Below are 55,749 nucleotides of genomic sequence, written 5' to 3'. Positions count from 1 at the left end.
TTGTAGTCGATGGTTGTCTGGCCGTTTTGGATATTGAGTTTGTGGGCTTTGAAAGTGAGCTTTTCGTTTGTCAGGAATAGTTTTCCGCCTACTCCTTCTATCCCTCTGAAAAGATTGGCGGGACCTTCGACTTCGATTCGCTCATTTTCCGCCAAATCAGGTTTGATGCTGTTCCCGATTTTTTCGAGGTGGGACGGCCCCAGTTTTCGGGCAAAATAAGGCAGCCCAAAACCCACGAAAAAGCCAAAGACTACTCCCTGAAAAAGATGGCTATAGATGCTTCTGAGCTCACCGTTCATCAGGTAATCAAACAAGAGGCCAAGCCCTGCATACAGCACTCCCGGCAGAATCGAAGAGATGATTTTTTGTTTGGCACTCAGTGTTGGTAATTCTGTTCCTATTTCCATAAGGTTTGATTCGGATACTTCTGTCCGCTTTTTAGTCAGGGCGTCTAGACGTTCGGCTTCGCCGCCGAAAGTAACAACTAGAATTCTTCAAAGAAAATCCCTTTGTCGGGTTTGGGCTGTCCAGCCTCCAAAGCCCTAAACACTTCCTCAAACCTGGCTTCGGTGTTCAGCTGTTTTAGCTCCAGCTGATCAAGACGCTGGAAAACGGAGGCATTTTTCATCAGAAAACTCCGCATGCTGACGAAGGCCTGCATGATCTGTATGCTGACCTGTACGGCAACGTCACTTCTCAATACAGCGGACAGCATGGCGACACCCTGCTCGGTGAAGGCGTAGGGGAGATATTTGCGGTGTTTGCCTCTGAGGTTCTTTAAGATCGCATTTTGCGATCTTAAAGAACCGTCGCTTTTGGACGTTAGACTTTTATTCAAATCCTCCCATTCAGCTTCGGTGAGCTGGAACATGAATTCGCCTGGAAACCTATTCATGTTTCGTTTTGCCGATTCATTGATCCTTCCGGTTGTGACTTGGTATAGCTCTGCCAAGTCCTCGTCCAGCATCACCTGCACGCCTCGGATTGTATGGATCTTGTTTTCGATGTGTTCTTTCAGCGCTGGCTCCATTTTTTCTCAAAAAATCATCCTGCCCAGCCTTCCCTGTCCAGGCTTCGGTATTGGATGGCTTCGGCCAGATGCTCTACCCGGATGGTGTCGCTCTCGGCAATGTCGGCAATGGTGCGGGCCACTTTCAGGATACGGTCATAGGCGCGGGCGGAGAGGCCAAGGCGCTCCATGGCGGTCTTGAGCAGGGTTTTGCCAGCCTCGTTGATTTGGCAGATTTCCTTGACCAGGTGCGAGGGCATCATCGCATTGCAGTAAATTTCAGGGTTATTTTGGAAGCGGGCTTTTTGACGCTCTCGTCCTTTGATCACCCGCTCGCGGATGACCTTGCTGGCTTCCGACTTGCGTGTGGAAGTCATCTCCTCAAACCTTACCGGAGTTACCTCCACATGCAGGTCGATGCGGTCCAGCAGGGGCCCGCTCACCTTGTTGAGGTAGCGCTGCACGATGCCGGGCCCGCAGACGCATTCCTTTTCGGGATGGTTGTAGTAGCCGCAGGGGCAGGGATTCATGCTGGCGATGAGCATGAAGTTGGCCGGATAGTCCACTGAGACTTTCGCGCGGGAGATAGTGACTTTTCTTTCCTCCAAGGGCTGGCGCATCACTTCCAGCACAGTCCGCTTGAATTCTGGTAGCTCGTCGAGAAAAAGTACCCCGTTGTGGGCCAAAGATATTTCCCCGGGTTGGGGATTGCCGCCGCCGCCGACCAGCGCGACATCGGAGATGGTATGATGGGGACTGCGGAAAGGCCTCTGTGCCAAAAGGGAGGCATGTTTGCCGAGCTTGCCGGCTACGGAGTGGATCTTGGTGGTTTCGAGGGCTTCTTGAAGCGAAAGCGGAGGCAAGATCGAGGGAAGCCGCTTGGCCAGCATGGTCTTGCCCGCTCCGGGAGGACCTATCATGATCACGTTGTGTCCACCAGCCGCGGCGATTTCCATCGCCCGCTTGATGTTTTCTTGGCCCTGCACGTCGGCGAAGTCAAACTCATTTTCATCCAAAGAGTGGTAGAAAATCTCCCGGGTGTCGGTGACCAAGGGCTCGATTTCCAGATTTCCCTGGAGAAAATCCACGGCCTGGTCCAGGGTCTCCACGCCGATGATGTCGATGTTGTTTACAATGGAGGCTTCCTTGGCGTTTTCCAAGGGTAGGATAAAGCCCTTGAACCCGCGCTTTCGGGCTTCGATAGCGATAGGCAGGACGCCTTTGATCGGACGGAGGTTTCCGTCCAGAGACAGCTCGCCCATGATCACGTAGCGCTCGAGCTCGGGGAAAGCGACCTGCTCGGAGGCCTGCAAGATTCCCATGGCAATGGGCAGGTCGTAGGCTGAGCCCTCCTTGCGCACGTCGGCGGGGGCAAGGTTCACCACCACTTTTTGCCGGGGCATGCGGTAGTTGAAATACTTCAGGGCGGACTCCACGCGCTGTTGGGATTCCTTCACGGCGGAGTCGGGCAAGCCCACCATGAAGAAACTGGTGCCCTGCCCTACATTGACTTCGATGGTAATGAGATTGGCATCGACTCCGGAGACGGCACTTCCAAAAGTTTTAGCGACCATAGGAAAAATAAAAAGAGGAGATGTTTGGTCTCCTCAATATACTGGATTGCGAAAATTAAATCTTTATTCATCCGTTACATTTTTTCTGGGACGGATGATCCCTCCACTGTCCTCCTGGCCCTTTGGCGAAGCTGGTTTGGGTGTCGGTGCGACCTTGGGGTGTTCAAAGTCATAGAGTTTGGCTTTCAGTTCGTTCATCTCGGCCTGCATCTTTTTGGCGTCCGCATCCATGGAGCTCTGATGCATGCGCGTGGTCGCCCAAGTCACCACAAAAAGGATGAAACCAGTCAGGAATACTTTCATCATAGACTCAGGGGTAATCGGATCCATGCCAAATGCGGATCCGAAGGTGTCATGGGCAAAGAAAAATACCAGGAACAACAGAAAGTACAGCAAAAGTGCGAGTTGCAGAAATTGCGCGATTTTTTTCATGAGTGGAACAATTAATGATTTCTAATTTAATCAAACTGACTGAATACTCGATAGTTTTTGGTAAAGTCCGTCTACCGCCATCAGGTCGGCATGGGAGCCCCGCTGTACGATCTGGCCCTGCTCGATGACCAAGATCTCGTCGGCATGCTGGATGGTGCTGAGCCGATGGGCGATGACCAACGTGGTGCGGTTGCTCATGAGCTTGGTGAGCGCTTCCTGCACCAGCAGCTCGGACTCAGAATCCAAAGCAGAGGTGGCTTCGTCGAGGATCAGAATGGGTGGATTTTTCAACACTGCACGTGCGATACTCAGTCGCTGTCTTTGCCCTCCGGAAAGCTTTGATCCCCGCTCGCCTATGGAGGTTTGGTAGCCATTTTCCAGCTGGGAAATGAAGCCGTGCGCATTGGCGATCTTGGCGGCCTCGATCACTTGGGCCTCCGTCGCGCTGTCTATGCCAAAAGCGATGTTGTTGAAGACCGTGTCGTTGAAGAGGATGGATTCTTGGGTGACGATGCCCATCAGACCGCGAAGATCGGCTGGGGAAAAATCCCGGATGTCCGTGCCGTCGAGTCGGATGGCTCCTGAGCTGGGATCGTAAAATCTGGGTACGAGATCCGCCAAAGTAGATTTTCCCCCTCCAGAAGGGCCGACCAGGGCGATGGTTTTCCCCCGCTCCAGTCGGAAATTGACGTCCCTCAGGACCAAGCGATCCGCATAGGCAAAGGACACCTGGTCAAACTCGATGGCATCGCCAAAGCCTTTGACCGGCTTGGGGTTGGCAGGTGCCTCGATCTGGGTCTTCGTATTGATCACCTCAAAGATCCGCTCTGCGGAGGCGATGCCCCGCTGGATGCTCGACACGGCACGGGAGATTTCCTTGGCAGGGTTCAAGACCTGGGTGAAGATGATGATGTAGGTGATGAAGTCCGAGGCACCCAGGTCGGACTCCCCGCTGAGCACGAGGCTGCCGCCATATACCAAAATCCCCGCCACCACACTCACGCCCAAAAACTGGGAAATGGGCGATGCCAGCTCGTTTTTGCGGGCCATGCTCACGTTTACATGGGAGTAGTAGTCGGTCTCTTCGTCAAACTTTTCGGCGATGAAGCGCTCGGCGTTGAAGGCCTTGATCACCCGCATGCCTCCGAGTGTCTCGTCCAGGATGTTGACGATGCGGCCGAGGGATTCCTGGCTTTGCACGGCGCGTTTTTTCAATCTCCTAGTGATCCCACCGATGATCGCCCCGGAGATCGGGATGATCAGGATGGTGAAGAGCGTCAGCTTCACAGACATGAAAAAGAGCACGGAAAAATATAGGATGATCGTGGCAGGCTCGCGGAAGACGACCCGCAGGGACTGGACGATGGTGTTTTCCACCTCCTGCACGTCGTTGGTCATCTTGGACATGAGGTCGCCCTTGCGCTCGTTGGAAAAGTAGCCGATGTGCAGCGTGCCTACTTTGTTGAAAATGTCCATGCGCATGCCCTTGATCACCGTCGCCCGTACCTTGGCCAGGACTACTCCCGAGAGGTAGGTGAAGAGATTGGACAGAAAGACCGAGATCACGATGATGATGCAGACGAAGACCAGTGTGCCCATCTTTCCGTAGTCGTCCTGCACGGAGAGAAAGAAATGGTTGAAAAGCCCGGTGAAGTACTCCAGCGAAAAGCTGAAGGCAGGCAGGCTGCGATATTGCTCGAGTGTGGCTGGCTCCACCTGCTCAAAGATCACGTCAAAGAGTGGCTTGAGGAGGGTGAAGTTGATCAGTCCGAAGATGATCGAAAAGAGCGTGTACAGGACGTATGTGGGGACGAACCTGCCAAATGGACGCGCATAGGACAGGATTCGCAGGTAGGTTTTCATCAACGGAAGCTTGGTAAATCGGTTCGCAAGTTACGCAAAATTGCCGGAGCGGGTTTTTGCCAATACTTGAAGTTATTTCGTCTTTGCGAGGAGGAGGTACGACGACGAAGCAATCTCTTCATTATTGTTGATTGAGACTGCTTCGTGCCTCGCAGTGACGCATCGCAGAACGTCATCACAAAGGGGATAAAGATTTTTTTTCAGAAGGCCTGTCTTGCGTCTGAAGTAGTTGGGTGGTGGGAGATATCCTTGGGTGCAATACTACAGAAACAATCCCTTAATAGTTGAAATCAGGCTTGATGAAGTTCCATCGAAAAGCCAGCTGGAGGTAGTGGCTGCTGGCCGGTGCGTCCAGGTCCTGTGCAGTCCTGCGGCGGAAGGTGTGGGAAGCGTCGATGAAGAAGTTGTGCTTGAGCATGTACGAGGCCGTCAGGTTGGACTGGATCACCTTGTTTTCCACGCCTTGCCCGATGTAGTTGCCAAAAAGCCCCGTCGGGCTGCCTTCCAGGCGGTTTTTCAACACGTCCCCACCCCAGTTGACTTCGGGGCTTTCATCCGCGCCGAAGTACTGGTAGAATCCGGTCAGGTTCAGGTCCAGCCTTGGCAGGGGCTGATAGCGAAAGATGCCGACAAACTCCCGGAAGTTTGCACCTCGGGGGTGGGTGAGGGGCGTGCGCCAGTTGGAGTAGGATTGGTAATCGACCTTTTCCTGGAAAGTATAGGGCCGCGCCTGGTTCCATTCCAGCTGAAAGTCCAGGTTTCTCAGTCCAAATACATTGATGTACTTGTAGCCCAGCTGGGCACCGTACTTGTTTCGCTTGGAGCCTTCCCCGTCGATTTCAAAAAACTCGTTGAATACAAACTCGTCCAGCGCAAACTGCCCATATACTTCCATCCCCGGTACAAAGATCCACTTGGCGTCCAAGCCCAGCATGACCTTGTCCGGCGTGCCTTGCTGCTGCTCCACCCAGCGTAGGAAGATGAAGGGATTGAAGTAGTTGAAGTTGATCTTGTCGGTCATGATGGAGGAGAAAAAGCCCAAGTTGGCGTTTTTTCCGACGTTGAAGCCGAGGCGGTTGTAGGCAAAATACTTCTGCGGGTAGCGCCCATCCGTCGGCCGGCCGCGGTCGTAAAAGACATCCGCGGTCATCTGCGTCCAGAGATTGGTCAGCTGGAACTTCCACACCTTGGTGTTGAACTTGACAAACATGTAGGGATTGGAAAAGTCCGAGATCTGAAAGGACCGGTAGCCCTCGCCAGCAAAGTTGCGGTCATGCCCCACCTGGATTTCGATGTGCTTGGTGATCTGGAAGGACACGTGCCCGAGGGCCGAAAAATAGTTGTACCCCTCGTCCTTGTACTCTTTCCAAAACCCCTCGCCCGGCACCGCGCCATTGTGTTCGGCGTAGGATTTTACCCAGCTTGGGAAAAACACCTCAGAGGTAGTCAGATAGGTGTAGAAACCCACTTTTTTGTCCACCGATCCCCGTACGACCAAGCCTCTGGCCAGTCGGGCAGGGTTGCGGTCATTGTCCGTCTCGGTGCCTCCGCTAAGGTAGATCACCGGACTGAGATGGATGCCAAAGTCCTCGCCTTCGTAGTGCGCAAAGTCGCCCGGCCGACGATAGAGTGACTTCAGGAAAGGTTTTTTGGATTCGGGGATTTCCCGCTCGGAAAACTCCCAGTTGTCTTGGCTGAGGTAGTCCAGGTTGAACTGATCGGCCTTGGACTGGATGACCTCCGGGTTTTCGGCCAGACTGTCCAGGTACTTGGCTAGGATATCCCGGCGATAGGGCTTGTAGCCGCTGTTGAAAAAGGGGTTGGTTTTTCCCTGTAGGATCTCGTAGCGATCCATCTTGTGGTAGTAGTCACGGTCGTAGGGGATATAGGCTCCTTGGGCAAGGCTGGATTGGATGGAGGAAAAAAGAGCCATCGCAAAGACAAACAGCCCTAACGGTCGGATGAAGGTGGTTTTTTGCATCGCTTAAAGCTAAAAAAGAATCGCCAGTAAAAAAGCCCTGCGGGACAAAGTCCACAGGGCTTTAGTTTGACGTTGCTTTTGGCAGGTGACAGGCCGGCCCGCCCAGGCTAGGGGTTATTTCACCTCGGGCAGGGTCCAGTTTTCCAGTGGACTGGACTGCTCCATCATGGCTTCGATAGCCGCTACCGTGCGGGGAGCGTCGGCGGAGAGATTCACCGGGCCATTCGCGGAGACGAGGATGTCGTCCTCGATGCGCACGGCGATGCCCCACCACTTGGGATCGCAATCGCTGCCCTCGGGGATGTAGATGCCCGGCTCCACGGTCAGCACAACGCCTTCCTTGAGCGGGCCATAGCCTCCCCGGTCGTGCACGTCGAGTCCCAAGTGGTGGGAGGTGCCGTGGGGAAAATAGCTATGGCGCGCTCCGGCTTGGATGATGCCCAGCTCCACCAGTCCCTCGTCGATGATCTGTCGGGTGACGCGGCCGATCTCGGAAAACTCCGTTCCGGCCTTGCAGAGCTGGATTCCAGCTTCTTGTGATCGGAGCACGAGCTCGTAGATGGCTTTCTCCTCGGGGTTAAACTTGCCGCTGACCGGAATCGACCGGGTCACGTCGGCGGTATAGCCTCTCCACTCAGCGCCCAGATCCATGAGCAGCAGGCGCTCGTTGACATTTTTGAGGTCGTTTTCGATGTAGTGGAGGATGCATCCGTTGTTGCCGCCGCCGACGATGGAGGGGTAGCCCACGTTTTCAGCCCCGTAGCGCTTGTAGATGAATTCGTGGATGCCCTGGATTTCCCGCTCAGACATACCTTCTTTGGCAGCCTTCATCACTTCGACCTGCCCGATGGCGGAGATCTGCGCGGCCTTGCTGAGCAGGGCGATTTCTTCAGCGGATTTCACCTCGCGGAGCGAGTTGAGGATTTCTTCCAAAGCGATGATGTTCAGTTTGGAGTCGGGGATTTGTGCTTTGATCTGCTGGCGTTTTTCGGGGCTGTCCGCCTCGGCAAAGCCGATGAGCAGGGAGTCGTTTTCCACCTCTGGATAGAAGCGTCGGCTTCTTCCGATGATCTGGGCCACGTTGGCGGAGTTTTCCAGGGGCGTGGCACGGACGAGCTCATACAGCTGCTGGGTGGTGGCGGAGATCCCTGCGGTATAGCCGGACTCGGTCTTAAACTGCCCCAGCATGGCGGCCATCGGTAGGTTGGCGCTGCTTTCTTCGATGTCCTTGCCGAGGTCAAAGGAGAGGATCTTGTCAAACTTGCCCAAGTCCAAGGCAGGGCTTTTTCCAAAAGCCTCGTTCAGAAAGACTTGTTCGAAGCCAAGTTTTTCCTTCGCTCCTTCTACGCCCAGACGCTTTCCGTTCCACATTTCGGCACGGGGATCCCGGTTTTGGACATAGAGGAGCTCGTCGGCAGAGAAGGCGCCGAAATCCCGCGTTTCGCTGAAAACCACCAACACGGCATTGGGCTCCCTCAGCCCGGTAAGGTAGTAGAAATCGGTGTTGGGGTGGTAGATAAAGTCCACGTCGTTGGAGCGGTTTTTCTGGGGATTGGTGAAAATGACCGCCACGCTGTTTGCCGGCATCTGGGCTCTGAGTGCCTGCCTTCTCCCTCGGTGAAAGTCGGCCGAAAGTCCGTCCTCAAAGTAGGACTGGGCTAAAATCGGCGCCGTGAACGTCAATGCCAAAAGGAGGGATAATAGGTGTTTTTTCATCGAATCGCTGTTTTTGCGCATAATCTGCATCCTTTTGGCCATTTAACAAAGTGTTAATGTCTGGATAGGCAGGGTTCTTTATATTTGGGAAAAATATCAATTCCCATGCGAAAATTTTTAGCCATCGCGCTGCTGGCACTCTCCCCGGGCATTTTTGCCCATGCCCAGACCCCAAGTGAAAAACCAAAATTGGTGGTAGGAATCATCGTCGACCAGATGCGTCAAGAGTACCTCTACCGCTTTGCCGATCGCTATACCGAGGGCGGATTCAAGCGGATGATGAAGGAAGGCTTCATGATGACCAATGGTCACTATAACTATGCGCCGACTGTGACTGGTCCTGGCCATACTTCTGTCTATACCGGCACTACCCCGGCGACCCACGGCATTATCAGCAACTCCTGGTACGACCGGAAGTTTAACAAATACATCTATTGTGCGGAGGACAGTACCGTGACCAACGTGGGCGGTACACCCGAAAACGGCCAGATCAGTCCCCGAAACCTGCTCACCACCACTGTCACGGATGAGCTGCGCTTTGCCACCGGCAAGCGGTCTAAGGTAGTGGGTATCGCGATCAAGGACCGTGGCGCCAGCCTTCCGGCCGGTCATACGGGAGATGCCTACTGGTATGATGACGCCAACGGGGACTTCATGACCTCGACGTACTACTATGAAACTTTGCCGCAATGGGTGGCGGATTTCAACGCGAAAAAGGTTCCGGATTCCTATCTCTCCCAAACTTGGGAAACGCTGTTTCCCCTAGACAGCTATGTGAACAGCATCGACGACAACAATGACTTTGAGGGTGTTTTCATAGGGAAAGAGTCGCCTACTTTTCCTTACCAGCTGGATTCGCTTCGTGGACAAAACGGCGGATACGGCCTGATCGCCTCCACGCCTTACGGCAACTCCATGACCTTGGATTTTGCACTCGCGGCCATCGAGGGTGAAAAATTGGGGCAGCGCGGCGTGACCGACTTCCTAGCCGTGAGCTTCTCTTCCCCGGACTACATCGGCCATAGGTTTGGGCCAGCCTCGGTGGAGGTAGAGGACAACTACCTGCGCCTGGACCGGGAGTTTGAGCGCATGTTCAACTACCTGGACAAGGCGTATGGCAAAGGACAATACCTCGTATTTCTCTCCGCAGACCATGCTGTGGCCGATGTGGCGACCTACATGGTAAGCGAAAACGTACCTGCCGGGAACATCAATACCAACTACATCTTTGGACAGATCAGCGGCTATTGCAACGCCAAATACGGTCAGGGCGACTGGATCCTCAAATACACCGGCGACCAGGTATTCCTGAACAGAACGCTGGCAGAAGAGAAGAACGTGGACTTCGTTGCGATGCAGCGAGACCTCGCCAATTTCATGCTTCGCTTCAATGGGATCAAGGAAGTCTATACCGCCGAGGACATGCGCACCCAGCAGTTTACCTATGGCCGGGCGCACCTGCTCCAAATGGGGTACAACCACAAGGCTTCGGGCGACCTGCTGCTGGTGTTTGAGCCAGCCTGGATGGTGGGTGGCGCCAGAGGCACCACGCACGGCTCGCCGTATAACTACGACACCAACGTGCCCATCCTGTTTTTCGGCTGGGGGGTGAAGGCCGGCTCCAGCTCGCGCAAAGCATCCATCACGGACATTGCGCCGACCGTATCTGCCCTGCTCAAGATCAAGTATCCCAACGCAGCGGACGGCGAGCCGATCTTTGAGATCGTGGATGGGAAGTGAGTTTTGCCTGTTGTGTTTAAATAGAACATGAATATCCGCAATCGTGCCAGTCAGCGAATTTGCTTCTTCAATCGGGCCTGTCAGCTCGGGCAGGCTGGAAGACCGATGACCCCGACACGTCGGGCAGGCGAAGACCGAAGTAGGGCAAAGCCCTAATTTTTGCGTTCTTTTGGATTGTCACGGCTTCCTGCCGGCATAAAAGTGGATAATCAATAAATAGAAAAATGGCTGTCAGAAACCCCTGACAGCCATTTTTGGTTTCCCCCTTTTCTTTCGTGGCAAATATGGGTAGCTAGGCTAAGGAATAGAAACGGCATGGGCACGCTTTCGGTCTCCCGACTTCCAGCTTGCCCTACTCCGTCCAGCTCATGGGATACCCTTCGTCCACAAAGTCCAAGGCATCCGTGGTGATGAACAGCGGGCGGTGCGTGTCCAGCATGACGGCGTATTCGTGGGTTTCCTTGGCTCCGATGGATTTTTCGACGGTGCCGGGGTGCGGGCCATGGGGCAAGCCGCCCATATGGATGGTAAAGGAGCCCCGGTCGATTCCCTTTCTGCTCATGAATTCCCCCTCGGCATAGTACAGCACCTCATCCGAGTCGATGTTGGAGTGGTTGTAGGGGGCGGGGATGGCCAGGGGATGGTAGTCAAACAGGCGGGGTACAAAAGAGCAAATCACAAAGCCCCAAGCCTGGAAGGTCTGGTGTACGGGAGGCGGCTGGTGGATGCGGCCGGTGATTGGCTCAAAGTCGTGGATGGAGAGGGCGTAGGGGTAAAGGTAGCCATCCCAGCCCACGATGTCCAAGGGACTGTGGCCGTAGGTGTATTGGTGGAGAAAACCCTGTTTTTTGATCTGGACGAGGTAATCTTTTTTCTCATCCTCGATATGCAGCTCGTGTGGGGGTCGGATGTCGCGTTCGCAATAAGGCGAGTGCTCCAGTAGCTGTCCGATCTCGTTTCGATACCGCTTCACCGTCTCGATAGGTCCAGGGGACTCGATCACCAGCAGTCGCAAAGGCCCTTCTTCGGCAAATTCAAAGCGGTAGATCGTCGTCCTTGGGATGACCACGTAGTCGCCCTTTTTTACCTCCAGCTTGCCAAATTGTGAGTAAAGCACTCCCTCGCCGTCGTGGATGTAGATGATCTCGTCCCCGTCGGCATTTTTGAAGTAAAAATCCATTTTCCGCTTTCGGGGAGCACAGATGCCCATCATCACGTCATTGTTCATCATGAGCATGCGGCGGGCGGAGAGGTAGTCTTCGCCCGTAGTCTCTACTCCAGATGTTTTCAAATGGGTCTGGCGGAGTCCGTGGTCTTTGGCCGCTTCCCATTGGTAGGGGATGGGCTTGCCGATGGACTTGACCTCGTTGGGGTTGTGGATATGGTAGAGGATGGAGTAGATGCCGGAGAATCCCTTGGAGCTGACCAGTTCCTCTTTGTAGAGGCTGCCGTCGGGCTGGCGAAACTGCGTGTGTCGTTTGGGAGGGATCTGTCCCAGTCTGAAGTAGTAGGCCATGATTTTGGGTTTATATATGCAGGGGAAAATTAGGCATTTATTGTTGTGTATTGAAAAATTGGAAGATAGGAAATAGGTATGTCCGCTATTTTACCAGTAAGCGAATTTGCTTCTTCAGTCGGGTCGGAAGACCGAAGACCGAAGTAGGGCAAAACCTGAGATTGGCATTTTTTCGAATAGCCACGATTACCTCCGGGTACAAAAGCGGCAGTTCCTATAAAGGAGATGGAGTATATCCGGTGTATGAAGCCTGATGCCTCCTTCCAGACGCGGGCTTCCGTGAAAGTTTTGTATTTTCCACCTCCCAAAATATCCCATGAAAAAGACCCTGATAATCCTCTTTGCCCAAGTGTGGGCATTTTCCTGCCTAGCGCAAGATCCCCCGAAAGCGGAACTGATTTGGGCGGACGAGTTTGATACCGAAGGCCTACCCGATCCCGACAAGTGGGACTACGATGTGGGCGACCACGGCTGGGGCAACAACGAGCTGGAAGACTACACCCGAGCCGATCTGAAAAACGCAAGGGTGGAAAACGGCCTTCTCATCATCGAAGTGCATGCGGATGCGTCCCGTCCCAAGGGCTATACCTCGGCCAGACTGGTGAGCAAAGGCAAGGCAGCCTGGCAATACGGCTACATCGAGGTCAGGGCAAAACTGCCCCAAGGGCGGGGGACTTGGCCAGCCATCTGGATGCTGCCCGAGGAAAACCGCTTTGGGGGATGGCCAAAAAACGGGGAGATCGACATCATGGAGCATGTGGGCTACGACCCCGGTCGCGTGCATGGCACTGTCCATACCGAGGCCTTCAACCATACCAAAGGTACCCAGAAGGGCGGGCAACGGATGGTCCCGGATTTTTCGTCGGAATTCCACACCTATGCGATAGACTGGACGGAGGAGAAGATCGACTTTTTAATCGACGGCACGAAGTATTTCACCTTCGAAAACACCAGCAAGGGCTATCAGGAATGGCCTTTTGACCAGCCTTTTCACCTCCTGCTCAATATCGCCGTGGGAGGCAACTGGGGTGGAGCAAAGGGCGTAGCTACGGATATTTGGCCGCAGCGCATGGAGGTGGACTACGTGCGGGTGTACAATGAAAAGCCCTGATTATTACAAAAAACCATGATTATCCGCATTCTTGCCGGTATGCGAATTTGCTTCTTCAATCGGGCCGGAAGACCGATGACCGAAGACCGGAGTAGGGCAAAGCCCCAATTTTTGGGGTTTTCGGATTGTCACGGCTGCACACTGGAATAAAAGCGGACAATCTTACAAAAAACAAACAAAAGGGGGCGTTCTTTATTTGTATTCTCTCCGAATGTACCTTATTTAGGATTTGACCTTTCTCTACCCATGCAAGATTCTAGCCTCATACGAAAAAAAGTACGCGCCCTGGTCATCATCGGCATTTTGCTGCTGATGCTCTATGGCAAAAACCTATTGGAGCGCCAGTCTTTCCGGAGCATAGGCAGCGCTTTCACGGAAGTTTACAACGACCGGCTCGTGGTGGAGGGGTATATTTTTAGCATTTCAGACCATCTCTTCCAGATCCAAAAGCTGATCGACCACTGCAACATCGACTACGACTACTCCAAGGTGATCAATGAGATCACCGCACATGAAAACGCGATTTTGGCCACTGTGGAGGATTTTGAAGATACCAAGCTGACCGATCAGGAGGCTTCCTATCTCACGGACTTCAAGGCCATCATCGAAAAGGACCTGGTGATCAAAAACTACGACCTGCTGTACTCCGACTCCTCTGGCGTCAACCGGGAGCAGGTAAAGATCTACGACAAAAAAATCTCTCAAGCCCGGGGCGATCTCCAAAACCTCAGCAACATCCAGATGGCTGAGGGCGAAAAAGTAATCAGCAAAGCCAAAATCCTCATCAACCGATCCCAGATCTGGGCGCAGTTTGAGGTGGCTCTGCTGATTATCCTGGTGGTGGTGATGTTTCTGCTTTTGTTTAGAAAGTCAGAAAGAAACCAAGAAACGTATTAATACTCCAATGCGGAGAGGTATTTGGCGTTGGCTTCGGCCGCTTCCATCGGGGTGCCGGTAGGGAAGCGCTCCTGCTCGACGATGAAGTATTCCATTCCCATATCCTTGGACTGCTTGATCAGATCCGCATAGGGGATCTCGCCCGCACCCAGCAATACGCCCCGCTCGTGGGGATCTCCGGTGCCAGCCTCGGCGTCCTTCACATGGCAAAGTCTGAAGCGACCCGGGTATTTGGCCAAGTACTCGGCCGGATTGATGCCCGCGACATGCACCCAGTAGATGTCCATTTCGAAGTCCACCAGCGCAGGGTCTGTGTTGTCCATCAGGATGTCTTGTCCCAAGGCTCCTTCTTGCGGTACAAAGCTGTAGTCATGGTTGTGGTAGGCAAACCTCAGGCCGTGGGATTTCAGTGTTTCGCCCATTTGGTTAAACTGATCCGCTATTTTCTTGTAGTCATCCAGGGATTTTTGGGCTCCTATCCATGGGCAGATCAGGTATTTTATCCCGACCTCGGCGGCCTGGGCGGCTTGGGCGTCCAGGTTTTCAAATACGTTGGCATGCGAGGCCACCATGCTGGTGCCCGTCTCGGACATCAGGGACTTGAATTCCGCAGGCTGCATGCCCCAGAGGATTCCCTTGCCTCCGTCAAATCCCTCCAGCTGCTTGTAGCCATACCCGGCGAGCGCTCTCATGGTAGCCTGGGCGTCGGTAGCCATGTCTTCTTTCACGGAGTAGAGCTGTATGCCAAAGCTTTCGAGTTTGGACTTGGCGACGGCCTCACCGACTGCCACTTCCCCTTCTTTCTTGGGGGCGGCGCAAAACTGCAGTGGCATGAAGGCCGCTCCTACACCGAGCATGGCTCCCATTTGGATGAATTTTCTTCGTTGGTTTTTCATATTGGTTTGAAATAAAAAGCCTGCCTCGGGTGAGGCAGGCCGGGTTTTACAAAAGGTAGGATTACAGCGCCCAGGCCTTGTCGCCTTTTTTGTAATCGATGCAGCCGTCGAAGCGTCCCGGTACTTCCTCGTAGCGAAGTGCCTGGGTCGCCCCCACTTCAGAGGTGAAGTAGCCGAGTACTGTCAGGTCTTTGAGCATGTTGATCACGATAGGCTCTCGGGCATCGCCGCTGGCTTTGAACTTCTCCTGCATGGCATTGAGGAAGGCCAAGCGCTCTTCGGAGCTTGCTTCCATGAAGTCCTTGCCTTTCTCGGCTTTGAAGTCTTTGCTCAGCGCATTCAGTCCGTCGATGAAGGCTTTTTGCTGGTCGGCATCGTAGCAGTCTTTGACCATCATGACCATGAACTCACCGATTTTGGCAGCCTTGGCGCCCGGGGTGTCCGTGGTGGGGATGATCGTTTCCCCGATTTCATCCAGGAAGGCTAGGTCTTCCGGGGAGAAGTTGAGGTCTTTGAGCTGTCGCTCCGGCGAGCAGCCGGTCAGGATGGCGGAGGCCCCGATCATCGTTCCTCCCATCATCAGGACGACACTTTTCAGCGCGTCTCTTCTATTCATTACAGTCATGTCGTTTCGGATTAGAGGTTCATCTTTTTCAGTTCATCCACTGCGAAAGCCGCTGCGCGGGCAGTCAGCGCCATGTAGGTCAGCGAAGGGTTTTGTGCCGCGGCGGAGGTCATACAGGCTCCGTCGGTCACAAAGACGTTTTTCGCTTCCCACACCTGGTTGTTGCCGTTGAGCACGGAGGTTTTTGGATCGCGTCCCATTCGGGCGGTTCCCATTTCGTGGATACCCTGACCGAAGGTATAGCCGTTGTCGTAGGTGCGGACGTTTTTGAATCCTGCCACTTCCAGCATTTCGGCCATATCAGCCATCATGTCCTTGCGCATCTTGAGCTCGTTGTCCTTGATTTCGGCATTCATCACGAGCGCTTCCATGCCCCATTTGTCCTTCACGGAGTCGGAGAGCTTGATGGTGTTATCGTGGTAGGGGAGGATTTCGCCGAAGGCCGTAAATCCAGCACCCCAAGGTCCCGGCTCGATGAGTGCTTCCTTCATCGGGGCGCCAAAGCCCAGCTCGGCCACGTCTCTGCTCCAGCCGCTGCGGCTTGCCGCACCCTGGTAGCCAAAGCCGCGGATGTAGTCGCGCTTCTCGCCGTTAAGGTTTCTGAATCTTGGGATGTAGAGCCCGGTAGGTCTTCTGCCAAAGTAATATTTGTCGTCGTAACCTTCCATGGTACCTCCGGCACCTAGTCGGAAGTGGTGGTCCATCACGTTGTGGCCCAGCTCACCCGAGGAAGAACCCAGTCCGCCCGGCCAGATGTCGGTGGCAGTTCTCATCAGGATCGCAGTGGAGTTGAACGCCGACGCGCAAAGGAAGACGATCTTGGCATCGTACTCCACGGTTTGGTTGGTTTCCGCATCCAGTACTTCTACGCCTGTCGCCTTTTGGGTGTCTTTGTCGTAGATCAGTCGTCTCACGATAGACCAGGGGCGAAGCGTAAGGTTGCCGGTAGCTTGGGCAGCAGGCAGGGTAGAGGCCTGCGTGCTGAAATATCCCCCAAAAGGACAGCCGAGCGAGCACTTGTTGCGGTACTGGCAGCCTGGGCGACCCGGCAGCGGCTGGGTGATGTTGGCAGGACGGCCGATGGTCCAGGTGCGGGCACCTTTGTAGTGGGCCTTGATCTTTTCGGCAGCGTCTGTTTCCACGCAGTTCATGGGCATGGGTGGCTGGAAATCCCCGTCGGGGAGAATGTCCAGTCCGTCTTTGGAGCCAGATACACCGATGAACTTTTCCACATAGCTATACCATGGGGCGAGGTCGTTGTACCGGATCGGCCAGTCTACCGCGATTCCGTCTTTGGCATTCGCCTCAAAGTCCACATTGGCCCAGCGATAGGACTGTCTGCCCCAGAGCAGGGAGCGTCCTCCGACCTGATAGCCTCTAAACCACGTGAAAGGCTTTTCCTCCACATAGGGGGAGTCGCTCTCGTGTGCCCACCAGTCCAGATTGAGCTCGTTGAGTACATAGTCTCTCCTGAGGTTCGGGTGGTTTTCCAGTTGCTCTTGGGTTCTCCGTCCTCTGTGGGGAATCTCCCAGGGAGCCAGAGTCGCGGATTTATAATCCTTCACGTGCTCGACCATTGGGCCTCTCTCCAGGAGCAGTACTTTGAGCCCCCTTTCCGTCAGCTCCTTAGCAGCCCATCCGCCGCTAATTCCTGACCCAACTACGATTGCGTCATACGCTTCATTTGCCATAAGTATGGGTATTTTGGTTTAATTAGTTACACGTCACAGACCTGCACGGCTTGCGCCAAGGCAGCGATTTTGTCGTCTGATTTAGGGATAAATTCATGGGATACGTAGCCTTTGTATCCGGTGGCCAGGATGGCGCGCATCACGGCCGGATAGTTGATCTCCTGGTTTTCGTCGAGTTCATTTCGTCCCGGGTTACCGGCCGTATGGTAGTGGCCGAAGTATTGGCCATTGGTCTGGATGCTGCGAATGATGTCGCCCTCGTCGATCTGCATGTGGTAGATGTCATAGAGCAGCTTGAAGTTTTCGCTGCCGATCATCTTGCAGAGCTCCACGCCCCAAGGGGAGAGGTCACACATGTAGTCTTTGTGGTTGACCTTGCTGTTGAGCAATTCCATCTGGATGATCACGTTGTGTTTTTCGGCTACCCCGATGATTTTTTTGAGGCCTTCGGCGCAGTTTTTCATCCCTACTTCATCGTCCATGCCGTTGCGGTTTCCGGAGAAGCAGATCAGGTTTTTGTAGCCATACTTGGCGACTTGGGGGATCAGCTCTGTGTAGTTTTTAATCAGTTGCTCGTGGTATTGGGGATCGTTCCAGCCTTTGGGGATGCCGAGCTCGGCGCCGTTGCACATGGAGCATTCCACATCGTGTTTTTTGAGGGTATCCCAGCCGCCCGGTCCCACCAGATCGATGGCGTTGAAGCCGATTTTCTTTACCGCTACGCAGAGCTCGTCCAGGCTCAGCGAGGGCATAGTCCAGGCGCAGACGCCATGCTTGATGTTGCCCTTGAGTTGGAGAGGTGCTTGGTCTTCCTTCCAGTCGAAGGAAGACATGGTACCCATTGCAGCTCCTCCCAGGATCATTTTCTTGAAGGAAGACCTTCTGCTAGAGTCAAAATTCATAGTTAAGGGGTTTATTGGTGAGAGAGTTCTTTTTCTCCTTTGAAAAAAGAGATGAAAAATAGTAAAACCAAAACGGAAATGCCAGCCGGAACCAGCCAAATTGATCTCCAGTCGTGATCTCCGGCAGCATCGAGATAGTAATCGGAAATCTGCCCGGCGGCCCAAAATCCGACCAGCATCCCCAGGCCATAGGTCGCCAGCGTGATCAGGCCCTGGGCGGAGGACTTGAATTCCCCTCCCGCATGTGAGTCGGTATAGATCTGCCCGCTGACAAAGAAGAAATCATAGCACACGCCATGCAGCAGGATGCCTCCCATCAGCATCCAGAGTCCCGAGTCCGCATCACCTAGCGCAAACAGCGTGTAGCGCAGCGCCCAGGCCAGCATCGCCACGATCAAGGTCTTCTTCAGCCCAAAGCGGTAGAAAAAGATCGGGAGCGCCAGCATAAACAAGACCTCGGAGACCTGCCCGAGAGCCATCTTTCCGGTGGAATTTTTGACCCCGATTTCGGTCAGAAAGGGGCTGGCGTTTTGGTAATAGAAAGCCAGCGGGATACATATTAATATGGAGGAGAGAAAAAAGATGGCATAGTTGCGGTCTTTGAGCAGGGCCAGGGCATCCAGTCCAAGCATCCGGGATAGGCTGAAACTCCCGTCGGTTTTGGCCTTCGGAGGCGTGTCCGGAAGCGTCATGCTATACAGGCCCATGGCCAGGGAAACGATGGAGGTCATCAGCCAAGTGTTTTTCAGGAGGCCGGCAGACAAGCCTTCGGGGCTGTCCCAGGAAAAGGCGCTGATCAATATGCCGGCCGTTACCCATCCTATCGTCCCCCAAACCCTCACGGTCGAAAACTGCTTGGCGGGGTTGGTCATTTGGTTGAAAGAAATGGAGTTGACTAGGGCCAGGGTGGGCATGAAGAGGATCATGTACACCAGCAGGAGGGGGAAAAACTCCGAAAAGTCCCCGCTCTGGTACAGTCGGTACATCAGCCAGGATCCGATGAGGTGGATGATGCCCAAAATGCGCTGCGCCTGAAAGTAGCGGTCGGCGATGAGGCCAACGACAAAGGGAGCGATGATGGCCCCAAAAGACTGTGTGGAAAAGGCCAGGGAGACATCCCCGTCGCTGGCGGCCAGGTTGCTGCCCAGAAAGGTGCCCATGGTGACAAACCAGGATCCCCAGATGAAAAACTCCATAAACATCATCAGGGAGAGGCGGAATCGGATCGGAAAAGTCATGGGCAGCCGGAGGGGGTGGGAACGGGAATTTCTTCGCTAAAATTTAGAATTTGTGCTTTTTGCTGTATTTTAAGCATCTCCTTTGAGAATCCTAAGTAAGGGACTGAAAAGTTTTGACAAAGCCATTCATAACTCCTTGTGACAATTGATCATATTAGCCTGTCCTAAGTCCCCGAAACTCCGAAATTTCCATCCAAATCGTATTTTCCAACTCAAATAACCTGATAAACTAATCTTTTGACCGATGTCAACAGCTAAAAAATTGAAACTGGGTCTCATAGGCGGAGGCCCGGGTTCCTTCATCGGTGCCATCCACCTCAACGGCGCACTGATGGACGGAATGTTTGAACTGGTCTGCGGAGCCTTCAGCTCCAATCCGGCCAAGTCCAAGCAACGCGGCGAGGAGCTCATGCTCGACCCCACACGGGTCTATGGCTCTTACGACGAAATGTATGAGAAAGAATCCCAGCTGCCGGAGGGACAGCGCATGGATGTGGTGGCCATCGTGACGCCAAACAACGTGCACTTTGACCCTACCGTGAAGGCGCTGAAATACGGTTTTCACGTAGCCTTGGACAAGCCGCTGACTCTCAACTACCAGGAGGCAAAGGATCTTTACCATGCGGTCAAAAACTCCGACAGGCGTTTTCTCCTGACCCATACCTACTCCGGCTACCCCATGATCAAGCAGGCCAAGCAGATGATCGCCGATGGCGAAATCGGCAAAGTACGCAAGGTCTATGTGGAGTATCCACAGGGCTGGCTGTACAAGCTGCTCGAAACGGAGAACAACAAGCAGGCGGAATGGCGGACAGATCCGGCCAGAAACGGCCTCGCGGGATGCATGGGCGACATCGGTACCCATGCCTTTCACATGGCCGAATACATCACCGGGGAAAAAGTATCCCAGCTCTGCGCCGATCTTTACATCAAGATCGAGGGCCGTCCGATTGACGACGATGGGGTGGTTTTGCTCCGCTTCGAAAATGGCGCCTCCGGCGTGCTCATGGCTTCACAGACTGACACCGGCTGCGAAAACAACCTCAAAGTGCGGGTCTATGGAGAAAAAGGCGGCCTGGAATGGGAGCAGGAGCTCAACAATTCCCTGACGGTCCGTTTTCCGGGAGAGCCTGCGAGAATCTACCGGGCCGGTACCGGCTACTTGGGCTCTTTGGCCCAGGAAAATACCCGTACACCGGCAGGACACCCCGAGGGCTATGTGGAGGCTTTTGCCAACCTATACCGCAACTTTGCCCGCTGTATCTACGCAGACCGGGAGGGACAGACCCCCAAGTGGGAGTGGGAAGACTATCCAGGCATCGAAGACGGCATCCGTGGGATGGCTTTCATCGAGCATGTACTGGCGAGCACCAAGTCCGAGACAAAATGGACTCCTTTCGTCGTAGAGAAATAATTTTTGCAACACTCAAGCCCAAAGGCAGTCTTGCAGGACGGTTGAAGTCCATAGCCAGATTGTCGATAAAAAACCAAATTGTAACTATATGAAAACTATCAAAGGCCCTGCAATCTTTTTGGCACAGTTTGCCGATGACAAAGCCCCCTTCAACAACCTGAAAAACATCAGCCAGTACATGGCTGACTTAGGGTATAAAGGGATCCAGATCCCCAGCTGGGATGCCCGTATGATCGACTTGCAAAAGGCCGCCGAGAGCAAGACCTATGCGGATGAGATCAAGGGGATCGTGGCCGACGCGGGCCTGGAGATTACCGAGCTTTCTACCCACCTGCAAGGCCAGCTGGTGGCGGTGCATCCTGCCTACAACGAGCTGTTTGACGGCTTTGCCCCCGCCAATCTGAAAGGCGACCTCAAAGGCAAATCCGAATGGGCCACCCAGCAGCTGATGTATGGGGCCAAGGCCTCGGCCAATCTGGGCCTGAAGGCCCATGCGACCTTCTCCGGCGCGCTGATGTGGCATACGGTATATCCATGGCCACAGCGCCCAGCAGGACTGGTGGATACCGGTTTTGGAGAGCTGGCCAAGCGCTGGCTGCCGATCCTCGACGAATTTGACAAGCACGGCGTCGATGTGTGCTACGAATTGCATCCCGGGGAGGACCTGCACGACGGGATTTCTTTCGAGATGTTTCTGGACAAAGTAGGCGGCCACAAGCGCGCCAACATCCTCTATGATCCGAGCCACTTTGTACTGCAGTGCCTAGACTACCTGCAGTTTATCGACTTTTACCACGAGCGTATCAAAGCCTTCCACGTAAAGGATGCCGAGTTTAACCCTACCGGAAAGCAAGGCGTGTACGGAGGATTCCAGGGCTGGGTAGAGCGAGCGGGCCGTTTTAGATCCCTGGGCGATGGCCAAGTGGACTTTGCTGGCATCTTCAGCAAGCTTTCGCAGTACGACTACGACGGCTGGGCGGTACTGGAGTGGGAGTGCGCCATCAAGCATCCTGAGCAGGGTGCCGCAGAGGGTGCGCCGTTTATCGACAGCCACCTCATCCGGGTCACCGAGAAGGCCTTTGACGACTTCGCAGGTGTGGGTGCAGACGAGGCGTTCAACAGAAAGATCCTCGGAATTTGATTGCCCCTGCAAAAAAATAGTAAAATTGTCCTGTCGATGCGCTGACTTCCCTGCCGGAAGGGCTGAGCTTCCAAAGGCCCAAGGCAAGAAGTAGTTCCGTGGATCGGCAAAACCCAATTATTCAATTCAAAAACCAAGTACAAAACCTAGAAACCAACAAATGAGAAAGCGCAATTTAATGTTCGCAATAATCGCAGGTCTGGCATTTGCGTGCGGAGGAGGAGAAAAGGCGGCAGAGTCTAGTGAGGCCGCGGCGCCAGCGACTGAGGCAGCTGCCCCAGCACCGGAGATGAGCCTGGAAGACAAATACAAGGACGATCCCATCTACATCAAAGGCATCGAAAAAGTGAAGAACTCCGACTGTGCCACTTGCCACATGATCGACCGCAAGATCATCGGTCCATCCTACGCGGATATCGCGGCCAAGTATGAGAGCACCGAGGAAAACGTGAGCATGCTGGCCGCCAAGGTGCTCGCTGGCGGTGCCGGCGTATGGGGTGAAGTGATGATGTCCCCGCACCCTGCGCTCAGTGAAGAGGATGCCAAGGACATGGTACGATACATCCTGCTTCTCAAAAAATAAGCAATGCGAAAAACATATCTATCGATGATAGCGGCGGCGGGGATTCTCGCCGCTTGCTCTTCTCCCAAAACAGAAGAAGCCGCAGCGGAAGACTCTACGGCTGTAGTCGCCGCGCCTGCCGAGGAGTGGATCTCCCTTTTTGATGGCCAGACACTCAATGGCTGGTCCAAGTATGGTGGAGGAGAAGTAGGCAAGGGCTGGAAGGTGGAAAACGGCGAGTTTTTCCTCGACGCAGCCAATAAGGCCAATTGGGCGGATGGAGACGGTGGCGACATCGTGACCAATGAGGAGTACGAAAACTTTCATTTCAAGACGGAATGGAAAATCTCCCAGAATGGCAACAGCGGCATCATCTTCTTGGTGCATGAGTCGCCGGAGTTTGAGCGTACCTATCAGACCGGTCTGGAGATGCAGGTCTTGGACAACGACGGCCATCCTGACGGCAAGATCATCAGCCACCGCGCCGGAGATCTCTATGACCTGATCATCAGCAGCCAGGAAATGGCCAAGCCGGTCGGGGAATGGAACCAAGCCGAGGTGATCGTCAACCAAGGCAAACTGGATCTTATCCTGAACGGGGTGACCGTCGTCTCTACCACGCTCTGGACACCGGAGTGGGAAGCGCTGGTCGCCGACAGCAAGTTTAAGGACATGCCGGGCTTTGGGAAATACAAAAAGGGCAAGATCGCCCTGCAAGACCACGGAGATGTGGTTCACTACCGAAACGTGATGATCAAAAAACTTTAAACGAAAGAAGCCCCGAAATCCGGGGCTTCTTTCGTTTTTGGGGTGCTCGGGTTGTGCTAGAGTCTTGTGACGTTGTCCTTGCGGATGTAGGCCGTCTTCTCTTTCCATTCTACCTCGTACCAGATATCCTTGGAGGCCCGTATTTTGACCCGATGACCGGGCTCTACGAGATCCACCAGTTCTCCGCCTGCGCTGGGCTGGGATACGATCAGCGTGGGGCTGTTGGTGACCAGCGCGGCGTTTTGGGCTTTGAGGAAGTTGTTGGTGGCAAAGATGAGCGTAATCAGGATCACCGAGGGCCAATAGAACCTTGCCTCTGTCAGCTTGTTGCCTTTGGACCAAAGGAAAATCAGCGAAATGATTAGGAAGAGCGTGAGTGCCCCCACGATAATTTCCTTAAACTCCACCAGAAAGAGGACGAAGCGCATTCCGTCGCTGACCTGATAGCCTACCAATTCGGATTGGCCGGTCAGACTCTTGATTTTGGTGATGGTCTGCGGATTTGGGCTGAGGTCGTAGTACTTGGAGAGGTAAAGGGTGGCGTTTTCCTTGTCTCCGATTCCCTCAGAAATGAAGGCCATTTTCAGCAGCATCGAAGGCGAATAGATTCCCAGCTGGTAGTTGGTCTGGTAGATTTCCATGGCTTCTTTGTAGCTTCTTTGCTGAAACAAAGAATCTGCTACCAGAAGTTGCGGTACATTGGCCTGACAATGAATACTTTGTAAAAACAGGAGAAAAAATATAGAAAGTTTTGTCAGAAAGATTGATTTGAGGCTTGGCATTTAGAAATCAGAGTCATAAATTTGCAGTCCAATTACGGCAATGATCTGGCAAAAAGCAAGGCCAGGAAGCCAAATTGGAAGATTTAAGATTTGAGAAAAAGGGCTAAAAAGTAGCCCTGAATAGATAAAGGTCCGATTCCGTAGCTCAGCTGGTAGAGCAATACACTTTTAATGTATGGGTCCTGGGTTCGAGCCCCAGCGGGATCACAAGTTTACTCGCAAGGAGTGAAAAAGTAAAGTTTCGGGGTGTAGCGTAGCCCGGTATCTCGTCCCGATAGGAATCGGGAAGTCCGTAGGTTCGAATCCCTCAATTGGCAAACGTGTCGGTTGGAAAAATTCTTAAAAAAGTTTCGGGGTGTAGCGTAGCCCGGTATCGCGCCACATTTGGGATGTGGAGGTCGTAGGTTCGAATCCTGCCACCCCGACTTAATTTTGACTAGAGATAGTCGTCCAGGTCCGCTAGCTCAGCTGGATAGAGCAACTGCCTTCTAAGCAGTAGGTCTTAGGTTCGAATCCTAAGCGGATCACAAAAAAAAAATGAGCGGAATTACGTTCCGCTTTTTGTTTGTAGAAATTGGATTCCGTAGCTCAGCTGGTAGAGCAATACACTTTTAATGTATGGGTCCTGGGTTCGAGCCCCAGCGGGATCACAAAAGCAGATCGATAGGTCTGCTTTTTTGTTTTTAGCCCTATAGGAGAAGCCACGTTTGCGGGAAGCGGATTCTGTGCTAGTTTTGGAAACTCTCACTTTTCAAGAGTTGCCATGATAGATTTTAAGCGAATAGACCATGTCCTGATCTGTATTCCCTTGGGGGCGAGGGATGATGCCCGGAGTTTTTACGGGGAGACGCTCAAGCTGCGGGAGATCCCCGGGGACCATCCCAATGGTGCGCTTTGGTTTGCGATGGGAGACGCTGAGCTCCACGTGCGGGAGGAAGATCTATCGCCAGTCCAGTCCGGCAGGCATCCGGCTTTTGAGGTGGGTGATCTGGAAGGGGCTAAGGAGTTTCTGAAAACGCAGGGGATCGACGTGGCTTTTTCTTCGCTCATTGAAGGAAGGGATCGCTGCTTTTTTCGCGACCCTTGGGGCAATCGATTTGAGTTGATCGAGTTCGGATTGAAGTAGCCTAGGGCTTAGGTCGGTAGGCGTTTGGCATACCAGATCTGTGGGCGTATATTTTGAGTCTTTTTTGATACTATGGGGAAAAATCATCAGCCCGTTTCGCATCGGGTCCTATGCTTGTTTTTTGGTGTTTGCCTTTTCGCACTACTGCCGTGGCAGGTGACAAAGGCGGACTCCATTCCGCAAAAGGAGCGCCCAGGCCAAGGCCCGAACATCATCCTAATCCTCACCGACGACCAGGGCTGGGGAGACCTCAGTATCTCCGGCAATCCCGCCGTGGCTACCCCAAATCTGGATCGCTTGGCACAAAATGGGGTTTCCTTCGAGAGGTTTTACGTCAGTACCGTCTGCTCGCCCACCCGTGCGGAGCTGCTCACTGGGCGGCATCATTTCCGCTCGGGCGTGTATTCCACTTCTGAGGGAGGAGAGCGCATGGATCTCGACGAAGTCACCCTTGCCGATGTGCTGGGAAGGGCGGGATACCGTACCGCCGGATTTGGCAAGTGGCACAGCGGGGCGCAGTTTCCCTACCATCCCAATGGCCGGGGGTTCGAGGAGTTTTACGGGTTTTGCTCGGGGCATTGGGGCAACTATTTTGACGCCATGCTGGAGCACAATGGGAAGATTGTCGAGGGAGAGGGCTTTATCATCGATCACCTGACAGACAAGGCCATCGGTTTTGTGGAGGAGAATTCGGAAGCTCCCTTTTTCCTCTATCTTCCCTACAATACGCCCCACAGTCCCATGCAGGTGCCTTTGCCTTATTGGGAGCGCTTTCGGGATAAGCCGCTGCCGGCCCACCGCTATACTGAGCAAGAGGACCAAGGACATACCCGCGCCGCCCTGGCCATGGTCGAGAATATCGATTGGAACGTGGGGAGGCTGATAGAAAGTGTCCGAGAGGCGGGTCTTTTGGATGACACGATCATCCTTTTCCTTTCTGACAATGGCCCAAACGGCTACCGATGGAATGGCGGACTGAAGGGAAAGAAAGGCTCTGTGGACGAGGGGGGAGTGAGAAGTCCCCTTTTTGTGCAGTGGGCTGGAAAGATCGAGGCGGGCAAAACAGTGTCCCAAGTCACGAGTGCGATGGATCTATTCCCAACCCTCCTTTCGCTCGCCGGGATAAAGTACGTCCCCGAGAAGCCGCTGGATGGCAAGGACCTGAGTCCGCTCATCCTGCAAGCCGGAGCCCCTTGGCCGGATCGCTATGTTTTCTCCTACTGGGAGAAAAAGGCAAGCCTGAGAAATGAGGCCTTCCTCCTGGATGAAAAAGACCAGCTTTTTGACCTGCGCATCGATCCCGGCCAAAATCAGGTGGTTTCCGGCCAGTTTCCGAAAGTGCTTGCCGAGATGAAGGAGGTAAAGCAGCGTCATCTTGCGGAGGTCGCGCTGGAACTGCCGCAGGAGGATACGCGAAGTTTTCCCTTGGGACACCCCGAGTTCAAGCATAACCAGCTGCCGGCCCGGGACGCCGTGGCGCATGGTAACATCCAGCGCTCCAACCGCTTTCCCAACAGCTCTTACTTTACCAACTGGACTTCTGTCGGCGACAGCTTGACGTGGGAGGTGGAAGTGCTTGCCGATGGACAGTTTGAGGTGGAGATCTACTACACCTGCGAGAAAGAGGCCGTGGGCTCCACCCTAAGCCTGCGCATGGGCGATGATGTGCTGGAAGGGAAGGTGGTCGCTCCCTTCACTCCCCAGCTGGTGGGTGCCGAGGAGGATCGGGTGCCGAGGCAGGAGTCCTATGAGCAGAAGTGGGGAAAGATGAGTCTGGGCAAAATCAGCCTGTCCAAAGGCAGCGGCAAGCTGTCGCTGAAAGCCCTGCAAATCCCAAAGGGAAAAGTGATGGACTTTCGCTTGATGACCCTGACGCGTATCTGACAAGGTTTGGCTCTAGCCGATTTCTAAAAATTCAATGGGTCTAGGTGCTTGAAATGGCCGTTCAGCTTGATTTTTTCCCGGGCTTGTTCCACGGCTTTGATGACCGGGATCATCCGCTTGAAATGTCTGATCAGAAACTCCGTTCGTGCGCTTTCCGATCCCATCTGTAGCAGTTCCAGCTCCTCTTCAAGCTTCAGCCCCAGCTTGTGTGCAAACGTGTAGGAGTTAGCCTTGCCAGGATCAAATTCCCCCTGGAAGTTGAGCAAACGGAGCATCTCCTTGAGGTAAAAAACAAACTCATGATGGAGGAAGTCCGGTATCTTGGGATCGTCGCCGAGGAAGGAGACCGTGCCACCGGCATAGAGCTTGTCCTTCATCGGGTTGTCAAAACTCAGGATACGGAAGGCCCGCAGGCCACGGGGCCGGATGTCCAGTCGCCCATCGTCGTAGCGCTTGTTGATTTTTTCCAAGGCTACCTCGGTGCCAAAACTGCTCAGCTTATCCAAGTAAACGCAGATCCCAAAAGTGCCGCCGCTTTGCTCGATGTCGGAGAGCAGTTCCTTGTAGCGCGGTTCGAAGATGTGGAGGTTGAGCTCCTCTCCGGGAAAGGCGACGAGTTTCAGGGGAAAGAAAGGCAGATACATGATCGTGAGGTTTACGGTTTGCCGGGGATTTTTCCCCGCCTAAGTGCACTTGCCTTTTAAAACGAAAAAAGCCCCGAAATTTCGGGGCTTTTGGAGATTATTTTTTGGCGATGAAGGTCAGCAGGTCGACTACCTTGTTGGAGTAGCCCCACTCGTTGTCATACCAAGACACCACTTTCACGAAGGTGTCGGAAAGCTGTATGCCAGCCTCAGCGTCGAAGATGGAGGTTCTCGCATCGCCGATGAAGTCGTTGGATACCACAGCGTCTTCGGTGTAGCCCAAAACTCCCTTCATGGTAGTCTCGGATACTTCCTTCATTTTGGCGCAGATTTCGGCGTATTTAGCCGGCTTCTTCAGTCTCACGGTCAAATCTACCACAGAAACGTCTGGAGTAGGAACGCGGAAAGCCATGCCGGTCAGTTTGCCGTTCAGCTCAGGGATTACTTTTCCTACTGCCTTGGCAGCACCGGTAGAGGAAGGGATGATGTTTTGTCCAGCTCCACGGCCGCCTCTCCAGTCCTTCGCAGACGGTCCGTCTACGGTTTTCTGGGTTGCGGTAGTAGCGTGTACGGTGGTCATCAGGCCTTCTTCGATGCCCCAGTTGTCGTTCAATACCTTCGCGATAGGAGCGAGGCAGTTGGTGGTACAGGAGGCGTTGGATACAAACACCATATCATCGGTGTAAGCGTCCTCGTTTACGCCCATGACAAACATCGGCGTGTCGTCCTTGGACGGAGCAGACATGATCACTTTTTTGGCGCCAGCGTCGATGTGGCCCTGAGCGGTCTCTTTGGTCAGGAAGATGCCGGTGGATTCGATCACGTAGTCGGCACCGACGTCACCCCACTTGAGGTTGGCAGGGCTTTTCTCGGCAGTCACCCGGATGGAGTTGCCGTTGACGATCAGGTTGCCGTCTTTTACCTCCACGGTGCCTTTAAACTGGCCGTGGGTAGAGTCGTACTTCAGCATGTAGGCCATGTAGTCTACATCGATCAAGTCGTTGATCGCTACTACCTGAATGTCTTCTCTTTCCTGCGCTACGCGAAAAGCGAGTCGTCCGATTCTTCCGAATCCGTTGATTCCTACTTTGATCTTGCTCATAAGTATTGTTGATTTTGAGTATAGGTTTGATTCCAAAAACAGGGTCAGGAGACCACGTGAGGTCAAAATTTCCTGAGGGCAGGCTAAGTTATTACAAATAAACGGTCTGCCCAAACTTCTTTAATCCCTACCAAGGGCGAATGACATTCATTTCAAGTTCAAACGATTTCGGCTTTGAAAATTTTTGCCACAGGCGTTCAAAAATGCGTTCGTCCATGCTTTGGTGGGTTTTCCTATCCCGGCGACCGATGTGGAAGCAGGGACAAAAAAAGCCGGACAGAGCCGGCTTTTCTTGGTTTATGCGAGTGACGCAAGGATGTCGTTGAAGGTCTTGCTCGGGGTCATCGCCTTCGCGGTCTTCTCTGCATCCGGTCGGAAATAGCCTCCGATGTCCACTGGCTTGCCTTGGGAGCCGTTGTACTCCTCGACGATCTTGTCTTCGTTTTCTGCCAAAGCTTTGGCGATGGGGGCGAATTTCGCCTGAAGCCCAGCGTCTTTGCTTTGCGCAGCGAGCGCTTCAGCCCAGTAAAGGGCCAGGTAGAAGTGGCCGCCTCGGTTGTCCAGCTTGCCGACTACTCGGGCTGGAGACTTGTCGTTGTCCAGGAATTTGCCGGTCGCGGCGTCCAGGGTTTCGCCGAGAAGCAGAGCCTCTGGGTTGTTGAAGGTCTGACCAAGGTGTTCCAGAGACACCGCCAGAGCCAGAAATTCGCCCAAAGAGTCCCATCTCAGGTGGCCTTCCTGGGTGAACTGCTCCACGTGCTTAGGCGCAGATCCGCCGGCACCAGTTTCGAACAATCCTCCGCCGTTCATCAACGGAACGATGGAGAGCATCTTGGCGGAAGTGCCGACTTCGAGGATTGGGAAGAGGTCAGTGAGGTAGTCCCGCAGTACGTTGCCGGTGACAGAGATGGTGTCTTTGCCTTCTTTGATTCGTTGGCAGGAGAAGATCGTTGCCTCCACAGGAGGCATGATGTGGATTTCCAAGCCTTTGGTGTCGTGATCAGGCAGGTATTTCTCCACCTTCTTGATCAGTTCGGCGTCGTGGGCTCGGTTGGCATCCAACCAGAATACGGCCGGTGTGCTGGAAAGTCTCGCTCGGGTCACGGCCAGCTTCACCCAGTCTTGGATCGGAGCGTCCTTGGTCTGGCACATTCTCCAGATATCGCCAGCAGCTACTTCGTGGGAAAGCAGTACATTGCCCGCGGCGTCCACCACGTTTACCTTTCCGTCGAAAGGAATCTCGAAAGTCTTGTCGTGTGAGCCGTATTCTTCGGCTTTTTGAGCCATCAGGCCGACGTTTGGCACGGAGCCCATCGTCGCCGGGTCAAAGGCACCGTGCTCCTTGCAAAAGTCGATGGTGGCCTGGTACACGCCAGCGTAAGATCTGTCTGGAATGACAGCTTTTGCGTCTTGCAGCTTGCCTTCTTTGTCCCACATCTTGCCGGAGCTACGGATCATGGCTGGCATGGAAGCATCGATGATCACGTCGCTTGGCACATGGAGATTGGTGATGCCCTTGTCGGAGTTCACCATAGCCACGGCCGGGCTGTCTGCATAGCAGGCATCGATGTCGGCGAGGATTTCGGATTTCTTGTCGGCAGGCAATTTTTCCAGATTGGCCAAGAGGTCGCCAAATCCGTTGTTTACGTCCACGCCGATGGATTCCAGCGTAGCGGCATGCTTGGTGAAAACCGGCTCGAAAAACACCTTCACCGCATGGCCAAAGATGATCGGGTCGGAGACCTTCATCATGGTCGCTTTCATGTGCAGGGAGAAAAGCACGCCTTTCTCCTTGGCATCTGCTTTGGCTTTCTTCAAAAACGCCTTCAAAGCCGAAATGCTCATGGTAGAAGCGTCGATCACTTCTCCAGCACTGAGCTTCAGACCGGACTTCAGGGTTTCCTTTTTGCCGTCTTTGCCCACCAGTTCGATGGACACGGTGGTCTCGGACTCGATGGTCAGGGATTTTTCACTTCCGTAGAAGTCGCCCTCCTCCATGCTATCCACATGGGACTTGGAGTCCTTGGCCCACTTGCCCATGGAGTGCGGGTGCTTCTTGGCGTAGTTTTTCACTGCCAAAGGGGCTCGGCGGTCGGAGTTGCCTTCACGCAGGACCGGGTTTACCGCGGAGCCTTTGATCTTGTCGTATCGGGATTTGATGCTTTTTTCTTCCTCGGTTTTTGGCTCCTCCGGATAGTCAGGAAGTGCGTAGCCTTTGCCCTGGAGTTCTTTGATGGCAGCTTTCAGCTGGGGTACGGAAGCGGAAATGTTGGGCAGCTTCACAATGTTGGCCTCGGGAGTCGTGGCGATTTTGCCCAGCTCAGCGAGGTCGTCGTTGATGACTTGCTCAGGCTTCAGGAATTCCGGGAAAGCGGAAATGATTCTACCTGAAAGCGAAATGTCACGGGTCTCTACCTGCACGCCGGCAGATTTGGTGAAGGCCTGGACGATAGGAAGTAGGGAATACGTGGCCAAGGCAGGCGCCTCGTCGGTCAGCGTGTAAAGGATTTTGGGAGTTTGGTCACTCATAGTTTCAATAGGATGCTAAAAAGGATTTGCCTGTTTGCTTTTTGGGTGCTGGCCGCGGCCATCGGTCAAAAAAAGAGGGACAGGGTCTGAATTTTTCGCGCCTAAAATACGAAAATTAGGCTTGTGTCAAACCCCGACCGAGTAAAGTCGGGGAATTAAAGCGGAATGGATTTCAGAGGACATTGAAGTCGTCGGCGTCTTTCCAGGCGGGGAATTTTTCCCGAAACTCTTCCAGTTTTTGGGCTGAAAGCGTGACGGTTTGGATTTCGTCTTTTTCGCCCAGATCGGCAAGTTTTTCCCCTCGGAAATCATAGGCCGCCGAGTGCCCGACATAGGGGATTCCGTTGCCGTCGGTGCCGATGCGGTTGACCCCGAGGGAGTAGGAGAGGTTTTCGATGGCGCGGGCTGGCAGCAAGGCATCCCAAGCGGAAGTCCGCGCTGCGGGCCAAGAGGCGATGTAGAAGACCAAGTCGTAGCTGGCCACGCCGTTTTCCCAGGTGTTTCTGGACCAAACGGGGAAGCGCAGGTCGTAGCAGACCTGGGGGCAGACTTCCCAACCCTTCACGTTGAAGACCGGAAGCTTTGGTCCTGGGGAAAAAGTCTTTTCCTCCTGGGCCATGCGGAAAAGATGCCGCTTGTCGTAGTGCTCGATGTAGCCGTCCGGATTGACCCAGAGCAGGCGGTTGAAGTACTTTCCGCCCTCGGAGATGATCGCGCTTCCGGTGACGGTGGCCTTGGTGTGGGCGGCCATCTGCTTCATCCACTTGCACACGGTCAGGTTCATGGGCTCGGCGAGCTTGGAAGCCTCCATGCTGAAGCCGGTAGGGAACATTTCCGGCAGGACGATCAGGTCAGTCTTGCCTTTGAGACCCCAGATTTTTTCCTCCAGCATGGCGAGATTGGCCGTCTTGTCCTGCCAGTGCAGGTCGGTCTGTACCAAGGATATGCGGAGTTCTGGGCTTCGTCCCATCTAGCGTAGGGGATAGATCATGCGGTAGTCAGTGGAGACTTTGCCCTTGCTGACGTCGATCAATTTAGACTGGATCAGGCGTTTTTTCAAGCCCTTCAGGTAGTCGACGAATAGAATTCCTTCGAGGTGGTCGTATTCGTGCTGGATGACGCGGGCGGTCATGCCGGAAAACTCCTCTTCCTTGAGGTTCCAGTTTTCGTCAAAGTATTCGATGGTCAGCTTTTCCGGGCGGATGATCTCTGCCCGTACTTCCGGGATGCTGAGGCAGCCTTCCTCGAAGCCAAAGTCGTCTCCGTACTCGTCCAGGATGATGGGGTTGATGAAGGTGCGTCGGATGCCCTTCTCCTCATCGTCCTCATCCAGCATCAGGGAGCTGTCGATGACAAAGAGCCGTACACCCTGGTTGATCTGGGGAGCGGCGAGGCCCACGCCGTTGGCATGGTCCATGGTGGCGTACATGTCGTTGATCAGGGCACTGATGTCGGTGCCTTCGGCGATTTCCTCCGCTTCTTTTTTGAGGATGGGGTTGCCGTAGGCGACTATGGGGTAAATCATTTCTGTTCGAGGTAAGATTGTAATATGATTGCCGCGGATACTTTGTCCAGGTTTCCGGCTTTTTCCCTGCGGTCTTTCTTTTTGCTGCCCATGGCGATCATGCTCTGCATGGCCATTTTGGAGGTAAATCGCTCATCTACCAGGGCTATTTTTTTGTCGGGAAAAACCTGCTGCAGGTCTTCCTTCAGTTTCATTACTCTTGGGGTCATCTCATTGTCCTGGCCGTCGAGGCGGATGGGGAGTCCGAGCACGAGGGTTTCCACTTCTTCTTTGGCACAGTAGCTTTTCAGAAAGAAGATCAATTGGCTCGTTTCGATGGTTTCGAGGGGATTTGCCAAGATTTGCAGCGGATCGGTAACGGCCAAGCCGGTGCGTTTGGTTCCCAGATCTATCGCGAGAATTCTGGCCATCAGTTGGTTTGGATTTTTTTTCGGATTCTGCGGAGCGCTTCTTTCTCCAGTTCCACGGCCTTCGGAAACAACAGTTCGTCCTCGATCTTGGCATGGATGGAGAGCTCCCGCTCAAAGTTTTGAAGCTCGTGGTAGAGTACTCTCATCGTCAGCGGCGCATCGGCTTCGAGGAAATAGTCCCGGGTCAGCCGGCGTATGCCTTCCATTTCGTCGTCATGGACTTCATGCTGGTCTGCCATCAGGTGGATGGGGTCTTTTTCCAGGATGATCAGCGCATCCCGGACCTGATAGTGTCCGTCCTCGATGTCCTGGAGTACTTCGATGCGCTTGAAGAGGCGGCTTTCCTCCTCGTGGATGTGGTGGATGAAGTCCTCCACAAACAACGGGAACATGATCCGCAGATCAGCCATCAGAGGCCCAAATCGAGGCTCCGGCTCTATGCCAGAGATCAGGTTGGAGAGAAAGGGGAGCTCTTGGCGGACAAAGAAGTAGTGCTTCTTTTTGAGGTAAGCCACCAGCAGCTCGATGGGGTTCAGGTAAAGCTCCTCGGGCGTGGGATCTACACGCTTGGCCCAGGACTCCAGCTCGGAGACCAGAGTCCGCGGATTGACCTTGTGGCGTCGGCAGACTTTCTCCAAAGAATCTGTCGGGTACTGGTAGAAGCTGATACCGAAATAGTGCAGGACAGCCGCAAAGACATAGTTTTCTGAAACTAGTTCACCAACAGACGACTTTTCGAAATCCCGATTCGAGTACATTGGACAAAATTAATTTTTTTTGGAGGAAAAACGGGAATAAATCTGACCTTTAGCGCCCCCTCCCGTACAAACAATCGTTAATTTTATCTAAAATCGGTTTCCTTCATGGATCATTTATCGATAGTTTGAGTTACTTGAATACAAAATCAGAGAAAAAGTGAGCGAGACAAAGAATACCAAATCACAAATCCGGCTTCCGATCATTCTCGCACTGGCCATTTCTGCGGGGATTTGGATTGGGGCGACTTTTGCGGAGCCAAAAAGCAACCAGAACGACTTGCGGGCTGCGCTGTACAAGCTCCAAGAGATCATGACCTATATCAACCGCGACTACGTGGACAGTGTGAACACCAACGAGCTGGTGGAATATGGGATCACCAAGATGCTCGAAAACCTAGACCCGCACTCCAGCTATATCCCTGCTCGGGACGCTTCCCTGGCTCAGTCACAGCTTGAGGGAGAATTTGACGGCATAGGCGTGGAGTTTGGCATCATACGCGATACCATCTACGTGGTGGCGCCGCTGACCGGTGGCCCATCTGAGGCACTGGGCATACAGTCCGGAGACCAGATCATCAAAGTGGACGGGGAGAACGTGGCCGGGATAGGCATCACCAACCGGGATGTGTTTGACCACCTGAGAGGCCCAAGAGGCTCCAAGGTCGTCGTGGACATCAAACGCAAAAACCAGCCTGGACTGATCTCCTACGAGATCACCAGGGACAAGATCCCGCAATACAGCATCTATGCTTCCTACATGGTCACCAACGAGATCGGCTACATCAAGGTGAGCCGTTTTGCCGCCACGACTTATGAGGAGTTTAAGACCTCCCTGACAGACCTGCAGTCCAAAGGGATGAAGAAGCTGATCATCGACCTTCAGGGCAATCCAGGCGGATACATGGGCGCGGCGATCAACATGGCCGACGAGTTGCTTGGAGACCGGGATCTGATCGTGTCCCAAGAGGGCAAGGTCAGCCAATACAGCCAAAAAGCCTTTGCCTTCAAGCCAGGCATGTTTGAGGAAGGTTCGGTGATCGTCCTGATCAACGAAGGATCAGCCTCGGCATCCGAGATTTTGGCGGGAGCTATCCAGGACAACGACCGCGGCCTGATCGTGGGCAGACGTTCTTTCGGCAAGGGATTGGTGCAGATGCCGATCGACCTTTCTGACGGAGCCGAGCTGAGATTGACCATCGCGAGGTATTTTACCCCGTCCGGCAGATCCATCCAAAAGCCCTACGACCATAACTATGAAGCTTACGAAACGGACCTGATGAATCGCTATACCCACGGGGAGTTCTTCTCCGCGGACAGCATCAGCTTCAACGACAGCCTAAAATATGAAACCAAAAAAGGCAGGACGGTCTATGGCGGCGGCGGCATCATGCCGGATTATTTCGTGCCGCTCGACACGACCATGAACAGTGCCTATGTCAATCGTCTCTTTAGCACGGATGCTTCCCGAGAGTTTGTCCTGGACTATGCGAACAAAAACAAGGCGAACTTCTCGTCCATGAGCCTAGACCAGTATTACAAAGACTACAAGGTGAGCGACGCGATGCTGATGGATCTGGTCGAGTACGGCAAGAAAAACAAGGTGGAGTTTGACTCCAAAGACTTCAACAAGTCCAAGGAATACCTGAGGCTGCTGGTCAAAGCGCATCTGGGACGTCAGATCTACGACGACAATGCCTTCTACCGAGTCATCAATGATATCAACGAGGTGTATCAACAGGCGCTGAACCTCTTTGGCGAAGCAGATCGCATAGCGATGGCGACCGATCTGACCGCTGATGGAGGAGAGTGATCTCTGCGAAAATTCAAGAAAAGCCAATCCGCAAAGGGTTGGCTTTTTTCATTTCGCCAAATTGGGGCCATCTTGGGCCGAAATACACCGGCTTTGCCTTTTTTGACCTACTTGCCTATGCCATCCATCAAGATCAACCATATTGCCATCCATGTCGCCGACTTGACGCTTAGCCAGACTTTCTACGAGGAAGTGTTGGGGTTGAAAGCGGTGGAGGAGCCGTTTAAAGACGGACTTCATGCCTGGTACGACATCGGGGGCGGTGCGACTGTGCACCTCATCGAGGAGCTGGCACTGGCTCCGCCAAAGGAAATCTCCAAGACCAACCACCTCTGCTTCAGCGTGGAGGATATGGGCGCTTTTATCCAAAACCTGAAAGCCAGAAACTGTCCCTTCGAAAACTGGGCTGGGGATCAAGGTGAAGTCCATGTTCGGCCAGACGGCATCCGGCAGATTTTTTTCCGTGATCCCGACCGCTACTGGATTGAGGTAAACGACGACTTTTAGGACTGTTTTGCCCAGCGAGAAGATGGAGAGGGGTGGGGGTTCAGTCCAAGCGGGGTGATATTTTGGGTGGGTTTTGCGGATAGAATGGGCTTCTTTGGTCAAAAAGCCTTATTATCGAAGGCAAAATCCCGACATCCCATGAAGAAGTTACTGACGATAGCCCTGTTTTTGGTTTCCCTCGCCTCGGTCGCGCAGATCAAGGTCAACCATATCGCCGTCCACGTCTCCGACTTGGACAAGAGCATGGATTTTTACAAAAACGTGCTGAAGCTGAATGAGATCGAAGAGCCTTTCAAAGACGGACTCCACGCCTGGTATGACATCGGAGGCGGCTCCGCACTCCACCTCATCGAAGCCAAAGAGCTGCCGGAGGAAAAGTCAAAGGTGAACCATCTTTGCTTTAGCATCCCAGACATGCGGGCTTTTGTGGACAATATGAGGGCGAAAAGCTATCCCTTCGAAAGCTGGGCCGGAGTCAGTGGGGAAATCACCAATCGCGTGGACGGGGTGAAGCAGATCTATATCCGCGACCCCGACGGCTATTGGCTGGAGATCAACGACGACTTTTGATTTTTGAAGGCCTTGAGGGCCGGGATGGTGGAAGACCAGTCCTACATGTCCCCGATTCGGCCAGCTCGGTATATGTCGCATTTTAGAATCTAAACCCTATCCGTACCTATGTTTTTTACGCTTGCCCGATTGCAATTTCTCAAAAGCCTACGCTCCACTTCTTTTGCAAAGAGTCTCCTGGCCAACATTCTTATGGTGTTTTTGGGGCTGATCTTGCTCAGCTATGTGGTAGGTGCGGGCTTTTTGCTCAAGCTGATCCTGGAAAAAGTAGTACCCGGCCAAGACCACATCGCCTTGGTCAACAGCTTTCTGATCTACTTCTTCCTGGGTGAATTTCTTTACCGCTACTTTATCCAAAAGCTGCCTGTGGTGGAATTGGAGAGCCTGTTGCATCTCCCGATTGGAAAAAGGAGGATCATCCGCATGCTGCTGACCCGTTCCTTTGTGTCGCCTCTGAATATCATCGCGATCCTGCTGGTCTTACCGTTTGCGATCCAGGTGGTCAGTGGGAAGTTTGGCATGCCGGCCGCCCTGATGTGGGTAGGTACGATCGCACTGGCGAGCTGGACGCTGCATTGGTTTATGCTGTGGTTTAAGCAGCGCTTTGAGGACAGCCTGATTGGCTTGTTTGTGATTTTCGCCGTATTGGTGGCGGGAGCCGGATCGAGCTACATGGGCTGGTTCAATCTCGGGGAGCTGCTGCAGCCGGTTTTTGACTATGCCTTGATTAGCCCCCTGCCGCTGCTGGGCATGGCTGTGGCGATGGTCGTGGCCTACCTGCTTTGCTTCCGGTTTTACGTGTCCAATGCCTATCTGGAAGACCTGTCCGAGGAAGAGGACGTGCGCTTTGTCAACCAGTCCATCGGCTTTTTCTCCCGCTTCGGGCTGGCAGGCGAGCTGGCAAACGTCGAGTGGAAGCTGATCATCCGCCATAAGAAAAGCCGGACTTTCCTGATGATGACGGGCTTTTTCCTCCTCTACGGCCTGATCTTTTACAACAATCCCGCCTACACCACCGAGGATGGCTTCAGCTTCATCTTTATCTTCGTCGGGGTCTTTATCACGGGGATTTTTATGATCCAGTATGGACAGCTTTTCCTGAGCTGGAACTCGTCCAACTTTGACTTTTACCTCCGGCAAAGAAGTGGGATCGAGGCTTTGGTGCGGGGCAAGTACCTGCTCTTCGTCGGGATTTCCATCATCTGCTTTCTCGCCTCGGTGCCCTACGTCTACTTCGGCTGGCACTTTCTGCTGATCCACTTGGCCACCTTCCTGTTCAACGTCGGGATATTGGTCCACGTGATCATCTACCTGGCGCTTTGGAAGCCCAAGCCTATGGACCTGAACAAAGGGGCCATGTTCAACTATGAGGGTGTGGGGATCGCGCAGTTTCTGATCGTGATACCCATGATGCTCGGCCCTTACCTGATCTATGTGCCTTTTTCCCTGCTGTTTAACGACTACGTAGGGCTGCTCGCCCTGAGCGTGGCGGGTGTCGCGGGCATTTTCGGCTTCAAGCGCCTTTCCCAAATCAACATCAACCGCGTGCTGTCCAACCGATACGAAATCTCCTCTTCCTTCCGTCAAGAACTATGATACAGATCTCCCAACTCAAGAAACAATACAAAGATGCCGTAGTCCTCGATGTCCCCTCCTTGGAGATTGCCAAGGGGGAATGCTTCGGGCTGGTAGGAAACAACGGCGCGGGAAAGACTACCCTCTTTCGCATCATGCTGGATCTGGTGCGGGCCACGGCCGGATCGGTCACCATCAATGGCGAAGACGTGAGCAAAACGGAGGACTGGAAAGCCCGAACCGGAGCCTATCTGGACGAGCACATGCTGCTGGCCTACCTGACTCCGGATGAGTATTTTGAGACGCTGCGCAAAATCTACGGTCTGTCCGCGGCCGACCTGAAGCTGCACCTGGACAAGTTTGTCGAGCTGTTTAACGATGAGGTGCTGGGGAAAAAGAAATACATCCGTGACCTGTCCAAAGGCAACCTGAAAAAAGTGGGCATCGCGGCCGCACTGATGGGCAATCCTGAGGTGGTCTTTTTGGACGAACCCTTCGAAAACCTCGATCCCAGCTCCCAGATTAGGCTGAAGAAGCTGATCCTGCGCGAGAAAGAAAACTCCAAGGTCACCTTCCTGATCTCCAGCCACGACCTAAACCATGTGACGGAAATCTGCGAGCGCATCGTCCTGCTGGAAAAAGGCAAAGTGATTCGCGATCTGCGTGAAAAGACCGAGATGATGGCTGAGTTGGAGGCGTATTTTACGGGGTGACCTTCTTCTAAAAAAACTTTGAGAAGCCTTCTGGATGGTAGAGGTAGGTCCCTGCATCTGCCTGAAATTAACTATGTTTTTCAATTGTCGGCGTTTGCAATTCGGAGGAATAGGACTATTTTTCATCAATGGGGGAGGGTATCAAGAATGATGTCTGCAAAGTCAGGCGGCAAGTTGGCTTATTTTCTATTGGTCAGGATTTTAGATGTAGTTGCTCCCGACAATTGTTGTGGATTTCACTTGGCCACCAAAATGATTAGACTACGCCCGGTTGGGTCTAGGAAGTAAGAAAAAGAAATGAAGGTGTTTTGTGTTTTAATCTTTTTTGTCATTTGTGGCTGTGTTGGAGTTAGAAATGCATCAACAGATTATCCTGTTATTTATAAAGATCTAGAGAAGGCGTTAAAGAATAGAGGTAAAGTAATTGCGCTAAGTCTTGCTGGAAGTGATTTGAAGGATTTTCCAATGTTAATACTAGAGCTTGAGAATCTTGAATATTTGAATCTCTCACTCAATGAAATTTCTTCACTCCCAAAGGATATTAATAAATTAGAAAAATTAAAAACATTGGATTTAATGGGTAATAGAATTGAGGAATTGCCTGTGGAACTATCCTGTCTGAAAAACCTCAGAAGAGTTAATATTGCGTATAATCCTGTTTTAGAAGAGGACTTGAGGTTTTTAAAAGAGTCTTTGCTAGATTGTCTATTTATTTACTACCTTGAACTATAGGTTTTGTGAGTTATGTTTTTATCCGCCGGGACTAGAATGTAGATTGAATCTAAAGCTTTCCAGTCTGATCGTAAATTAAAAGTGGTGCTAAGTGTAGGTCTGTGACTATACCCTAATATTTCCACACACGATTAAACAGACCTCTGGTACTCGTTTTCCACAGACAGGTTAGGTGTTGTTTGATGTGTGCCATCCAAATACAAAAAAACAGGATGGGGATTATAGGGTTTTATCGCCAAGAAGTGGCAGTGATAGAATTTATAACCGACTTAAAAAGTGAAGATTATATATAGAAAAACATGGTTTATGTCCGAGTGATTATTCTATTGATGACGATTCATTTGCATTCTATCTGCAAGGGACAGTCCATTATAAATGAAGGTCTTGAGGCGTGTGTCGAACATAGAACAGTAGAAATTTTCAAAGATGTCTATGGTGAAAATTCACAAATGGGAGTTTACGAAATGGCATCCCTTGTTGAAGGGGAATTTAAGAGCGAGGGATTTTTAAATAATGTGACTAAAGAGGATTATCTGCGACTCGTAGAATATATTTATTCCAACAAGAGAAGTTTTTATGAAAATGATCTAATTAGAGAATTTAGCGGTATATCGGGCCTACTTATTACTTCTATTGTTATAGACTGTCCGTACGAAATTGTTGTTAAGGAGCGAAATAAGTTGAATTCATCACTAGTGCTTCAGTTGTCAAACGCTTCAGAACTCCAAGCCTCAGGATATGAAAAAGAAGCGGTTATAGATTACATTGATGGAATAGATGAAATTGATTTTAGTCGTATGGTGTACAGAGCGCCGGTGATAGTTATTTTGCTTTTTCATTTAGAAAATGTTTTCCGCGATTTTTCAGAGCTTGGTGAAAAGTGAGTCCTACAACTGAGTTGACGTAGTATAAAGCCCGCTAGATGTAGATTGTATCTACACCTCTCTATCCCAGCAAATTTGTAATTTGCTGAGGGCACGAAGGATGAAAAAGAAGGCCAATTAAAATTGGTAAGAATGGGAGAGTGGAGTTGCTCCCGTACAGCTGTCGGGATTCCACCCAGCGCTAACGATGATTTGACTACACCTCCTGGGGAAAAGCTATCAAGGCCGATGACATCAACTATCTGGTGGTGCCTTTCAGGGATATCTTTCCGGAAAGGAAGTCGAACGCCCAAACCATCCGGCAGAGCGTGATCGCCAACCTTCTAAAAGATGGAAAAGACTAGCGGGTAGTCCAGGCGGTCGCGGCTCACAAAAACCCGAGCAGTACGGAGCGGTACAGGCAGACGGGATTGGAGGAGCTAAAGACTGCGGTACAGAAACAACATCCGCTGGGGTGAGAAGAAACTTGAGTGAGTATAAAAATCGTTAGCTTTATGGAACAAAAATACTACCATCAAATGGACATTGCGGTAAAATACAGGATCATATCGGAAATCATCAGCAGCAATGATGAGCGTGTTTTGAATGCTGTCAAATCACTTTTAAACATTGAGGATGAAGTGGATTTTTGGGAAGAGTTAAGCGCGGAAGACCGGGCGGCGATCGATGAAGGGTTGGAGCAGCTGGACAAAGGCCAGTACGTGTCCCATGAATCTGTCCGTGAGGAAATCAAAAACCGGTTCAATTTTTAGGATTGGCATTGGCGATCCGCTATTCTCCTCGTGCCAGGCATGAAGAAATAGAATTGTTGGAATATGTCGTTCGTAAGTTCGGGCAGAAGAAGGCGAAGGAAATCTATATCACTATTGAAAAGACGCTGGATAGGATATCGAAAGCCCCAGAGATGTACCGTAGAACCAACAGGCGGGAAGGCCTGAGAAAATGTGCCTTTAGTAAACAGACGAGTATCTATTACCGCATCAAAGAAGATTGTATAGAGGTTGTGAGCTTTAGGCCCAACCGGAAAGATCCAAAGAAATTTAAAGTATAAATAGCCCACCATATCCGTTGTTTCAGAAAAGATGGTCACTGTCGGCGGTGACGGATAAAAGTGGACATTTTTTTACTATGCGTCCACTTTTTTTGGAAACATGAACGTGTTGCAAGATGTGTCCATTTAGTGGACATGTTTTCTTCACATGTTCATTTTGTACCATATAAATGGACGAGTCATGTGGTTGTGTTCATTTGTTTTGGTGTATTTGGACATAAGTTTGCCTATGCCCTACGACCGAAATTTTCCTTTCAATGAGTTGCCTCTGCTTCCGCCTTTCAGGAATGTGGAGGAAGATGCAGACAGTTGGTGACTGCCTCCAGGGCTGTGGCGACTGTCAATGCGAGCGTCCTACGCCTGCCCAGCCCTACGATGCCTGTCAATATGATTGCACTGCAAGAGGCGAAGGCCTTTACGGCAATCGAGAATATTTTCACTACCGAAGATGAGCTATATAAGGCGGTGTCTGATCTGATACAAGAAGAGCGGGCGGATGCCGCTACGAAGGAAGTCTTGCGGTACAGAGAAGCCCTGTGGGATGGCTTTGCCAAGATGAAAGAAAAGCAAAAGATCGATCAGGACGTTGTTTTGGGGGGGGGGTCCGCGCAGTCAAAAATACAAATGCCGGTTTTCGGTCACCGGCATCCCAAACGGTCATCAAGCGCGGAAACAGTGAATTTAGATCCGGCGAGACGGTGTACACTCCACCAAGAGGGGAAAAAGTGCTCCAAGACCTGATGGTAAATTGGGTGGAATATCTGGGAGACGGCCAGCGGTTTCCCGCCGATCCACTGTTGAAAATGTGCATCGCCCACTATCAATTTGAAGCCATTCACCCCTTTTCGGATGGAAATGGCCGGACAGGGCGGGTGCTCAATCTATTGTATCTGGTACAGGAGAGACTTCTGGATTTGCCGGTGCTCTATCTGTCCAAGTACATCATTGTCCATAAGGAAGACTACTACTACCACCTCGGCGGGGTGATACAGCGGAGAGATTGGAAAAGTTGGATTTTGTATTTGTTGGATGCGGTGGAGAAGACGGCGGTGCTCACGCAGGACTTGATTGGGGAGATATCCATTCAGATGGCCGCTACGCTGGAATATGGGAAAAGCAAGATTAGGTGGTACTCCAAAGAAGTCAATGAGTTGATCTACTCCCAGCCGTATCTCAAAGCCAAATCGCTGGGAGAACTGCTGAAGGTCAGTTCAAGAACCACGCTGACCAAGTATTTTGCAGAGCTGTCAGATGCCAAGGTCCTTTTTCCAAAAAAAGACGGCAAGGAAGTCGACTATGTCAACGAGGAGCTCGTGAGGATCTTGGGGGATAAATGACCAGGGATAAAAAAAAGCCACTCAGGATCTCTGAGAGGCTTTCGGGTGGAGCTGGCGAGAGTCGAACTCGCGTCCAGATAAGGAGACACCGTACCGTCTACATGCTTAGTCACCGGTTGGGTTTTCGACCAAACTATGCTGGGTGACACACCTGAGCTTGGCTTATCGATTGGTCTTAAGCCTGCTTAATCGCATCACAGACAGCAGTCCGATCAAGTCGACACCTCGAATCCACCCGGATCAGACGGCGGGTGGGGAGATGTGGCCGGGGAATCACTCTCGTGACTCAACCCTTTAAGCGATCTGTCCTAGTTAGGAGAGATTAGGCAGCCATGGCGTAAGAAGTTTCGCCATTTGTGGTTCGTATGAATGGTTCAAGGCCGTACATACTCCAGCCTGCATGCGAGCCCGATCCCTACACTTACTGTCAAAACCGGTCAGCCCCATTGGTATTGGGAGGACAAAAATAATGGAATTTTGGTTCCAATGGAGGGATTTTTGATTTACGAAGTACGAAGTGGCTGAGTACCCTTGTGCCAATTTGTTGGGAATCGGCCGCGCTACTTTACCACTTTGCCACCTTCCCACTTTCCAATCCAACCTTCCCATTTTCACCCCACAATCCAATTCCACTTAACCTCAGCTGCTTATCGAAAAACTTTCCCGCTGGCCATTTTTCTCCCCTGCCGGATATCCAGTTTTTTATATCTTGCAGCGATGGAAAACTTCGTCGTTTCGGCAAGAAAATACAGACCGGCAGATTTCAAAAGCGTCGTGGGGCAGCAGCACATCACCACCACGCTGCAAAATGCGATCAAAAACAACCACCTGGCCCAGGCTTTCCTCTTTTGCGGACCCCGAGGGGTAGGAAAGACCACCTGTGCGCGTATCCTTGCCAAAACCATCAACTGCGAAAACGTCACCAAGGACTTTGAAGCCTGCGGGCAATGCGAGTCCTGCGTGTCCTTCCAAAACAGCTCCTCCTTCAATATCTACGAGCTGGATGCCGCGTCCAACAACTCCGTGGACGACATCCGAAACCTCGTCGACCAAGTGCGCTATGCCCCGCAAAAAGGGCAGTACAAGGTCTACATCATCGATGAGGTGCACATGCTCTCGACCGCGGCCTTCAACGCGTTTTTGAAGACCCTCGAGGAGCCGCCTAAGTATGCGATTTTCATCCTGGCGACGACAGAGAAGCACAAGATCATCCCGACCATCCTCTCCCGTTGCCAGATTTTTGACTTCAACCGCATCCAGATCAAGCATATCTCGGATCATCTGAAGCACATCGCGGAAAAGGAGAAAGTGGACTACGAAGAGGAAGCGCTTCGCCTGATCGCCACCAAAGCGGACGGAGCACTTCGCGATGCCCTGTCGATTTTTGACTTGATCGTGACCTATTCCGCTGGGAAAAAGGTGACGTATCAGGAGACCATCGAAAACCTCAACATCCTCGACTACGACTATTATTTCAAAGTCGTCGATGCCCTTCTGGGGGAAGACCTTTCGGCGACTTTGTTGATTTTTGATGAAATCCTGAAGAAGGGATTTGACGGACACAACTTCATTGTAGGTCTCAGCGAGCATTTCCGGGATTTGCTCGTAGTGAAGGACGAGGCTACGGTGCAGCTGCTGCAGGTCTCCGAGTCCGCCCAAGAGCGCTATGTACAGCAGACCCAGCAGGCCTCCGTTTCGTTTTTGCTCTCTGCACTCAACCTGGCCAACCAGTGCGACATCAACTACAAGACCAGCAAAAACCAGCGTCTGCATGTGGAATTGGCCCTGATGAAGATGGCCAAGCTTCCCCAAGCCTTTAGACTGGCGGCAGTTTCGGCCGTGGAGTCAAAAAAAAAAGCCTGAGTGAGCAGTCCGAGGAGCCCAAAGCCTCTGAGTCCATTCCCCTGCCTAGCTCGGCCGAGCTTTCAGCAGCCAAAAAAAGCCAGCTAAAATCAACCATTTCCATTCCCGTCAGTCTGAGCCATACCAAGAAAATGGTGGATCAGAGAGCCAAGGAAAGTGCTGAGGCTGCCAAGGCCGTGGTGCAGGAGGAGGTCGTGGAGGCCAAGCCTTCCGCTTCCAACATAGCCCTGACCCAAGAGCTGTTTGACCAGCATGTCTTTTCTATCCAGGAGCACTTTCGCAAGGCAGACAAAAAGATGGAACTGGCCATCCTCGATCAGCCTATTCGGGTGAAAGATGGGGGAGAGGTGGTATTAGGCGTGATGGGCTCGATTCAGGAAGAGATCGCCGGCAAGATGAAGCCGGAGCTGGTTGGCCTGATCAGGCAGTTTACCGGGGCTGATCGTGTGATCATCACAGTCGAGCTGATGGAAGAGGTGGACAACGGAAAGCCCAAGCTCTACACCAACACGGACAAGCTGAATTTTTTGAGGGAAAAACATCCCGCCTTGGCAGAGTTTCAGCGGAAATTTGGTCTGGAAGTGGACTTCTAGAAGTCCAGCGAAATCCCAAAGTTGATCAGGTTTTGAAACTGCACCGCCTGCCTCGACGTGCCGTCGTCCTGCCTGATGTAGACGTTTTCGTCGTAGATGAGGGCAGTCTCTATCCGGGTGGAGATAAACTTGTTTACTTTCAGCCGGATGATGGAGTTTAGATTGACCACCATGTTGCCAAAGCTCTCGTAGTTGGAGAAAAGGTTGAGATCCGCCTTCCAGGTGACGTTTTCCATAAGGATAAAGTCCACCACGCCCATGGCCAGGGACATCCCCGCTTCTGCCCTCACGTTTTCCCCGGGCATCACCCCAAAGGCCCCTGCATTGCTGAGGGAGTCGTCCATGACGATCGTGAATCGGCCCGTGAAGGGGGAGAGGATGATCGAGAGCTTGCTTTTGTCCTCATAGGTCTTTCGCAGGTTGAGACCCGTGGAGGACTGGAGGTAGCCGGGGGACAGGAGGTCGGATATTTTTGTCCGGATCTCGTTTTCGCTGCCCGCGGGCTTTGAATACTTATAACCGGGCATGAGCTGGGTACGGGCATCCAGCTGGGTACTCAGGTACATGACCTTGGAGAGCTGTCGACCGTAGTTGCTGACAAAGACAAAATTGTCGTTGGTCTTGCGGGTTTCGAAGTCACGGCCTCCCTGTCTGTTGAAGCCGAGGTTGACGGTCAGCTGGGTGTCCCAGACTTTGGAGTCTTTTTTATAGTTGGCAAAAAGCGAAACGCCAGAGTTGAGCGCAAAAGAACTCGATCCGCCCGCTGCCCAGTTGCTCAGGGTGACCTGTTGGATGTTGAGGTTGTAGTTGCCTCCAGTCTTCCAAAAAATCTCCTTTACCGGCTCCTCGATCAGGATCGAGTCACCCAGCATCAGCAGCGTGTCCCCGTTGATCAAGACCGTGTCTGGGATTACATTTAGATCCTGTGCGAAAGCGGAAAAACTCAGAAGAAAGGCCAGGATTCCTGTGAAAAGGAAATTTTTACTCATTAATCGACGGTTTGATAGGCAGATCAGGGCGTGAAGATAACCAATTTCTGTCCGATGCTGATGATGTTTTGACTCCCGATGTTATTCCACGATTTCAGCTCCTCCACGGTGACGCCATACTTTCGGGATATCGCGAAGAGGGTTTCTCCTTGGCTGACGTTGTGGATTACCCTGCTGCTTTGGCTTCTGGATGTGGTTTGGGTACTGGTGCTAGGCCTGCTTTCCGATGGAGCGCTGGTGGCCGGCCGTGTCTCTGTGACGGCAATCTCGGTACGCTGCTGGGGGGCAGGCTGGCTGACGGGGACGACTGGGATGTCCTCCCCGCGTTTTCTCGGTTCGCGGAGGTTCAGCACCATGCCCGCCTTCAGTTCCGCGTCTTTTCGGATGCGGTTTTTGGACTTGAGGGAGGACAGGCGGATGCCGTATTTCTGCGAAATTGACCAAAGCGTCTCGCCAGGCATCACGACGTGGGTTTCCACATCCGCACTGCTTTTCTTCTTCTCCGTGTAGTAGTATTTGCCCGTCTCGATGCGGTCATCGGCGTCGAGGTCATTGAGACGGAGGAATTTCTTCTCCTTTAGTCCGATCTGCTCCGAAAACTTTTCCGGTGAGGTCGTGCGTGAAGCCTGTACGCCATCGAGTTCGTTGACCGTGATTTGGTTTGGCTGGTTGGCCTTGGTGGTATTTCCGGATATCCTTGGGTAGGAGTTCGCCTGTTTGTATGCCGGCGAACTTTTGGAGGAGGCAGTATAGGTCTGGGTCTTCTTGGGCTTTTCCTCGGTTTTGATCACTGCTGGTTCCAGCGGAAGGCTTCCTTCCTTGATGTAAAAGACCGTGAAGGATCCCGCGGGAATCCTGCCGTTTCCGGCCCATTTGTTAAACTCCTTGAGGTGGGCCTCGCTCACCCCAAAGCGCTTGGACAGTGCGGCCATGGTCACGGGGCCTTGCACCTGGGTCTCTACGAGACGCTGGGGATTGGAGACAAAACGTGTCGTCTGACTTTCATAGGCGACTTTGTGGGCTAGGAATTTTTTGAAATACCAATGGGTGTTGCGGTCCACTTCGATGGTTCTTTTGCCAGCGTACTGGGTTCCAAAATAGCTTTTGGCACCACCCAAGCCCATCTGGTAAGACACCAACGCAGTCATCCAGTTATCGAGCTGGTTGTTGTGTTTTTTGAGGTAAAGCGCGGCTCCACGGCTGGAGGTGGCGATGTTTTTTCGTTCGTCCACCTGCGCGTCCACCCGCAATCCCACCTCTTCGGCGGTTCCTTGCTTAAACTGCCAAAAACCAACCGCATTGGAAGTAGAGACGGCATCCGGGATCAGGCCGCTCTCCTGGATGACCAGGTACTTGAGGTCTTCGGGCACGCCTTGGGCTCTCAGCTCACGCTCCACGATGGGGAGGTAGAGATTTACCCGATCGCGTTTGACATTGAAATAGGAGGGGTTGCGGTATTGGGCATCTACGTCGAGCTGGATTTCCCGCTGGGCTTGGGGGTTGATCTTGACCAGGAGGCCTGCAAACTCCATCTGGCTGGGCACCTGCGGAATCTGCGCCAAAAGGGCCTGTTGGCAAAAAAACTGAACTAGGATAAGGAGGGTGAGCTGTTGCCGGAATTTCATCGAAAGTCACTTTCGTTTTACCTTGCCCGTGTGAGCAAAAATGATTCCCTTTTTGCGGCAATCAGAGTTTTCTGGCCATCAATACTCCATCGCGGATGGGGAGCAGGACATTTTCCACTCTGGGATCATTTTGGACTTTCTGGTTGAAGTCCAGGAGGGCGCGAGTGTCCTTGTCGATCTTTTGGCCTTCCTCCACGAGGATCTTGCCGGACCAGAGGACGTTGTCGGCCAAGATAATCCCGCCCGGTGCGACCTTGTCGATGACCAAGTCAAAGTAATCGGAGTAGTAAAACTTGTCCGCATCGATGAATACCATGTCAAACGGCCCGTCCAGGGCGGGGATGATCTCTCTGGCATTTCCAAGGAGGTAGTCGATCTGGGAAGCCAGTCCACTTTCGTCAAAAAATCCCCTGACCATGGTCTCCAGCTCATCGTTGATGTCGAGGGTGATCAGCTTGCCGTCATGCCTGAGGCCGCGCGCCAGGCAGATTCCCGAGTAGCCGGTGTAGGTGCCGATCTCCAGGATGGTCTTGGGTCGGAGCATTTTCGAGAAAAGCTCCAGCATCTTGCCCTGCAGGTGTCCGGAGAGCATGCGAGGCATCAGCACCTTGGCCTGGGTCTCTCGGACGATCTTTTTCAGGAGGGCATCTTCTGTGCTGGTGTGGGACTCGCAGTAGGCCAAAAGTGCGGGATCAAATAGTTCCATGGTCAGTTTGGGGTGTAGATGAGGTAGCTGAGTTGGTCGGGATTGAAGATTTCCCGCGCAATTTCCTGAATTTCCTCGGCAGTCGTTGCCCTGATTTTCTCAAAGATTTTTTCCAGGGGGTCGATCTTCCCGTGGTCGATCAGGCTTTTGCCGTAGACCAGCATCAGCGCGGCGTAGTTTTCCTCTGCCATGGCCATCTGTCCTATGGCCTGTTCCTTGGCCATGTGGAGCTGGATGCTGCCGAGCTTCTTGTTTCGCAGCTTTTCCATCTCGCGGTGCACCACGGCGAGGGACTTCTTGAGTGTCTTTTCCTCGGAGCCAAAGAATATCCCAAAGAAACCCGTGTCCGAATAGGTTTGATAGCTGGACTCGACGCTGTAGACGTAGCCGTAGTTTTCCCGAAGGGAGAGATTTAGCTTACTGTTCATGCTGGGGCCGCCCAGGATGTTGTTGAGCAGGTAGAGTTTAAAACGATTTTTGTCATGCAGGGAGTAGGCGGGTCTTCCGATCGCGCAGAGCGACTGGGTGACGTCGCGCTGCACGGTCTTGTGCCGGGCCTGGTAGTCGTGGAAACCGCTGCGGACGTAGAGGGTATGCTTGGTTTGGATTTCGGAAAGCGGCCCCTCGATGGCTTTGAGGACTTTTTCAAAGCTGATGTTGCCGACTACCGAAAAGATGACCTCAGAGGTGTCCAGATGGGTGGCGATGAAGTCAAAGAAATCCTGCTGGGTAAACCGCGCCACCGTCTCCTCCGTGCCGAGGATGTTGCGGCCCAAGGCGTGGTTGGCAAATACCAGCTCGTCCAGCTCGTCCTGTATCGAGTCATCGGGAGAATCCCTGTACATGGCCATTTCCTCAAGGATTACCTGGCGCTCTTTCTCGATCTGTTTTTCGGGAAAAGTGCTGTTGAAGGTGATGTCAAAGAGGAGCTCGGCGGCTTTGGCGTAGTGGTCTTTGAGCACTGAAGCGTAAAAGCAGACTTTTTCCTTGGTGGTGTAGGCGTTGAGTTCGCCGCCCAGGGATTCCAGGCGGTTGATGATGTGGAAGGTTTTGCGCTTTTGGGTGCCCTTGAAGGCCATGTGTTCCCAAAAGTGGGCGAGACCTTCCTGTTCTTTGTCCTCATCCCGGCTGCCGATATTGAGGATGAATCCACAGTGGACGAGACGGGTGTGGGTGACCTGCTGATGGACTATGCGGATGCCGTTTGCCAGTTCCTTGAGTTGGTACATGAAAATGGGTTTGAAATTGAAAGTAGCGAAAAAATCAGCTTTTTATCTTCTTGGGATTAGCCTTAAGTTTGTGGACGGGCTTTTCTCCAGGTTTTTGCAAACACGAAAAAGCCGCGCCAAGTTTGTTTTTCCATCATTTATTGTGGACTTCACCTGAGCCCAGTTTGCCAATGCCCCGCCCACAGCAGGGATAGCGCAAGGGGCAAGTTTTAACGACTGACTATGAAATACCATCCCCTTCCCAAGGAGCTTTACATCCGAAACCGATCCAAATTTGCCGCCAAAATGGGCGAAAAGTCGGTGGCGATCTTCAATGCCAACGACATCATGCCGACCAATGCGGACGGCACGATGAAGTTTAGGCAAAACAACGATCTCTTCTACCTCTCTGGCATCGACCAAGAGGAGACTATCCTGCTGCTCGCGCCCGATTGCCCTAACCCCGCTTGGAGGGAGGTGCTTTTTCTCAGGGAGACCAACGAACACATTGCCGTATGGGAAGGCCATAAGTACACCAAGGAAGAGGCTGAGGCGGCCTCCGGTGTACAAAACATCCAATGGCTCTCCGCCTTTGAGCAAATCTTCAACTCCGTGATGGCACTTGCCGACAGGGTATATCTCAATACCAACGAGCACCTCCGCGCCGGAGTCGTGGTGGAGACACGTGATGCCCGCTTTATCAAGTCCTGCAAGGAAAAGTATCCCCTGCATAGCTATGACCGCGCCGCGCCGATCATGCACGAGCTGCGGGGAATAAAGGAGCCGGAGGAAATCGACCAGCTGCAGATCGCCTGCGACATTACCGAGAAGGGCTTTCGAAGAATCCTTGGCTTTGTGAAGCCGGGAGTGACCGAGTACGAGATCGAGGCGGAGTTTGTCCATGAATTTATCCGAAACCGCAGCAGAGGCTTTGCCTATGAGCCCATCATCGCGTCCGGTTCATCGGCTTGCGTGCTTCACTACATCGAAAACAACAAAGCCTGCAACGCCGGTGAGCTGCTCCTCATGGACGTAGGAGCCGAGTACGGCAACTACAATGCGGACATGACCCGCACGATCCCGGTGAGCGGCCGCTTTACCCAGCGACAGCGTGCGGTGTATGATGCCGTGCTGCGCGTACACCACGGGGCGGCCAAGATCCTGAGACCTGGCACCACGATCCAAGACTATCACCGTGAGGTAGGGCTGATCATGCAGTCTGAGCTGGTCGGCTTGGGTCTGATCGATCAGACAGATATCAAAAACCAAGATCCCAACTGGCCAGCCTACAAAAAGTACTTCATGCACGGCACCTCCCACCACTTGGGCCTGGATGTGCATGATGTGGGGACGATGCACTTCCCGATCCAGCCAGGGATGGTCTTCACCATCGAGCCTGGGATCTACATTCCTGCCGAGGGCTTCGGCATTCGACTGGAAAACAACGTGGTGATCCAAGAAAATGGATTTCTCGACCTCATGCGCAATATCCCGATCGAGGCCGAAGAGATCGAGGAGTTGATGAATTCCTAAGATATAAAAGCGGCCTGTGGAGACACAGGCCGAGGCATATAGCTTGTTCCGGTCTAGCTTTTCCAAAGTTTCAAACTTTGGAAAAGCTAGACCGGAACTATTTTGGAGAGTTCTTGTATTTTAGGTGTATAAAAAAAAGTAAATTGGTGTATCGATCCTAGAACTATGAGAACTAACATTGAATTAAATCAGGAGTTGATCGATGAAATCATGAAGCTCACTGCAATTTCCACAAAAAAAGAAGTGGTGAACCGGGCTCTTGAAGAATACTTACGGAAATTAAAATTAAGTGAACTCGCAGATCTTGCGGGGAAGATCGAATGGGAAGGTGACTTGGAAGAAATGAGAAGTGGAAGAGATTAATGCGAGTCCTAATTGATACAAGCGCATGGATTCATTTTTTCAGAGACTCTAATCCCGCTATTCGAGAGAAGGTTCAAAAACTGCTTTTAGAGGATAAGGCTGTGATTTGTCCGATCATCTTGCAAGAAATACTACAGGGAATGAGGACCGAAGACGAAGCCCAACGGATTTCCCATTTTTTTAATTTCCTCCCTCAATTGAAGGTAGATCCCTATGTGGTAGCTTTTGGGGCGGCAGAGATTTACCGGAATTGTAGGAAGATGGGTATCACCGTCAGAAAAAGTCAGGATTGCCAAATAGCGTTTTTAGCCAATCTGGAGGGAACCCCTTTACTGCATGATGATAGAGATTTCGTGAATATTGGGAAAGCTATAGACCTTCAATTCTACTAAAAAATAAAACCCCTCCCAGATCGCTCCGGGAGGGATTTTTTATAAGAATATGGATCGGAAGATTATCCGATGGAGATTCTTTTGAATGCATTTACAGTCAAGCCTTTGCTCACACCGTCAAGGTATTGCGCGATAGACTTGGAGCCGTCTTTTACAAACTGCTGGCTCAACAACGTGTTTTCTTTGTAGAACTTGTTCAGTTTGCCCAAAGCGATTTTCTCCAGCATGTCTTCAGCTTTGCCTTCGGCTCTAGCCTGCTCTTTGCCGATTTCGATTTCACGCTCGATGGTAGTAGCATCCACGCCGTCTTTGTCCACGGCTACTGGGTTCATCGCTGCGATCTGCATCGCTACGTCTTTGCCAGCTTCTTCCACGTCAGCACCGGAAGCATTGACCAGACCTACCAGCACGCCCAATTTGCCATTGGAGTGAACGTAAGGAACTACGGCCTCAGCAGTGACGATCTCGAAGTGGGAGATGTCGATTTTCTCACCGATTTTACCGGTCATTTCGACGATCTTCTCAGCTACGGTGATGTTTTCGAAAGGAAGTGCCAAAACGGCTTCTTTGGACTCGCTGCCGTTAGCTACTGCCAGGTCGATCAGGGCATTTGCGAAAGCGCCGAATTCTTCGTTTTTGGCTACGAAGTCAGTCTCGCAAGTCAGGGAAAGGAGGATGCCTTTGCCGCCGTTTTCGGCTACGCGGGTCACTACTACGCCTTCTTTGGTCTCACGGTCAGCTCTGGAAGCGGATACTTTTTGACCTTTCTTTCTGAGGATGTCCACTGCTTTTTCGAAGTCGCCTTCGGCTTCGGTCAAAGCTTTTTTGCAGTCCATCATACCGGCACCGGTCATTTGTCTCAGTTTGTTTACTTCTTGTGCAGTAATTGCCATGGTGTGATCTGTTTATTGATTTAAACGGGATATAGTTCGTTGGTCAGGTAAAACAAAAAATTGAACATCGACCGGAGCCGGATGTTCAATTTTCCTATTTCAAATCGATTGTGGATTAGTCCTGCGTTTCAGCGTCCACAGCTCTTTTTGCTTCTTCCTCTTCAGAAAGTTTAGCATCGTCCTTGTCTTTCTTACGCTCAGAAAGACCTTCTTCGATAGCTGCTCCAAATGCTTTTACCAGCAAGGAAACGGATTTGAAGGCATCGTCATTGGCAGGGATAGGGAAGTCCACCTCGTTCGGGTTGGAGTTCGTATCTACCAAGGCGAAAACCGGGATACCAAGCTTTTGAGCTTCGGCGATCGCGATGTGTTCTCGTTTGATATCCACTACGAAAAGAGCCGCTGGAAGTCTGCTCAGGTCGGCAATACCGCCCAATACGCTTTCCATCTTGTCTTTCTGACGGCTTACCATCAGGCGCTCTTTCTTCGCCAGGTTTTTGTAAGCGTCCTCTTTCATCAGTTTTTCAAGGCCTGACATTTTCTTGAGGGACTTACGGATAGTGGCGAAGTTGGTCAGCATACCACCCAACCATCTTTCGGTCACGTAAGGCATGTTGAGACGCTGAGCTTCGGTAGCTACCAGGTCCTTGGCTTGTTTTTTCGTAGCGACAAACATCACTTTTTTGCCGGAGCGTACGATTTGCTTGATTGCGTTGGATGCTTCTTCGAGGCAAGCAAGCGTTTTGTTGAGGTCGATAATGTGGATACCGTTCTTCTCCATGAAGATATATGGAGCCATTCTTGGATCCCACTTTCTCGTTAAGTGTCCGAAGTGGACACCAGCATCCAGTAAGTCTTTGTATTCGATTTTTGACATGAATGTAATTGTTTTCTATTGGATGAAGATGGTTCCGATTAACGCTTGGAGAACTGGAATCTTCTTCTTGCTTTTCTACGTCCTGGCTTCTTACGCTCGACCATTCTAGGGTCACGGGTAAGGAAACCTTCTTTTTTCAGAGCTGGTCTGTGTTCGGCATCAAACTCGCAAAGTGCTCTGGAGATCGCCATACGGGCTGCTTCAGCCTGTCCTTTGATCCCGCCGCCGTCTACATTGATGTTCACGTCGTAGTTGCCTTCCACGCCCACGAGGGTCAATGGCTGCTTTACCACGATCTGGTGAAGGTCAAAGGGGAAGTAAACTTCGATTGCTTGGTTGTTGACGGTGATCTTGCCACTTCCTGGAGCCATGTAGATACGGGCTACAGAGGTCTTTCTTCTACCGATTTTGTTGATCATTTCCATGATTTAGGCGATTAAAGGGTGATGGCTTTTGGCTGCTGTGCCTCGTGCGGGTGCTCAGCACCTTCGTACACGTACAGGTTGCCGTACAACTTGCTTCCCAATCTGTTCTTAGGCAACATGCCTCTTACAGCTTTCTCCACCAGGATTGCGGAAGACTTCTGCTTCAGCAATTTAGGGGTAGAGATTCGCTGTCCACCTGGGTAACCGGTGTGGCGCACATATACTTTGGCGTTCCACTTGTCACCTGTCAGTCTGACTTTGTCTGCGTTGATCACGATGACGTTGTCACCGCAGTCTACGTTAGGAGTGAAGCTAGGCTTCGTCTTTCCTCTCAAGATTTTTGCTACCTCACTAGCCAATCGTCCGAGAATAGCAGCTTGGGCATCCACTACCACCCACTGCTTTTCTACTGTGGAGGCGTTGGCTGAGATGGTCTTATAGCTCAGAGTATCCACTGTGTAACTGTTTAATTTTTAGCTTGTTATTTATTTATCGACCCCAAAAAGGGACACAAAGATAGAAGTATTTTATTTTTCATGCAAACTATTTCCAATACTATCCCCTAATTTTCATAAGGTTAGGCAGTTTTCGCCGCTGGAAATTTGGTTTCCTGTCTTTGCTTGCGTACTAGGCGTTTTTCTCCAGCTGGAGGACAAGCACCTGAAAATCCTTTGGGTAGGGGGCTTCCACTTTGATCTGGCTGCCGTCCAGTCCCTCAAAGGCAATACAGTACGCGTGCAAAGACACCCGCTGCATGATCGGCAACTCCTCGGTGTCCTTCTTGAGATTGAAGCGGCGCTTGAGTGAAGAAAGGTACAAAGGCTTGCCCCCGTACAGCGTGTCCCCGCAGATCGGCGACTTGAGGTAGGCCAGGTGAACCCGGATCTGGTGCAGTCTGCCGGTGATCGGCTTGCACTCGACCAGGGTGTGCGCCCAATAGGTCTTCAAGGTATGAAAGACCGTCTGGGCTGGCTTCCCGTCTTTGCTGACTTTGGCGATTCCCTTGTTGCTGGCGGCGAGGTTGCGGTCGACCAACTGATGGTCAAATTCCTTGATCCCCTCGACGACGGCATGGTAGATCTTGTCGACTTTGCGGTTTTCAAACTGGATGGCCAAGTGCCGGTAGGCCTCTGGATTCTTGGCAATCACCAGACATCCCGAAGTTTCCTTATCCAATCTATGGCACAGCTGAGAATCGGGGGTGTGTGCCTTGGCTAGGTCTAGGATGTTCTGCGCCTCGTGCCGGTCGTCTAAGCTCGACAGGTAC

The 55,749-nt window shown here is 52.4% G+C and carries 55 protein-coding genes, 4 tRNA genes and 1 other RNA gene (2 of these 60 only partly in view); 29 read left to right on the top strand and 31 right to left on the bottom strand.

Going from position 1 to position 55,749, the window contains the following annotated elements; all coding sequences use genetic code 11:
- From J0A68_RS12535 to J0A68_RS12505, 7 genes are all read right to left on the bottom strand, one after another.
- Positions 1-407 carry the 5' portion of a GRAM domain-containing protein gene (locus J0A68_RS12535; protein WP_206578545.1) on the bottom strand. The gene continues 145 nt to the left of window position 1, outside the view, so only the first 407 of its 552 coding nucleotides appear in the window; it begins with the start codon at positions 405-407; its stop codon lies beyond the left edge, outside the window.
- A 77-nt stretch (positions 408-484) separates the two neighbouring features.
- On the bottom strand, positions 485-1,030 hold the full coding sequence (locus J0A68_RS12530) for an ORF6N domain-containing protein (protein ID WP_206578544.1): 546 nt from the start codon (positions 1,028-1,030) through the stop codon (positions 485-487).
- A 14-nt stretch (positions 1,031-1,044) separates the two neighbouring features.
- Positions 1,045-2,583 carry a YifB family Mg chelatase-like AAA ATPase gene (locus J0A68_RS12525; protein WP_206578543.1) on the bottom strand — a complete coding sequence of 513 codons (1,539 nt, stop codon included), beginning with the start codon at positions 2,581-2,583 and terminating at the stop codon, positions 1,045-1,047.
- 63 nt (positions 2,584-2,646) lie between these two features.
- Positions 2,647-3,015 carry a hypothetical protein gene (locus J0A68_RS12520; protein WP_206578542.1) on the bottom strand — a complete coding sequence of 123 codons (369 nt, stop codon included), beginning with the start codon at positions 3,013-3,015 and terminating at the stop codon, positions 2,647-2,649.
- A 30-nt stretch (positions 3,016-3,045) separates the two neighbouring features.
- Positions 3,046-4,878 carry an ABC transporter ATP-binding protein gene (locus J0A68_RS12515; protein ID WP_206578541.1) on the bottom strand — a complete coding sequence of 611 codons (1,833 nt, stop codon included), beginning with the start codon at positions 4,876-4,878 and terminating at the stop codon, positions 3,046-3,048.
- A 277-nt stretch (positions 4,879-5,155) separates the two neighbouring features.
- On the bottom strand, positions 5,156-6,859 hold the full coding sequence (locus J0A68_RS12510; protein WP_236025563.1) for a hypothetical protein: 1,704 nt from the start codon (positions 6,857-6,859) through the stop codon (positions 5,156-5,158).
- 114 nt (positions 6,860-6,973) lie between these two features.
- Positions 6,974-8,575, bottom strand: a complete 1,602-nt coding sequence (locus J0A68_RS12505) for an aminopeptidase P N-terminal domain-containing protein (protein WP_206578540.1) — start codon at positions 8,573-8,575, stop codon at positions 6,974-6,976.
- A gap of 105 nt (positions 8,576-8,680) precedes the next feature.
- Here J0A68_RS12505 and pafA point away from each other — a divergent pair, with 105 nt between their 5' ends.
- On the top strand, positions 8,681-10,315 hold the full coding sequence (pafA, locus tag J0A68_RS12500) for an alkaline phosphatase PafA (RefSeq protein WP_206578539.1): 1,635 nt from the start codon (positions 8,681-8,683) through the stop codon (positions 10,313-10,315).
- 352 nt (positions 10,316-10,667) lie between these two features.
- Here pafA and J0A68_RS12495 read toward each other — a convergent pair whose 3' ends face one another.
- A complete protein-coding gene (locus J0A68_RS12495; RefSeq protein WP_206578538.1) occupies positions 10,668-11,831 on the bottom strand; it encodes a homogentisate 1,2-dioxygenase in 1,164 nt (387 codons plus the stop codon).
- A gap of 316 nt (positions 11,832-12,147) precedes the next feature.
- Between J0A68_RS12495 and J0A68_RS12490 the strand changes: the two genes are divergently transcribed.
- A complete protein-coding gene (locus J0A68_RS12490; protein ID WP_206578537.1) occupies positions 12,148-12,942 on the top strand; it encodes a glycoside hydrolase family 16 protein in 795 nt (264 codons plus the stop codon).
- Positions 12,943-13,188: 246 nt separating this feature from the next.
- The gene (locus J0A68_RS12485) at positions 13,189-13,839 is read left to right on the top strand and encodes an MCP four helix bundle domain-containing protein (protein ID WP_206578536.1); all 651 of its coding nucleotides are present in this window, start codon (positions 13,189-13,191) and stop codon (positions 13,837-13,839) included.
- Here J0A68_RS12485 and J0A68_RS12480 read toward each other — a convergent pair.
- From J0A68_RS12480 to J0A68_RS12460, 5 genes are all read right to left on the bottom strand, one after another.
- Positions 13,836-14,735 carry a sugar phosphate isomerase/epimerase family protein gene (locus J0A68_RS12480; RefSeq protein ID WP_206578535.1) on the bottom strand — a complete coding sequence of 300 codons (900 nt, stop codon included), beginning with the start codon at positions 14,733-14,735 and terminating at the stop codon, positions 13,836-13,838. The genes J0A68_RS12485 and J0A68_RS12480 overlap by 4 nt on opposite strands.
- A gap of 61 nt (positions 14,736-14,796) precedes the next feature.
- Positions 14,797-15,351, bottom strand: a complete 555-nt coding sequence (locus J0A68_RS12475; protein WP_206578583.1) for a gluconate 2-dehydrogenase subunit 3 family protein — start codon at positions 15,349-15,351, stop codon at positions 14,797-14,799.
- Positions 15,352-15,371: 20 nt separating this feature from the next.
- Complete coding sequence (locus tag J0A68_RS12470; protein WP_206578534.1) at positions 15,372-17,051, bottom strand: FAD-dependent oxidoreductase; 1,680 nt, start codon at positions 17,049-17,051, stop codon at positions 15,372-15,374.
- A 26-nt stretch (positions 17,052-17,077) separates the two neighbouring features.
- A complete protein-coding gene (locus tag J0A68_RS12465; protein ID WP_206578533.1) occupies positions 17,078-17,953 on the bottom strand; it encodes a hydroxypyruvate isomerase family protein in 876 nt (291 codons plus the stop codon).
- An 11-nt stretch (positions 17,954-17,964) separates the two neighbouring features.
- Positions 17,965-19,191: a nucleoside permease gene (locus tag J0A68_RS12460; RefSeq protein ID WP_206578532.1), complete on the bottom strand. Its 1,227-nt coding sequence runs from the start codon at positions 19,189-19,191 to the stop codon at positions 17,965-17,967.
- A gap of 244 nt (positions 19,192-19,435) precedes the next feature.
- Between J0A68_RS12460 and J0A68_RS12455 the strand changes: the two genes are divergently transcribed.
- From J0A68_RS12455 to J0A68_RS12440, 4 genes are all read left to right on the top strand, one after another.
- Entirely contained in the window at positions 19,436-20,605 is a 1,170-nt protein-coding gene (locus tag J0A68_RS12455; RefSeq protein ID WP_206578531.1) for a Gfo/Idh/MocA family protein, read from the top strand.
- Positions 20,606-20,693: 88 nt separating this feature from the next.
- Positions 20,694-21,746: a sugar phosphate isomerase/epimerase family protein gene (locus J0A68_RS12450; protein WP_206578530.1), complete on the top strand. Its 1,053-nt coding sequence runs from the start codon at positions 20,694-20,696 to the stop codon at positions 21,744-21,746.
- A gap of 178 nt (positions 21,747-21,924) precedes the next feature.
- A complete protein-coding gene (locus J0A68_RS12445; protein ID WP_236025562.1) occupies positions 21,925-22,329 on the top strand; it encodes a c-type cytochrome in 405 nt (134 codons plus the stop codon).
- Between the two features lie 3 nt (positions 22,330-22,332).
- Positions 22,333-23,076 carry a DUF1080 domain-containing protein gene (locus tag J0A68_RS12440; protein WP_206578528.1) on the top strand — a complete coding sequence of 248 codons (744 nt, stop codon included), beginning with the start codon at positions 22,333-22,335 and terminating at the stop codon, positions 23,074-23,076.
- A 56-nt stretch (positions 23,077-23,132) separates the two neighbouring features.
- Here J0A68_RS12440 and J0A68_RS12435 read toward each other — a convergent pair whose 3' ends face one another.
- Positions 23,133-23,717 (bottom strand): SH3 domain-containing protein, encoded by a 585-nt coding sequence (locus J0A68_RS12435; protein WP_236025561.1) that lies wholly within the window; start codon positions 23,715-23,717, stop codon positions 23,133-23,135.
- A 275-nt stretch (positions 23,718-23,992) separates the two neighbouring features.
- Here J0A68_RS12435 and J0A68_RS12430 point away from each other — a divergent pair.
- The 6 genes from J0A68_RS12430 to J0A68_RS12405 all read left to right on the top strand — a co-directional run bounded on the left by J0A68_RS12430 (position 23,993) and on the right by J0A68_RS12405 (position 26,868).
- Positions 23,993-24,065: transfer RNA gene (locus J0A68_RS12430), tRNA-Lys, on the top strand.
- Between the two features lie 144 nt (positions 24,066-24,209).
- A tRNA-Pro gene (locus J0A68_RS12425) sits at positions 24,210-24,283 on the top strand.
- Positions 24,284-24,311: 28 nt separating this feature from the next.
- A tRNA-Arg gene (locus tag J0A68_RS12420) sits at positions 24,312-24,385 on the top strand.
- A gap of 50 nt (positions 24,386-24,435) precedes the next feature.
- Positions 24,436-24,508 (top strand) — tRNA-Lys (locus tag J0A68_RS12415).
- A gap of 113 nt (positions 24,509-24,621) precedes the next feature.
- Positions 24,622-24,984 carry a VOC family protein gene (locus J0A68_RS12410; RefSeq protein ID WP_206578526.1) on the top strand — a complete coding sequence of 121 codons (363 nt, stop codon included), beginning with the start codon at positions 24,622-24,624 and terminating at the stop codon, positions 24,982-24,984.
- A gap of 156 nt (positions 24,985-25,140) precedes the next feature.
- Positions 25,141-26,868 carry an arylsulfatase gene (locus J0A68_RS12405; protein WP_206578525.1) on the top strand — a complete coding sequence of 576 codons (1,728 nt, stop codon included), beginning with the start codon at positions 25,141-25,143 and terminating at the stop codon, positions 26,866-26,868.
- 23 nt (positions 26,869-26,891) lie between these two features.
- On the opposite strand, the gene J0A68_RS12400 is transcribed toward J0A68_RS12405, so the two are convergent.
- The 7 genes from J0A68_RS12400 to J0A68_RS12370 form a co-directional block, all read right to left on the bottom strand.
- Positions 26,892-27,512 (bottom strand): LON peptidase substrate-binding domain-containing protein, encoded by a 621-nt coding sequence (locus J0A68_RS12400; protein WP_206578524.1) that lies wholly within the window; start codon positions 27,510-27,512, stop codon positions 26,892-26,894.
- Positions 27,513-27,609: 97 nt separating this feature from the next.
- Complete coding sequence (gap, locus tag J0A68_RS12395; RefSeq protein ID WP_206578523.1) at positions 27,610-28,614, bottom strand: type I glyceraldehyde-3-phosphate dehydrogenase; 1,005 nt, start codon at positions 28,612-28,614, stop codon at positions 27,610-27,612.
- A 297-nt stretch (positions 28,615-28,911) separates the two neighbouring features.
- A complete protein-coding gene (locus J0A68_RS12390) occupies positions 28,912-31,143 on the bottom strand; it encodes an NADP-dependent isocitrate dehydrogenase (protein WP_206578522.1) in 2,232 nt (743 codons plus the stop codon).
- Positions 31,144-31,315: 172 nt separating this feature from the next.
- Positions 31,316-32,113 carry an amidohydrolase gene (locus J0A68_RS12385; RefSeq protein ID WP_206578521.1) on the bottom strand — a complete coding sequence of 266 codons (798 nt, stop codon included), beginning with the start codon at positions 32,111-32,113 and terminating at the stop codon, positions 31,316-31,318.
- Positions 32,114-32,668, bottom strand: a complete 555-nt coding sequence (gene def, locus J0A68_RS12380) for a peptide deformylase (RefSeq protein WP_206578520.1) — start codon at positions 32,666-32,668, stop codon at positions 32,114-32,116.
- Positions 32,665-33,078, bottom strand: a complete 414-nt coding sequence (ruvX, locus tag J0A68_RS12375; protein WP_206578519.1) for a Holliday junction resolvase RuvX — start codon at positions 33,076-33,078, stop codon at positions 32,665-32,667. Before ruvX ends, def begins: the two co-directional genes overlap by 4 nt.
- Positions 33,078-33,836, bottom strand: a complete 759-nt coding sequence (locus J0A68_RS12370) for a hemerythrin domain-containing protein (protein ID WP_206578518.1) — start codon at positions 33,834-33,836, stop codon at positions 33,078-33,080. Before J0A68_RS12370 ends, ruvX begins: the two co-directional genes overlap by 1 nt.
- Before the next feature lie 157 nt (positions 33,837-33,993).
- On the opposite strand from J0A68_RS12370, the gene J0A68_RS12365 reads away from it, so the two are divergent.
- The 11 genes from J0A68_RS12365 (at position 33,994) to J0A68_RS22845 (ending at position 43,015) form a co-directional block, all read left to right on the top strand.
- Entirely contained in the window at positions 33,994-35,646 is a 1,653-nt protein-coding gene (locus J0A68_RS12365) for a S41 family peptidase (RefSeq protein WP_206578517.1), read from the top strand.
- A 117-nt stretch (positions 35,647-35,763) separates the two neighbouring features.
- Positions 35,764-36,153: a VOC family protein gene (locus tag J0A68_RS12360; RefSeq protein WP_206578516.1), complete on the top strand. Its 390-nt coding sequence runs from the start codon at positions 35,764-35,766 to the stop codon at positions 36,151-36,153.
- Between the two features lie 138 nt (positions 36,154-36,291).
- Positions 36,292-36,723 (top strand): VOC family protein, encoded by a 432-nt coding sequence (locus J0A68_RS12355; RefSeq protein WP_206578515.1) that lies wholly within the window; start codon positions 36,292-36,294, stop codon positions 36,721-36,723.
- A gap of 108 nt (positions 36,724-36,831) precedes the next feature.
- Positions 36,832-38,319, top strand: coding sequence for a DUF5687 family protein (locus tag J0A68_RS12350; protein WP_206578514.1), 1,488 nt, complete (start codon positions 36,832-36,834; stop codon positions 38,317-38,319).
- Positions 38,316-39,011, top strand: a complete 696-nt coding sequence (locus J0A68_RS12345; protein ID WP_206578513.1) for an ABC transporter ATP-binding protein — start codon at positions 38,316-38,318, stop codon at positions 39,009-39,011. Before J0A68_RS12350 ends, J0A68_RS12345 begins: the two co-directional genes overlap by 4 nt.
- 297 nt (positions 39,012-39,308) lie before the next feature.
- The gene (locus tag J0A68_RS12340; protein ID WP_206578512.1) at positions 39,309-39,743 is read left to right on the top strand and encodes a leucine-rich repeat domain-containing protein; all 435 of its coding nucleotides are present in this window, start codon (positions 39,309-39,311) and stop codon (positions 39,741-39,743) included.
- A 299-nt stretch (positions 39,744-40,042) separates the two neighbouring features.
- Positions 40,043-40,627 carry a hypothetical protein gene (locus tag J0A68_RS12335; protein WP_206578511.1) on the top strand — a complete coding sequence of 195 codons (585 nt, stop codon included), beginning with the start codon at positions 40,043-40,045 and terminating at the stop codon, positions 40,625-40,627.
- A gap of 494 nt (positions 40,628-41,121) precedes the next feature.
- The gene (locus J0A68_RS12330) at positions 41,122-41,379 is read left to right on the top strand and encodes a hypothetical protein (RefSeq protein WP_236025559.1); all 258 of its coding nucleotides are present in this window, start codon (positions 41,122-41,124) and stop codon (positions 41,377-41,379) included.
- Positions 41,380-41,381: 2 nt separating this feature from the next.
- On the top strand, positions 41,382-41,678 hold the full coding sequence (locus tag J0A68_RS23165) for a type II toxin-antitoxin system RelE/ParE family toxin (protein WP_206578510.1): 297 nt from the start codon (positions 41,382-41,384) through the stop codon (positions 41,676-41,678).
- A 312-nt stretch (positions 41,679-41,990) separates the two neighbouring features.
- Entirely contained in the window at positions 41,991-42,419 is a 429-nt protein-coding gene (locus J0A68_RS22850; protein WP_317195111.1) for a Fic/DOC family N-terminal domain-containing protein, read from the top strand.
- Positions 42,377-43,015, top strand: coding sequence for a Fic family protein (locus J0A68_RS22845; RefSeq protein WP_317195109.1), 639 nt, complete (start codon positions 42,377-42,379; stop codon positions 43,013-43,015). The genes J0A68_RS22850 and J0A68_RS22845 overlap by 43 nt, the downstream gene beginning before the upstream one ends.
- 43 nt (positions 43,016-43,058) lie before the next feature.
- On the opposite strand, the gene ssrA is transcribed toward J0A68_RS22845, so the two are convergent.
- Positions 43,059-43,460, bottom strand: a transfer-messenger RNA (tmRNA) gene (ssrA, locus tag J0A68_RS12315).
- 272 nt (positions 43,461-43,732) lie between these two features.
- Between ssrA and J0A68_RS12310 the strand changes: the two genes are divergently transcribed.
- On the top strand, positions 43,733-44,878 hold the full coding sequence (locus J0A68_RS12310; RefSeq protein WP_206578509.1) for a DNA polymerase III subunit gamma/tau: 1,146 nt from the start codon (positions 43,733-43,735) through the stop codon (positions 44,876-44,878).
- Between the two features lie 131 nt (positions 44,879-45,009).
- Positions 45,010-45,471, top strand: a complete 462-nt coding sequence (locus tag J0A68_RS12305) for a DUF8493 domain-containing protein (RefSeq protein ID WP_206578508.1) — start codon at positions 45,010-45,012, stop codon at positions 45,469-45,471.
- Here J0A68_RS12305 and J0A68_RS12300 read toward each other — a convergent pair.
- The 4 genes from J0A68_RS12300 to J0A68_RS12285 form a co-directional block, all read right to left on the bottom strand.
- Positions 45,468-46,460 (bottom strand): DUF3078 domain-containing protein, encoded by a 993-nt coding sequence (locus J0A68_RS12300; protein WP_206578507.1) that lies wholly within the window; start codon positions 46,458-46,460, stop codon positions 45,468-45,470. The genes J0A68_RS12305 and J0A68_RS12300 overlap by 4 nt on opposite strands.
- A gap of 23 nt (positions 46,461-46,483) precedes the next feature.
- Positions 46,484-48,085 (bottom strand): lytic transglycosylase domain-containing protein, encoded by a 1,602-nt coding sequence (locus tag J0A68_RS12295; protein ID WP_206578506.1) that lies wholly within the window; start codon positions 48,083-48,085, stop codon positions 46,484-46,486.
- Between the two features lie 61 nt (positions 48,086-48,146).
- Positions 48,147-48,791, bottom strand: a complete 645-nt coding sequence (locus tag J0A68_RS12290) for an O-methyltransferase (RefSeq protein ID WP_206578505.1) — start codon at positions 48,789-48,791, stop codon at positions 48,147-48,149.
- Positions 48,792-48,793: 2 nt separating this feature from the next.
- Complete coding sequence (locus J0A68_RS12285) at positions 48,794-50,020, bottom strand: M16 family metallopeptidase (protein WP_206578504.1); 1,227 nt, start codon at positions 50,018-50,020, stop codon at positions 48,794-48,796.
- Positions 50,021-50,242: 222 nt separating this feature from the next.
- Between J0A68_RS12285 and J0A68_RS12280 the strand changes: the two genes are divergently transcribed.
- The 3 genes from J0A68_RS12280 (at position 50,243) to vapC (ending at position 52,287) form a co-directional block, all read left to right on the top strand.
- Entirely contained in the window at positions 50,243-51,532 is a 1,290-nt protein-coding gene (locus J0A68_RS12280; RefSeq protein ID WP_206578503.1) for an aminopeptidase P family protein, read from the top strand.
- Positions 51,533-51,697: 165 nt separating this feature from the next.
- Positions 51,698-51,895, top strand: a complete 198-nt coding sequence (locus J0A68_RS12275; protein WP_206578502.1) for a type II toxin-antitoxin system VapB family antitoxin — start codon at positions 51,698-51,700, stop codon at positions 51,893-51,895.
- Positions 51,895-52,287 (top strand): type II toxin-antitoxin system VapC family toxin, encoded by a 393-nt coding sequence (gene vapC / locus J0A68_RS23160; RefSeq protein WP_206578501.1) that lies wholly within the window; start codon positions 51,895-51,897, stop codon positions 52,285-52,287. The genes J0A68_RS12275 and vapC overlap by 1 nt, the downstream gene beginning before the upstream one ends.
- Before the next feature lie 62 nt (positions 52,288-52,349).
- Here the strand turns inward: vapC and tsf are convergent, their stop codons facing one another.
- From tsf to J0A68_RS12245, 5 genes are all read right to left on the bottom strand, one after another.
- Positions 52,350-53,180 carry a translation elongation factor Ts gene (gene tsf, locus J0A68_RS12265; protein ID WP_206578500.1) on the bottom strand — a complete coding sequence of 277 codons (831 nt, stop codon included), beginning with the start codon at positions 53,178-53,180 and terminating at the stop codon, positions 52,350-52,352.
- A 115-nt stretch (positions 53,181-53,295) separates the two neighbouring features.
- Positions 53,296-54,057 carry a 30S ribosomal protein S2 gene (rpsB, locus tag J0A68_RS12260; RefSeq protein WP_206578499.1) on the bottom strand — a complete coding sequence of 254 codons (762 nt, stop codon included), beginning with the start codon at positions 54,055-54,057 and terminating at the stop codon, positions 53,296-53,298.
- A gap of 38 nt (positions 54,058-54,095) precedes the next feature.
- Positions 54,096-54,482: a 30S ribosomal protein S9 gene (rpsI, locus tag J0A68_RS12255; RefSeq protein WP_206578498.1), complete on the bottom strand. Its 387-nt coding sequence runs from the start codon at positions 54,480-54,482 to the stop codon at positions 54,096-54,098.
- An 11-nt stretch (positions 54,483-54,493) separates the two neighbouring features.
- Positions 54,494-54,937 (bottom strand): 50S ribosomal protein L13, encoded by a 444-nt coding sequence (rplM, locus tag J0A68_RS12250; RefSeq protein WP_206578497.1) that lies wholly within the window; start codon positions 54,935-54,937, stop codon positions 54,494-54,496.
- 172 nt (positions 54,938-55,109) lie between these two features.
- A protein-coding gene (locus J0A68_RS12245; RefSeq protein WP_206578496.1) for an RluA family pseudouridine synthase crosses the window boundary here: on the bottom strand, positions 55,110-55,749 show its 3' portion. Its footprint extends 71 nt past the window's final position; the window shows 640 of its 711 coding nt (coding positions 72-711); the start codon falls outside the window, past its right edge; it ends in the stop codon at positions 55,110-55,112.

Source organism: Algoriphagus oliviformis (genome assembly GCF_017254915.1).
GTDB classification, from domain to species: Bacteria; Bacteroidota; Bacteroidia; order Cytophagales; family Cyclobacteriaceae; genus Algoriphagus; species Algoriphagus oliviformis.
This window is presented reverse-complemented; position numbering and strand designations above follow the sequence as displayed.

Excerpts from the sequence above, each read along its gene's own strand:
- J0A68_RS12530 (WP_206578544.1), bottom strand. The coding sequence starts at position 1,030 with ATGGAGCCAGCGCTGAAAGAACACATCGAAAACAAGATCCATACAATC.
- J0A68_RS12525 (WP_206578543.1), bottom strand. The coding sequence starts at position 2,583 with ATGGTCGCTAAAACTTTTGGAAGTGCCGTCTCCGGAGTCGATGCCAAT.
- J0A68_RS12520 (WP_206578542.1), bottom strand. The coding sequence starts at position 3,015 with ATGAAAAAAATCGCGCAATTTCTGCAACTCGCACTTTTGCTGTACTTT.
- J0A68_RS12515 (WP_206578541.1), bottom strand. The coding sequence starts at position 4,878 with ATGAAAACCTACCTGCGAATCCTGTCCTATGCGCGTCCATTTGGCAGG.
- J0A68_RS12510 (WP_236025563.1), bottom strand. The coding sequence starts at position 6,859 with ATGCAAAAAACCACCTTCATCCGACCGTTAGGGCTGTTTGTCTTTGCG.
- J0A68_RS12505 (WP_206578540.1), bottom strand. The coding sequence starts at position 8,575 with ATGAAAAAACACCTATTATCCCTCCTTTTGGCATTGACGTTCACGGCG.
- pafA (WP_206578539.1), top strand. The coding sequence starts at position 8,681 with ATGCGAAAATTTTTAGCCATCGCGCTGCTGGCACTCTCCCCGGGCATT.
- J0A68_RS12495 (WP_206578538.1), bottom strand. The coding sequence starts at position 11,831 with ATGGCCTACTACTTCAGACTGGGACAGATCCCTCCCAAACGACACACG.
- J0A68_RS12490 (WP_206578537.1), top strand. The coding sequence starts at position 12,148 with ATGAAAAAGACCCTGATAATCCTCTTTGCCCAAGTGTGGGCATTTTCC.
- J0A68_RS12485 (WP_206578536.1), top strand. The coding sequence starts at position 13,189 with ATGCAAGATTCTAGCCTCATACGAAAAAAAGTACGCGCCCTGGTCATC.
- J0A68_RS12480 (WP_206578535.1), bottom strand. The coding sequence starts at position 14,735 with ATGAAAAACCAACGAAGAAAATTCATCCAAATGGGAGCCATGCTCGGT.
- J0A68_RS12475 (WP_206578583.1), bottom strand. The coding sequence starts at position 15,351 with ATGAATAGAAGAGACGCGCTGAAAAGTGTCGTCCTGATGATGGGAGGA.
- J0A68_RS12470 (WP_206578534.1), bottom strand. The coding sequence starts at position 17,051 with ATGGCAAATGAAGCGTATGACGCAATCGTAGTTGGGTCAGGAATTAGC.
- J0A68_RS12465 (WP_206578533.1), bottom strand. The coding sequence starts at position 17,953 with ATGAATTTTGACTCTAGCAGAAGGTCTTCCTTCAAGAAAATGATCCTG.
- J0A68_RS12460 (WP_206578532.1), bottom strand. The coding sequence starts at position 19,191 with ATGACTTTTCCGATCCGATTCCGCCTCTCCCTGATGATGTTTATGGAG.
- J0A68_RS12455 (WP_206578531.1), top strand. The coding sequence starts at position 19,436 with ATGTCAACAGCTAAAAAATTGAAACTGGGTCTCATAGGCGGAGGCCCG.
- J0A68_RS12450 (WP_206578530.1), top strand. The coding sequence starts at position 20,694 with ATGAAAACTATCAAAGGCCCTGCAATCTTTTTGGCACAGTTTGCCGAT.
- J0A68_RS12445 (WP_236025562.1), top strand. The coding sequence starts at position 21,925 with ATGTTCGCAATAATCGCAGGTCTGGCATTTGCGTGCGGAGGAGGAGAA.
- J0A68_RS12440 (WP_206578528.1), top strand. The coding sequence starts at position 22,333 with ATGCGAAAAACATATCTATCGATGATAGCGGCGGCGGGGATTCTCGCC.
- J0A68_RS12435 (WP_236025561.1), bottom strand. The coding sequence starts at position 23,717 with ATGGAAATCTACCAGACCAACTACCAGCTGGGAATCTATTCGCCTTCG.
- J0A68_RS12410 (WP_206578526.1), top strand. The coding sequence starts at position 24,622 with ATGATAGATTTTAAGCGAATAGACCATGTCCTGATCTGTATTCCCTTG.
- J0A68_RS12400 (WP_206578524.1), bottom strand. The coding sequence starts at position 27,512 with ATGTATCTGCCTTTCTTTCCCCTGAAACTCGTCGCCTTTCCCGGAGAG.
- gap (WP_206578523.1), bottom strand. The coding sequence starts at position 28,614 with ATGAGCAAGATCAAAGTAGGAATCAACGGATTCGGAAGAATCGGACGA.
- J0A68_RS12390 (WP_206578522.1), bottom strand. The coding sequence starts at position 31,143 with ATGAGTGACCAAACTCCCAAAATCCTTTACACGCTGACCGACGAGGCG.
- J0A68_RS12385 (WP_206578521.1), bottom strand. The coding sequence starts at position 32,113 with ATGGGACGAAGCCCAGAACTCCGCATATCCTTGGTACAGACCGACCTG.
- def (WP_206578520.1), bottom strand. The coding sequence starts at position 32,668 with ATGATTTACCCCATAGTCGCCTACGGCAACCCCATCCTCAAAAAAGAA.
- ruvX (WP_206578519.1), bottom strand. The coding sequence starts at position 33,078 with ATGGCCAGAATTCTCGCGATAGATCTGGGAACCAAACGCACCGGCTTG.
- J0A68_RS12370 (WP_206578518.1), bottom strand. The coding sequence starts at position 33,836 with ATGTACTCGAATCGGGATTTCGAAAAGTCGTCTGTTGGTGAACTAGTT.
- J0A68_RS12360 (WP_206578516.1), top strand. The coding sequence starts at position 35,764 with ATGCCATCCATCAAGATCAACCATATTGCCATCCATGTCGCCGACTTG.
- J0A68_RS12355 (WP_206578515.1), top strand. The coding sequence starts at position 36,292 with ATGAAGAAGTTACTGACGATAGCCCTGTTTTTGGTTTCCCTCGCCTCG.
- J0A68_RS12350 (WP_206578514.1), top strand. The coding sequence starts at position 36,832 with ATGTTTTTTACGCTTGCCCGATTGCAATTTCTCAAAAGCCTACGCTCC.
- J0A68_RS12345 (WP_206578513.1), top strand. The coding sequence starts at position 38,316 with ATGATACAGATCTCCCAACTCAAGAAACAATACAAAGATGCCGTAGTC.
- J0A68_RS12340 (WP_206578512.1), top strand. The coding sequence starts at position 39,309 with ATGAAGGTGTTTTGTGTTTTAATCTTTTTTGTCATTTGTGGCTGTGTT.
- J0A68_RS12335 (WP_206578511.1), top strand. The coding sequence starts at position 40,043 with ATGGTTTATGTCCGAGTGATTATTCTATTGATGACGATTCATTTGCAT.
- J0A68_RS12330 (WP_236025559.1), top strand. The coding sequence starts at position 41,122 with ATGGAACAAAAATACTACCATCAAATGGACATTGCGGTAAAATACAGG.
- J0A68_RS12310 (WP_206578509.1), top strand. The coding sequence starts at position 43,733 with ATGGAAAACTTCGTCGTTTCGGCAAGAAAATACAGACCGGCAGATTTC.
- J0A68_RS12305 (WP_206578508.1), top strand. The coding sequence starts at position 45,010 with ATGGTGGATCAGAGAGCCAAGGAAAGTGCTGAGGCTGCCAAGGCCGTG.
- J0A68_RS12300 (WP_206578507.1), bottom strand. The coding sequence starts at position 46,460 with ATGAGTAAAAATTTCCTTTTCACAGGAATCCTGGCCTTTCTTCTGAGT.
- J0A68_RS12295 (WP_206578506.1), bottom strand. The coding sequence starts at position 48,085 with ATGAAATTCCGGCAACAGCTCACCCTCCTTATCCTAGTTCAGTTTTTT.
- J0A68_RS12290 (WP_206578505.1), bottom strand. The coding sequence starts at position 48,791 with ATGGAACTATTTGATCCCGCACTTTTGGCCTACTGCGAGTCCCACACC.
- J0A68_RS12285 (WP_206578504.1), bottom strand. The coding sequence starts at position 50,020 with ATGTACCAACTCAAGGAACTGGCAAACGGCATCCGCATAGTCCATCAG.
- J0A68_RS12280 (WP_206578503.1), top strand. The coding sequence starts at position 50,243 with ATGAAATACCATCCCCTTCCCAAGGAGCTTTACATCCGAAACCGATCC.
- J0A68_RS12275 (WP_206578502.1), top strand. The coding sequence starts at position 51,698 with ATGAGAACTAACATTGAATTAAATCAGGAGTTGATCGATGAAATCATG.
- vapC (WP_206578501.1), top strand. The coding sequence starts at position 51,895 with ATGCGAGTCCTAATTGATACAAGCGCATGGATTCATTTTTTCAGAGAC.
- tsf (WP_206578500.1), bottom strand. The coding sequence starts at position 53,180 with ATGGCAATTACTGCACAAGAAGTAAACAAACTGAGACAAATGACCGGT.
- rpsB (WP_206578499.1), bottom strand. The coding sequence starts at position 54,057 with ATGTCAAAAATCGAATACAAAGACTTACTGGATGCTGGTGTCCACTTC.
- rpsI (WP_206578498.1), bottom strand. The coding sequence starts at position 54,482 with ATGGAAATGATCAACAAAATCGGTAGAAGAAAGACCTCTGTAGCCCGT.